The organism is Streptomyces sp. NPDC029292 (genome assembly GCF_055569295.1).
The window spans coordinates 138754-196424 of the sequence record NZ_JBVHXR010000013.1; the positions used below are offsets into that span (position 1 = coordinate 138754).

Below are 57671 nucleotides of genomic sequence, written 5' to 3' on the forward strand. Positions count from 1 at the left end.
CGTTCGGGCTGGTGGTCCCCGAAGAGGGGGAGGGGGTTGAAGAAAAAAGACAAGAGGGGGGTTTCCCTCAACAAAGGGGCCCCCCCCCCTTGTCCTCCACCAGACCCCAATGCCCTGCATTGTCGGCGACTGTGGCGCTACGCTGCCGCCGTGACAGATGAAGAGACGAGCGAAGTTCCAAGTTCTGATGACCCGCGCGAACGCGGAATCTTCGATGGGTTTTCCGGCTACACAACCCCTACTGAAGATGACTGGAAAAATGTCCTGAGTGACGGGCTGATAGTTGTCGATACGAATGTTCTATTGAACCTCTATCGATACAACCAGGACGCGCGGAGCTCTCTTCTAGCCACACTGCAGAAATTTGAGACGCGTCTTTGGGTGCCGCATCAAGTCATGGATGAATTTTGGCGCAACCGTGAGAGCGCTCTTGAAGATCCAGAAAAGCAGCTTCAGCAATCCATTTCGGCTCTGAGATCCGGCCTAGAGAAGCCTATTTCTGATCTGCGCCACTGGATAAACCGCGTCTCCTTGGACCGGGCGAGCGCCTTCCAGCTTGAATCGAAACTGACGAGTGCGCTCGAAGAAGTAATCGGCAGCATGGAGGTCGTGGTTGATAGCAGCGGAATTGAGATGGAGGCAGATACATCAAAAGATGCAGTAGTGGCAAATCTTACTGCCTTGCTGCAAGGAAAAATTGGCGGACCTCTCGACGCGAAGGATCACGACGCTGCCATAATCGAAGGAAAGCGGCGTATTGAGAAAGAAGTGCCACCTGGTTATAAAGATAAGAAGAAGCAATCACGAGGCGATGATACGGAGGTGGGAGACTACGTCGTGTGGCTTCAATTGATCCATGAGGCTAAACTAAGAGTCAAAGATGTTCTTTTGGTGACCGGGGACACAAAGGAGGATTGGTGGCGCACTCGAAATCGCATACCTCTGGGGCCTCGTAATGAGCTAGCCGAAGAGCTGCTCCGCGAGGCTGGCGTCCGACTGTACATGCTGAAGCCGGATCGACTGCTTACCTACGCCCGAGACTTCCTGCAGGTCGCCGTGAGTGAAGACTCGGTGCAAAATGTGGAGATGGTAAATGCTCAGTCGGAATCCGACGAGCTATTTCGACATCTAGAGCGATTGGCGGAATCAAATACCGCTCACGCTGTCGTCAGCACCTGGGTTGAGGTTGAAAAGGCGCTACGTAGGGCGCTCCCGGATGACCCATTGCAGCATCGCCGGACTACCGCGATGCAGATGGTTGGGGAACTGGCACAGCAAGGGCTAATCTCTCAAGAAATGGCACGCTCTGCCAAAGAGCTGAACCAGCTTCGTAATCATATCGCGCATACAGGGGAATCGGAGCTAACGCAAGAAGGTGCGCTTTCGTTCGTATCTATGGCAAGAAACCTCATTGAGGCTCTGGCCGTGGCAGCCACTCCTCAAGCGCAAGGGCTGCGGTTTGAGAAAGCAATAATTGACCTCATTCGAGTTGCTGGATTCGAAATAACATCCGCAGATCTTTTGGCTGACCAAGGTTACAGCTTCCGCGTTGCGCATCGTTCGCAGCCGGAATCGTTCGTCGCAATCCAGGTTAAGTATTATTCGAGTGGTTCATTCGGTGCAAAGAGTCTTGAGATGCAGCAAGAGCGACTCTCCTCGTTGCCGGGTAACGTGACCTCCATGCTCGTAGTGACCAATGCGCCTCTTGCGGATACTGTACAAGCTTTCAACGCCTCCGCCATTGGTGAAAGTCCATTGATGCTGGGAGGGCGCCGCTATATGGAGGTCGTGCAGTGGAGAAATTCGGACGGTGATCACCTTGTGGTGCGTGCTCTAATGAGATCGATGCTTTAAGGCGGCTGATCGCTGTGTGCGGGGCACGGGCGCCGGCCGGGCTGGAGCGGGGGCGGAGACAGGAGCGGAGGGGCGGGCGGGGGGCGGGGGGGGGCACAGGGGGGGGGGGGGGGCGGATTTTTCTGAAGGGGTGGGCCAAAAAAACCAAGAAGGCGTAGGGAGGGAGGTGCGGGGGGGGGGGGGGGGGGGGGGGGGGTGGGGGGGGGGTGGGGGGGGGGGGGGGGGGGGGGGGTGGGGGGGGGGGGGGAAAACCCCCCCCCCCCCCCCCCCGGGGGCCGGGCCTGCACACGGGGAGCGGAGCGAGCCGGCTTTATCGGACGTGGTCAGCCAACGACACGCGAGCGGCGTAGGAAGCGGATTGCAGGGCCACGAGCGAGTCGGGAACCTGTATGTCGTCCACCCCCACATGCTAGGCGCGGCGGGAGTGCCATAGGGCAGGCTCAGCGGCGTTGTGGCACGTGTGTGGCACGGCGCCGAACATGCCGAAGGGCCAGTTCGAGGAGATAAAGCCTCTGAACTGGCCCTTCATCGCGTGCCCCCGGCAGGATTCGAACCTGCGACACCCGCTTTAGGAGTTCGATCCGAGCCCGCTGCGGTGGCTGTCGTCGCCTGGTACGACGGCTGGACAGGGATGCTGGTGTACGCCACCGTCCGGAGTCGTTGATGTCAGGCGTGGATGTCAGAACCTTCTGCTCCGTAGGTCTGGAGAGTTCGGTCGTCCGAGGTCGCGCAGGCTGCCGTGAGAGTTGTGTGGGCCGATGCCGAGCGCTACCGATGGCTGGGGTTGCTGCACTTCGTTGCTGTAAGTCCGCCTGTGGTGCAACAGTCGAGTGCGAAGGCTGACGCTGGCTGTGGGATGTGACCGCTATTAGCCTCCGCGCTTACGCGTGCCCGGCGGGAGTTTGTCACCCGTACATAGGGAAGTCATTGCCCAGGATGATCCGCCAAAGACGGATAGCCTCACGGTGGTCGCCCCGGTTCTCAGCGGCCAATGCCAGGTCCGCTCTGTCCCGAGCACTCTTGAGACCGTTATTTACGGCATCCTTGCTCGCCCAGTTCAAGTAGGTGGAAAGGTCACCGCTAAATCCGGCGGGGTCCTGCACGGAAAGATTGTACAGGTTGTAGTCGAAGAACAGTCGTAGCGCTGTCCGTGGATTATTCCCCAGGGTTCCGTACGTCCGCGCAACCAACATCTCAAGATGGAAGGAGGAGAGGTGCGAGCTGTGCGCTTTATTCCATTTCTTGGCGAACCGGATGACTTTCTTGAGGTCGCCGTCCAAGGCGTTGTTACGCTCGTCGAGGTACGTCTCGTGTTTTTTGGGATTGGTGGTCAACCAGTTACCCGCACCATCAGGGATACCGTAATCGCCACTTGTGTATTTTTCGACCGGTGCCACATCCACGCTCAGGCCGTCGGCGTAGAAGAACCGAACAGCCTGGCCCCGAGCGCCAATCTTGCGTACGGGCGAGTATTCGTTAAGCGCCTTCCGCACCCGATACAGAAACTCAGAGGAGTTGGCCCGGTATCTTCGGTTCCACAAGTCCTGGTCGACATGCAGATGTACCATGAGGTCAATGTCATCGACAGGATTGCAAGCGGTGTTCCGCCCGAGCGAGCCGATGATCTTGTGGGATTGATAGCGGATGTCGTTCCCGGCAGGAAACGCTGCCTTGATGACGTTCACGACGGCATCTCGGCGTCCGTAGACCTTGGTCCAGGTGACAGATGACGGCTTCGCCTCGGGGTCGAACTCGTTGAACGCGGCCACGGTGGTCGTTGCCATTCTCACTCCCCCTCGTCCATGGCGTAGCTCTGGCCGCCACCGCTGATATTTTTGCTGGACTTCTTGTAGGCGATGCGGCCCGGTGGGTCGGACGTTTTGTTAAGCTCATCCCGAGTGTTGGTGAGATTGCGCAACGTGTCTCGGGCGTCCTCGCGGCTCATGTCGGCCAGGTCGATGGTGAGGAACTGTCGGGCGGCTGTCTGCAACTGGAGGTAGGCGTTCGCCGACGCCTGTGCCTGTGTCGTACGACGCGACGCGTTCACGGTGGTCAGGGTGGCGCTGAACGCAGCCGAGATAAGAGCCAACACCCCAGGCCAGATACCGAGGCCGCCGCCGAGGGCGGTTCCGCCAGAGATGGCGGCGAGCCCTGCGGCCGGGACACCGAGCATTAGGTTGATGAGCCGCCACAACTTGGCCTGCTCGAACTGCCCTTGAGCACTCCACAATGCACTCTCGTGTATGCGGTCGCCTTCTTGTGCGATGGCTCTGTGAGACTCAGGTATGCCGTTGGGGATCAGTGACACAAACACCTCATTGGGCCAGGAACCGTGTAAGCAGGTAAAGACGGGGCAACTGACGTAACGGACTAGTGTAGACAGCCGGGTTCACGGTCGGCCAGTGGTGTGTATGTGGTGCGACGGTCTGCCACGTCCACCAACATGCAGCATGCTGGGGAGTGCAGAACCGGCCCGATACACGGAGCGTGGCCGGCTGAGGGATAGCCTCCGCGAACTACGCGCCCGTCTGCCGCACCCGTTCGTCACGTCGGACAACGCGCGCAGTCGACTTGACGCGCTTGCTGGCGGAAGGGCGCGGCTTGGCGTGCGCTGTCACCATGTCCATAGGTTGGCTGCACTCGGGACAGGCCAAGGCATCGTTGGTCATGCGGAGCGCCCTACTGAGCGACCTCTTCGTCCCGAAGTAACTTGGTTGGAGGTGCTGCCTTGGGCTGGTGCGGTCCTCACGTGTGCTGATGGTCCGCGCTCGTCCGCCGGTGTACGTCGGCGTTGTCACGCAGTTAGACACTCACTGCTGCGGCACGTCAGTTGCCTGCTGCGCGACTTGGCCAGGGGTGTCCATCGGGTGATTGGTCCGTAGGTCGGCCCGCTCGAACGAAGTCGCCGTATTCGTCCTGGACCATGCTCTCGTTGACCCACCTCCCCCGCACTGCGCCCGTGTCTTTCTCGGCGGCGGCCAGAGCGGTAGATGCGTCATCGATGGCAACGAGTCGGCCGAACTCCTCTTCGTCCTCGTCGGCGTCGAATGGTGGGAACTCGTCCAGGTCGAAGAACCTCTCATGGCCGACGTCTTCAACGGTATGGACGTAGACCTCATACGACGCCTTCGTAGGCCGGACCTCGACGTACCTGACCCCGATCCGACCCGGAGCGCGGACCGGACCGAGGAACTGCTCCACTGGCCGACCTCGCCTCAGGGCCCCGCTGATGAAAGCCTCTGTCAGGTAACGCACCCTGCGAACCCTACCCAGCGCATCAGGCCTGTGGTGCCGACCGAGCTCTCAGCTTGGGAAGCTGAGGCGATCCAGAGCTTGTCACGCTGCTGACCTGCAGTCGAGCGCTGTTGGCAAGTGCTCAACCACCGCCTTCGGTACCCGGTGTTCCCCGTGGGTCCCCGCATGACCTGGCACGCATGTGGCACGGCGCTGTCGAACTGAACCGGCATCAAAGAGGGGTACCCGCTCGGTAATGCACCCTGACCAGACATCGAGTCGACAGGCCGCACTCCTCTCAGAGGTACCCGATGGGAGAGCCCGAGCCCACAAGCAGCGCCACCCGGAAGGCGCCCCCCTGTCCGGGACTTGAGTAAACCTCAGGTAACCGGCGCGTAGGCCTGAGCAGTGGTACAGGGACGCACGCAGAGGCGCGCGCTGTTCGCGAGTGCATCGGCCTCAATGTCGCGATCTGGAAACAAGCCTTCCACTTGGCAGTAAACCCTTGAAGTCTTGACCAGCAAGGAAACGGGGAGAGTTGTGAAGATCGTTTTGGAGGCGTCGGGGCGTCGGCGGCTGTCGGATCGTAGGTGGTTGACCACCGTTGAGATGCCCCGGCCGCATGACGAGCCCGGATCGCGATCGCCGCGATGCGCCTCCAGGGCAAGCAACGTGACGATGCGACACCCCACTGCCGGGCGGCCTGAGAAGCGATTCACAGGTTTCGAATCGGTAAAGAGGGTTCCGTCTAGCGAACCGTTGTTGAACTCTTAAGGTCCACAAATAAGGGGGGTTTGTGAAGATCACCGGCCGCGGTTCGTGCATGTTCAGGCAGGGGGCCTGGACAGGTCGGTGACGCGGTGATGGTTCGACGTAGGCGTTTGCTGCAACCCGACGGGGGTTCAGCTCGACGCTCCCACACCGCTTCATGCAGTACCCGACGCCGCGACTGCCTGCTTCAGGAACAGGCAGCTCGCATTTCAGGGGCGCCGTTTTCCAGTTCGCGCATGTCCGCGGACTGGCTGAAGGGGAGGAAACCACCATGCACGTTTGCGTGCTCGGGCAGGGCTATGTCGGCCTGCCCCTGGCCCTGAGGGCCGCCGAGGCCGGACACACCGTGACCGGCTACGAACCGGACCGGAAGCGCTGCGAGAGGCTGGCCGCCGGATCGTCCTACATCGAGGACATCGACTCCACCCGCTTGCAGCAAGTGCTGCGTTCGGGTGCCTACACCGCCAGCTCGGATCCGAAGGACCTCAAGGGCTTCGACGTTGCGGTCATCACCGTGCCGACCCCGCTGACCGACCGTGCCCCGGACCTCAGCTGCGTACGAGAGGCCGGCGGTGTGCTGGCCGAGTGGCTGGAGCCGGGTGCCACCGTGGTGCTTGAGTCGACTACGCATCCGGGTACCACCCGTGACGTGCTCATCCCGCTGCTGGAGGAGGGCTCGGGCCTGGTCGCCGGACAGGACTTCCATGTCGGCTTCAGCCCCGAGCGCATCGATCCCGGCAACGCGGACTGGCGGCTGGAGAACACGCCCAAGATCGTTTCTGGGCTCACGGATGCCTGCTTGCGCCAGGTGAAGGCCTTCTACGACTCGGTCACCGAAGTCACCGTCCCGGCATCGGGGCTGGAAGAGGCCGAGCTGGCCAAGGTGTTTGAGAACACCTACCGGCACGTCAACATCGCACTGGTCAATGAACTCTCCCGGATGGCTCACATACTTGGCGTGGACGTGTGGCACACCCTGGAGTTGGCCGCGACCAAGCCGTTCGGGTTCACCAAGTTCCTGCCTGGACCGGGCGTCGGCGGACACTGCCTGCCCATTGACCCTGTCTACCTCAGCCATCACGTCAAGGCACGGCACGGGCAGACCTTCCGGCTCATTGAGCTGGCTCAGGACATCAACGAAAGTCAGCCCGACTACGTGGTGCGCCGCTTGCAGGACTCGCTCAGCCGCCGCTTCCGCCGCAGCGTGCACGGTGCTCGCATCCTCGCCCTGGGTGCCGCATACAAGCCGGGAACCGCGGACGCCCGCCAGTCGCCGGCCGTCCAGGTCATCGACCGGCTGCGCACCATGGGGGCCGACGTCACTGTCGTAGACCCCTACCTGCCGGACGGCGGCTCCAGGGAGATTCCCTTTGCCGCCGCGGAGAACGGCATGAGCGTCGCCGACTTCGATGCGGTCGTCCTGCTCACCCCGCACGGCGAGTTCGATCTCACCCAGCTCGCCGCCGAGGCCGCGTACGTGCTCGACACACGTGGCGTCATGGCGACAGCCCCGCACGTCGAGCGGCTCTAGAGCACAGAAGGAGCAACGCCGTAGCTCGGGCGTGCGCACGGGCGGTGGCATGCCGTCGAGCTTCACAGCCGGCAGCTACGGCCGTCGACGGGGAATCAGAGGGGCGTCGCGAACGCCCCGACTCCACCTGGAAGACAGGGATGAGGGAGCGAGATCCCCTCCCGTCGAGAACCAGGACGCCGTGGGACCGGTGACGGCCCACGACGTATTCGACGTCACGAAGGTCGCCGACGAGGCGGCCCATGTGCTGGACATACGCGGTGCCATGCCGACCCGCGACAACGTCGGGCGTCTCTGACGCCCGGGAATGAGGCAAGCATGTACGGACAGAATGGTGTGGGTGCCGCGATCGGTACGGCCACCGGGGGAGCAGCGCTGGCCGCTACGGGCGGCACAGCTCTGGGGTGGATCGTGCTGGGGGCCATGCTCTTTGTGATCAGCGGCGTGGCGGTCTTCCGCCTGGCGACCCGTGGTAAGCGGGTGACCGCTTGAGCACTTCATCACGGGTCCGATTCACCGTGGTGACTGCTGTGGTGGTGGCGGCTCTGGCCGCTGCCACCGTGGTGGTGCACCTCCAGTCGAAGAGCCCGATCCTGACGTTCTACTGGTGGCTGGGCATGATGGTGATCGTGCTCTGCCTGGTCTCGTTCCTGAAGGGCCGGTCCTTCACCCACCTGCCCGTGGCTCCCGGCCGGACGGTGGCCATCATCCCCGCCTTCGAGGAACCCACCGAGAACCTGCACCGAACGGTGTGGTCGCTGCTGGCCCAGACCCATCCGGTCGACGAGATCCACGTGATCGACGACGGCTCAAAGCAATACCCCGCGGAGCCCTTTGAGCACCCCCGGGTCTTCTGGCACCGGCAGGACAACAAGGGCAAGCGCGGAGCGCAGGTAACGGTGCTCCGCCACCTTCAAGAGCAGGGCAAGCAGTTCGACTTCGTTCTCACCATCGACTCGGACGGAGAGCCTTTCCCGGATGCACTGGAGCAGCAGCTCCGGGCCATGAGCAATCCGAAGATCCAGGCCACCACCGGGATGATCTACATCCGCAACTTCGAGGAGACCTGGGTCTCCAGGGCTGCGGACATCGACATCGGCACCTCGTGCGTGATGATGCGGTCTTCGCGGTCCATGCTCGGGGCGCTGGAGACCACGTCGGGTGCACTTGCTCTCTACCGGGCCGAGCTGCTCTACGACCACCTGGACGCCTACGAGGTGGAGTGCGGAACGGGCGACGATCGCTGGCTGGCGCTGCGGGCCCTCATGCGCGGTGAGGTCGTGGCCGTCAACGAGGCCGGCGTGATCACCGACATGCCGACCACGCTGAAGAAGACCTACCGGCAACGCCTGCGCTGGGCGCGGTCGTGGTGGTGGATGCTGCCGTTCGTCTACTCCCGGCTGTCCCTGAAGCAACTCATCTCACCGACATTCGGTCTGCTCCAGCTCGTCATCACCCCCGTGATGCTGGCCTGGACTCTCGTGATGACGCTGATGACCCTGGGCGGCCGGTACCACAATCCCGGCGTGGCCCTGGTCTACCTCGGGGTCTACGTCGTGGTCCGGTACGGCCAGTCAGGTCTGTACGTACTCATGCGGCCGGACATGACCACGCGCCAGCGGTGGCGCTCGTGGCTCGCCGGAACTCCGACCTCCGTGTTCATGAACATTGTGCTGCTGTGCCCCACCCGCTACTGGGCTCTGTTCAAGCTCCGCGACAACGCGTGGCAGTCCCGAGGGCTGACGGCCAAGACGGCTCTGCCGAAGGGCCGCCACCGCGCCGAGGCGAAGGATCTGATGAACGTGTGAGTGCCAACAAGGTGATCACGAACGAGCGGCCGAAGCCCTTCACCGCCGCCTGGCACAAGGCCCAGCTGAGTTAACTGGGCCGACGGTCGCACCCGCTCGGCGTCTGTGCCGAGCGGGTGCTGGTCTGCGTGCTCGACGGCTCACCGTCTCTCGATCCCTGCCTTGTAAGGGCGGACGTGCCGGACAGCAAGAGTGCGCAGCTCACTCCCGCTGTAGGCGCAGCCCAGGTCAGCGACGCACCTCGACTGCGGCGCGCCGTCGTTGACCGTGGTTGACCGCCTGATGTGGCACGGCTGTGGCATGCGCCGACATGGAGTTCACACCCTTGCCGGAGACGACTATGCCTGTGCCGGTGGTGCACCCGGACTCGGCACGCGTGGGCCCCGGTTCACCAGATCGTCGATGCCTCTTCGGAGCCCGACCTTCCGGGTACTCCAGTCGACGATGCCAACAGACTTGTCGGTTTCTCTCTCGACACGCGCGGCCAGCGACCTCAGGTCGTCCTGGAAGGACGCGGCGGCAACCCACAGAAACGCGTCACATTCAGCCTGTGCTGCACGCGCCATGAACTGGTCGGCGAAGGACGTCGAGACGCGCCCGGACTCTGACTTGGCGGTCATCGCGTAGATTCCGATGCGTTGCCCGGTAGAGCGCTTGAGCACCAGCAGGGGGACCCCGACCTCATGATTGGTCGGGTGATGTACTTCGCCGTCCGGCTCAAGGGCTTCGTCAGCGGCATGCTTTACCTCGTCCAGCAGGAGGGCAAAGTCCAGTGCAACAGCGCTGGGATCATCTATTACGTCGGGGTCGGTCAGGATTACGGCATCCAGCAGGAATCTGGCTTCCAGCGGTGGTGCAGCCTTGGCCCGCTGAATCAAGCGAGCCCGACGGCGTCCCATCAAGAGCTCAGCGTCCATGAGCCGTCCGCCGAGGAATGGCATCCCCGTGATCGCCATCAGGAGAAAGACGCCTCCGACCACAAGAGCAACGGCGCTGCCCGCCCCGTTTTCGCTCACAAACATCGCAACCGACCCGGCTCCCGCCAGCAGTATCCCAGCGGCAGCCGCTCCGACTCGCTGCCACTGGGATAACGGATCCACCTCGGCTGGATCGAACTGAAGGCGGGCGCTGACACCGCTCGTTTCGCTCTGCGACATAGCTTGACGGTAGGGCAGCAGACACGCAGTGTCATGAACTCGACGCAGTCCTGCGCGGAACCTCCTTGAGAAAGCCACCGCCCGCCGGGGCGTCGAGGTGTACGTGATCACGCGGTCGGCGGAGTCTCAATGGGCGAGTCAACACTTCAGCGATCTTGGAAACCGTCGTGGCAGCGATGTCGCCGTGGGTTCAAATCCCACACCCACCGCAGATGAACGGCCCCTGACCAGGTGAATCGGTCGGGGGCCGTTCTCATGTGCACTGTCCGTCAACCACCGTGATTCCCCGTCAGTTACTGGTCGCTCGGGCACGGAAGGGGCACGGGCACCTTCTGATCCGTAGCTCTACAGAGATCGGTCAACCAGGGGCATAGAGGTTTCTCATCGGTCCCTCAGGGGGTTTGGCGGTCATGGTCGGTTGCTGAGGTTGCTGTATTTCTCTGCTGTACAGCGCGGGCGGCAGCGAGGTTGTTGCGGCTGGTCAGGGTGTCGGGGTGAGTGTCCCCCAGCACCTGCTCGCGCTGGGTGAGGGTGGCTTCGTACAGCGGGATGGCGCGCCCCAGATCTCCCGCCGACTCGTAGGCGCCCGCAAGGTTGTTGCGGCTGTTCAGGGTGGAGGGGTGGGTGTCGCCCAGCACCTGCTCCCGTTGGGTGAGGGTGGTCTCCAACAGCGGGATGGCGCGCCCCAGATCCCCCGCCGCCCGGTAGGCGTACGCGAGGTTGTTGCGGCTGGCTAGGGTGTCGGGGTGGATATCGCCCAGTACCTGTTCGCACTGGGTGAGGGTGGTTTCGTACAGCGGGATGGCCCGCCCCAGATCCCCCGCCGACTCGTAGGCGTACGCGAGGTTGTTGCGGCTGGTCAGGGTGTCGGGGTGGGTGTCGCCCAGCACCTGCTCGTACTGGGTGAGGGTGGTTTCGTACAGCGGGATGGCCCGCCCCAGATCCCCCGCCGCCCGGTAGGCGTACGCGAGATTGTTGCGGCTGGTCAGGGTGTCGGGGTGGGTATCGCCCAGCACCTGCTCGCGCTGGGTGAGGGTGGTCTCCAACAGCGGGATGGCCCGCCCCAGATCCCCCGCCGCCCGGTAGGCGCCCGCGAGATTGTTGCGGCTGGTCAGGGTGTCGGGGTGGGTGCCGCCCAGCACCTGCTCGTCCTGGGCGAGGGTGGCGGTGCGTAGTGCGATGGTGTGGGCGTCGCGGCCTTGCCGGTCTAGGTACTCGGCGGCCTGGTGGTAGGTGTTGGCGGTGTCGGTTGAGGCGGGGGTGTCCGGTGGTGTGGACTCGGCCAGGGCCAGGACGTGCGGGAGTAGGCGTTCCCACGGGGCGGTGGGTTCGGGCAGGGGGCCGTCCGGCGCGGTGGGCAGGGCCTGGCGTACGGCTTGTTCGGCCTCGGCGCGGCCCGGGGCGTAGGTGTCGGGCTCCGATTCGGCCGGGGTGCGGATGCGTAGGACGGTCTGTACGAGGCGGTGGATGCCGACGCCTTGGCGGTCGTCGGTGAAGGCGATCATGTTGTAGGCGTGCAGGTCTCCCAGGGCATTACCCAGCGTGATCGGATTGGGGGCGAGGGGGGCGAGGAGGGTGCGGGGGATGTCGTTGGGGGCCAGCCAGGCCATGGTGTGCAGGAGGGTGACGGCCAGCGGGTCGCGTCCGGTGATTGCGGTGAGGGTCTTCTCCCAGATCCGGGCGATGGTCCGCTCGGGGTCGAAGACGTCACGGTCCTCGTCCAGGACCAGGCCCAGTGAGTGACGGTAGGTGTCCAGGTCGATACCGGTCCGGTACGCGTACGCACCGGCTTGCTCCAGAGCCAGCGGCAGACACCCCAGATCCTCGGCCAGCCACCGCGCTTCTTCCTTCTGCTCACCGGTCGGGGTGCAGCCGGGGAAGGCGATGGTGCACAGCAGGTCGGTGGCCTCGTCCAAGGGGAGTAGGCCCAGGGGCATGGTGGGGGCCAGGGTGTGCCATCCGGTGGCCTTGCGGCTGGTGGCCAGGTGATGGCCGCCGGCCAGGGTGCCGAGGTAGGGGCGCAGGTGTGCGGGGTCCTCGACGTTGTCGAAGACGAGCAGCCAGCCCGGGTGTGCCTGCAGCCACAGGATCGCCCATGCTGCCCGTTCGTCCGGACCGGCCGCCTGCGCCCACTGCGGACACACGCCTATGGCCAGCCCCGCCAGAGCGGTCACGATCGCTTCGGGGGACTCGGCGGTGATCCACCACACCAGCGTGTACGCGCTGCGGTAGCGGTCGGCGTAGTGCAGGGCCAGGGTGCTCTTGCCCACCCCGCCCAGCCCGTGAATGGCCCGCACTCGCGACTGCACCACCGCGGCCGAGCCCCCGCCCGCCAGCATCCCCCGCAGATCGGTCAGTTCCTGCTCCCGGCCGACAAACACCCCCGACACCGACTCCGGCAAGAACCCCGCTCCCAGCGGCGCCTGAACCGTCCGCGCCCAGTGCACCGCCTCGGGCGGCAGCATCACCACCCGCGCGTTGTCCCCGCTGATCGCCACCGCGATCGAACCGCCCGCGGCGAGCGACCCATCTCCGGACGCCTCCACCCGCACCGGCTCACCCGGGAGTGGCGCGCTCACCGCTGTGGCGGGTAGATGGTGGCGTGGTCGCCAGTGGCCGCAATGCCGATGTGCTGAGCGCCGATCGCCCGCGTCCCCGACACCTTCACCGTCACCCCGCCCGTCACGGGCAGCAACCCGGCCACCTCACGCGCCAGTTCCGCATCCTCCCGCAGGGCCCGCTTGATCTGCTGCCGCAACGCCCCCACCGCGTCCACGTCATCCGGCTCCTCGGTCGCCTCCCGCACCGCTGCCTCCAAAGCGGTACGCCCCTGGTCGTCCCGACGGTGCCAAACCGCCTGCAAAATCCGCTGCCCCAAACTCGCCGTCACATCAACCGCCGCGCCCACCGCCGCGTCCTCAACCCGGCCGAACACCGCCGCCCCGTACGCGCCCACCGCCGCCGACAAATACGGCCCGGCCTCCTCCACCAGATGAACAATCTCCGTACTCATAGCTGCCCCTGACTGCACGTCACCCGACCCGTGCCGGTGGCCAAGCGTAGGAACACACGACACTGTGTGAGTACAAAACGCCGAAACCGTCCCGTGTGGTTCCGCGACACGACCCAGCGCCCCACCACCCCGCTCACCGCGATACACCCGCGCAGGACATCGGACGGTCTCCCCTCCGAGAGGGTCGATGTGTGGGGCGGAGCCCTCCCGGGTGTGCGTGTTCAAGGGACAGCAGCGGCACGGCATCGCCTTCCGCGTAGCCGTCGTCCCGCCGGTCGCCATGGGGCCGTTGCCGACAACTCAGGCTTTACAGACCGGCCTCATCCTTATCAGGTTGATCCTGGGGGTCCGTCGATGTCGACCAACGGGTGCCGCGCCTCGGCCGATCGTCCACTGAGGTCCGGCCTCGACCGCTGCTGTTCATGCTTGTTGGTGTCAGCCGCTGATGTCAGCCGCCACACGCGGTCTTGACAAGCGCGGTCGTCGATGTCAGGAACAGCACCATGGACCACTGGCGCGACTAGGGGGTGCTGTGTCACGAATCAAGGTCACTGTGTCAGGACTCGTCGGAGCATGGGCCTTCGCGGGCATCACGTGCTTGCCCCTCTCGTACTTGCTGGGGCGAGAGACATCGGGCTGGGAACCACCGCAGCCCGGCATGATCCAAGGCGCTGATTCCAACGAGCTCCTGCACATCCTTCCCCATGCAGCCGCCTGGTTCGGCCTTCTGATGATGCTGGTAACCGCCCTCCTGATCTATCTCGGCCATCGACATGCGGGGTCGAACCGACACACCGGGTGACCAACCAGCAATCAGTCACCCACCACACTCCCCAGCTCCCATCCCGTCCGCCGTCGACCCACACACCGTGGAGCGGGCGTGGTTCCTGGCGTCCAGGTGGAGCGCGCCACTGTACGAACGACCTGGACGCCAGGGGCCGCGTCTGCTCGGCTCTGCCTGGGTCGATGGCGGACGGGATGGGAGCACCCCGCGCACGCCACTACGGACCCGCGGCCGCGAACGGCGCCCCCTCCATCCCGGTGCCGGCCGGTCCCCCGCCGGAGGCATCGTTCTGACCGTGGCCTTGCTCGTCCAGGTCTCGACTCAGGGCCGTAGCTCGCTGCGGCCCCAGGGGCCGACCCCGGCGCCGAGGGCGCAGAGGGGTCGAGCCCAAGGGGCCAGCCCGCGCCTCGCGCGGGCCCTTGAAGCAGTAGAGAAAGTCTGAGCCAACTGAGCCGTCTGTTACATGTCCGGTCCCGGGAGATGCTTGACACTTCGATCCCAGCTGATGGTTGACGGTGGCCGTGATCGGCTTTGCTGTGCGCGTTGTTTCGGTGCGTGGCGGGAGGCCGGGATTGGCTCTGGTGGAGTTGTCGGTTGTCGAGCAGAGATACCGGGCTGTGCTTGCGGTGCTGGCGGGCGCGACGGTGACGGAGATCGCCGCTCAGCTGGGCGTTTCGCGGCAGACGGTGAGCGGGTGGAAGTCGCGCTATGAGGCCTCGGGCCTGGCGGGTCTGCCGGACTCATCGGCGGCAAGAACGTGGGGGAGATGGTCGGCGAGCACCCTCGGGTGTTCGCCACCCTCACCGCTCCCGGCTTCGGCCCTGTCCACACCCGACGTGAACGCGACGGCAGGGTACGAGCCTGCCGCCCCCGTAAGGCGGGTGCTACCTGTCCGCACGGCTCGCCTGCCGGTTGCCACGCACGGCACACGGACGACGACCCGCGGCTCGGTGAACCGCTCTGTCCTCGCTGTTACGACTACGCCGGAGCCGTGCTCTGGCAAGCACACTCTGGCCGACTCTGGCACCGCTTCGCGCTGGAACTGCGCCGTGAGATCGCCAGGAGGGTCGGGCTCTCGCGGGGCGAGTTCGCCGAGAGGGTTCGGCTGTCGTACGCCAAAGTTGCCGAGTATCAGCGGCGCGGGCTGGTCCACTTCCATGCCGTCATCCGCCTCGATGGACCGGAGGGGCCGGCCTCGACTCCGCCCGGTTGGGCGACGACTGCTTTGCTGTCGGATGCTGTGCACAGTGCAGTCGCGAGGGTGGGTCTTACCGCTCCTGGTCGGGAGGTCGTCGGGGCGCGTGCGCTGCGATTCGGCGAGCAGATCGACGTACGTCCTATCTCCGCCTTCGGAACGGGGGAGCGGCTGACCTCGGCGGCCGTAGCCGGATACATCGCCAAGTACGCGACGAAGGGAGCCGAGACCGCCGGCGCGGTGGACGGCCGTATTCACGGGGCGCGGGACATGGTCCTGTTGCCCGTACGTCCTCACGTGCTTCGCATGATCGGTACGTGCTGGTGGCTCGGCGGTCTGCCCGACTTCGAACCGCTCGGCCTGCGGCGCTGGGCGCACATGCTCGGATACGGCGGCCACTTCTCCAGCAAGTCGCGTCGCTACTCCACCACCCTGACCGCACTCCGGCAGGCCCGTGCAGAACATCGCGCGGAGGAGCAGCGAACCGCACTCGGTATCGGCACGCGGTCAACCGTCACGGTCGGCCAGTGGCGTTACGCCGGGCGCGGCTACTCGCCGGAGGCGGCGCTCCTGGCTGCCTCGGTGCGGGAGGGCGGTGATTCTCGTGGCGCGTAAGGAAGCGGCCGAACTCCTCACCGTGCGACAGGTGCTCGACGAACTGGGCGGCATCTCCCGGCGCACCTTCTACCGCTGGCGGGAGCTCCGTATCGCCCCGGCCTGCATACGGCTGCCAAACGGTGAGCTGCGAGTCCGGCGTGACGTGCTCAACGACTGGTTGGAGGAACGGGCGGAGGGGGTGGCCTCATGAAGTCGTACAAGGTCGTCATCTGGAAGCTGAGCATTAACCGGTCAGCGAAGAAGCCGACATACCTCGTCCGCTGGTCCGTGGACGGCGAGCCGTTCCACGAGTCGCACAAGACGAAGGCGCTCGCCGACCGCTTCCGGGCCAAGCTCCTTCGCGCCGCCGACAAGGGCGAACCGTTCGACACCGTCACTGGTCTGCCCGACTCGCTTCGCGGAGGCAAGGCGGCGTTGTCGTTCCTCGACCTGGCGCGGAAGTACGTGGAAGCGCGTTGGGCCGAAGCGTCCGCGAAGCAACGCGACAGCATGACCGATGCTCTGGCGACGGTCGTTCCCCTGCTGGTCAAGCCGGGGCGTGGGAGGCCCGCTCCCGAGGTGCTGCGGCGGGCGCTGCGTTCGTATGTGCTGCCGGTTACCCGCCGGGAGCGGGAGCGGCCGGAGGAGATCGTGGCGGCCGTACGGTGGATCGACAAGGCCTCGCTCCCCGTGGGGGAGTTGCAGGAGATCGCCCGTGTTCACGGGCTGATCGACGGGTTGGGGCGGAGGCTGGACGGCAAGCCTGCGGCGACTCAGACGTACCGGCGTCGGCGGGCGGTGGTCTTCAACGCGCTCGAATACGCGGTGGAGTTGGAATGCCTGACGTCCAACCCGCTGAGCCGTGTGCGCCGCAAACGGGGCAAGCGGGCGGTGCAGGAGGTCGACCGCCGGGTGGTGGTCAACCCTCGGCAGGCTCGGGAGCTACTGACCGCGCTCACCTACGTGGGTGGCTACGAGCGTGCGAGTGGCCGACGGCTGCGGGCGTTCTTCGGGTGCCTGTACTACGCGGCCATGCGTCCGGGGGAGGCACTCGGGCTCCGCCGTTCCGACTGCACGCTTCCGGCGTCGGGCTGGGGACGTATCGAGCTGGCGGAGACGCGGCCCACGGCTGGGAAGGCGTGGACGGATTCCGGGGAAGCACACGATCGGCGCGGCCTGAAGCAGCGGGCACAGGGCGAGGTGCGCATCGTGCCGATTCCGCCCCCGTTGGTGCGGCTGCTCCGCGAGCACCTGAAGGAATTCGGTACGGCGGAGGACTGCAGGCTCTTCTCCAGCGAGCGGGGCAACGTGATCGCGGCCTCGTCGTACTCCCGGGCGTGGAAACAGGCTCGGGAACTGGCGCTCGTCCCGCACCAGGTGTCGTCGGTGCTGGCCTTCCGTCCGTACGACCTCCGTCACGCGGGCGTCTCTCAGTGGCTCAACTCCGGTGTACCCGCCCCGGAGGTAGCGGCTCGTGCCGGTCACTCGGTCGACGTCCTGCTGAAGATCTACGCCAAGTGCATCGACGGCCAGGAGCAGGAGATGAACGACCGGATCTTGAAAGGTCTGGGGGAGGAGGGCGACAGCGAAGACTGACTGACACAGCCCACACGCCCCTCACGCGAGCCCCGGAGTGATCCGGGGCTTTCGTCGTGTCGGAGGCGTGTCGGAAAGCTACGCTCAAGGGGTCGCCAACCGGCCGTTGACCTGCCGGAAGGCTCGCCAAGATCATTACGTCGTCATTACGTGATCACTGACAAACGGCTGCCTGCGACCGCATCCGACTGCACATACGCGAAGACCCCGTTCTCGGCGAAACCGCTGATGGCGGGGTCTTTGGGCACCTCATAAAGGGTGCCCCCGGCAGGATTCGAACCTGCGCACACGGCTCCGGAGGCCGAGTGTGCGAAGGCCGACACCGACAGCGGCTGCTCCTGATGCAGAGCAAGTGGCCGCACCGGACCGACCTCCCGGAGGGGGAGACCTGAGCGTCACCTGGAGCGGCGAGCCGAGCCGGTTCCTGCGCCCGCTGGGGGTGCAGGGCACGCGCGGCTGAACTCCTTGGCCGCAGTGGCGGGCGTCGCGTCCGAGGGTGGACGAGAAGGCAGACAAAAATCGGACATCACGCGCAGGTGGAGGCGCTGGTCGGGAAGAATGGATCGGCGATGACCTTCCAGAACTCCCAGACGCCCCAGCTTCCTGCCCCGGACCCGGTCGACTACGGCCCCTTCGCTCACCTGACCGTCCCCAACGCCGCCCTCTACCGGCAGGTGATGCGTGCGTTCCTGGCGGCCAAAGAGCGGTTTGCGGTGCATCTGCGGCCGGAGGACGTGCATGCCGCCATGGAGGCGGGGAGCAGGCCGGGCGACGTGGAGTCGGTGGTGAAGGCGTTGGACAGTCTTGTCGTCTGGGGGAATCTGCGGGCCGATCCGAATACCGCGCGGGTGACGGCGGTCGAGGACTTCTACCGCAAGCGGTTCATCTACCAGCTCACGCGGGCCGGTGAGGCGGCCGAGGCGGCGCTCGGGACGTACGACGAGGTGCTGGGGCGGCGCGGCGAGCTTCAGGCGGTCGCGCTGCACGACATCGTCACGCAGCTGAGGGCGCTGCTGGTGATCGCGTCGGAGGAGGAGCCGGACCCGGCCAAGGCGTACGTGGCGCTGTCCGTGCTGACGGCACGGTTCGCCGACCTCGCGGACAATGCCCGCGCGTTCATGGGGTCGCTCCAGCGCACCATCGACCTGCACGACGTCGAGGTCGAGGCGTTCCTCGCGTACAAGGACCGGCTGATCCAGTATCTGGAGCGGTTCATCCAGGACCTCATCACGCTCGGCGGCCGGATCGCCCTGCTGATCGGGGAGTTGGAGGCGCAGGGCCGGGTCCGACCGTTGCTGCGCCTGGCCGCCGTCCGTGAGGCCGCCGACGCCGCTCCCGAGGACGCCGCACACGCATCGGCGGCGGCGTACGAGAAGTGGGCCGCTCGGTGGTCGGGGCTCGCGGAGTGGTTCGTGTCGGCGGAGGGGCGTGAGTCGCAGGCCAGGCTGCTGCGGGGGCGGGCACTCGGGTCCATCCCGCAACTCCTGGCGGTTGTACGGCAGTTGAATGAGCGGCGGGCCGGGCGTTCCGACCGCTCGGCCGACTTCCGCGCGCTGGCGCGCTGGTTCGCCCAGGCGCCGGACGATGCGGCGAGGCACCGGCTGTGGCGGGTGGCGTTCGGGCTGTACTCCTCCCGCCATCTCACCGTCGACGCCGACACCCTCGCCGAACGGAGTGCCGAGCCGCAGCCGGCGTCGACTCCGTGGGGCGAGGCGCCCCCGCTGCGGATCAGTCCTCAGCTGCGCCGTACCGGCAGTTATGAGCGGCGCGGTAAGCCGCGCAGGGTGGCGGACCGGGGCGAGGCGAAGCGCAGACTCGCCGAGATCGCCGCCCGGCAGGCGGAGCAGGCGGGCGCGGCCCGGACCCGTCTCGCCACCGGCGGCCCGATCCGGCTCTCCCGCCTCGGAGAACTCGATCCGTTCGCCTTCGAGTTGTTCCTGCGCCTGCTCGGCGATGCCCTCGCCACCTGGCGGCCGGGGATGACGACCACCGTGGCCACCAGCGGCGACGGCTCGATGGAGATCCGGCTGATCGCGCTCGATGACGGCTCGACGGCCGAAGTGCACACTCCGGACGGGGTGTTCAGCGGACCTGATCACGTGATCGACATCATCGACAACATCGAAATCATCGATAAAACGGACAACATCGACCTCGTGTCGCGGAACGGGGCTGGCACTGTCAGGCCCGCTGGGCAGGCCTCGGCCCAGGCCCAGGCCCAGGCTCAGGCCCAGGCCGGGTCCGAGTCCGTGCCCCAGAACTTCGTGGACACGAAGGAGGGCCGATGACCACGACCGGCCCCCTGGCCGAAATCCTGGACGGCCAGCGAGAGGCGGACCTGCAACGGGCCGCGCGCGCCCTGCTGAAGGAGCCGCTGCTCACCGCCGACGGGCCGCACTCCGACGCGTTCCGGCTGGTGCGCCGGCACGCCGCCGAGCTGCGGGAGTGGTTCGAGCGCAACGTCGGCTGGACGCTGCGCACGGACGCCGACGCCGCGCGGCTGCGCAAGACGCCGGGCACCCTCACCGACGCCACGCACGCGGCGCGCGAGACCGGCCGGGCCGCTCTGCCCTTCACGCGGCGCCGCTACGTCCTGCTGTGTCTGACGCTGGCGGCGCTGGAGCGGGGCGAGTCGCAGGTGGCGCTCGGGCGCCTCGCCGAGCAGGTCGTCCTGGCGGCGGCGGATCCCGAACTCGTCGCCGCCGGGATCACGTTCACCCTGGAGCGGCGCGACGAGCGCCTTGACCTCGCGGCCGTCGTACGGCTGCTGCTGCGGCTCGGGGTGCTGCGACGGGTGGCCGGTGACGAGGAGGCGTACGTCAGCGGATCGGGCGATGTGCTGTACGACGTACGACGGCGGGTGCTGGCGGGGATGCCGGCGGCCCGGCGCGGTCCTTCCATGATCGAAGCCGAGGACTTCGAGGAACGTCTGGTGGAGATGACGGCGCAGACCGCGCTCGACAGCGACGAGCTCAGGTTCCGGGCGATCCGCTGGAAGCTGACCCGCCGCCTCCTGGACGACCCGGTGCTCTACTACGACGACCTGACCGACGACGAACTGGCCTACCTCACCCGGCAGCGCGGCTTCATCACCGCGCGCATCGGCGAACTGACCGGACTGGTCGCGGAGGTGCGCGCCGAAGGCATCGCCATGGTCGACCCGTTCGACGACCTCACGGACGTACGCATGCCGGAGCAGGGCACGCACGGGCACATCACTCTGCTGCTGGCGGGACATCTGGCGCGGGCCGCCGGGCCTGTCGAACCGGCGGAGCTGGCGTCGCTCGTACGCGAACTGGCCGTGGAACACGGGAGTTTCTGGTCCAAGTCGGCGAGGGAACCAGGAGCGGAGCCCGAACTGGTGGAGCAGGCCCTGGTGAAGCTGGTGGCGCTGGGCCTCGCCGAGCGCACGCCGCGGGGCGTCGTATCGCGGCCGGCCCTCGCGCGTTACGCGGTCGGCGAGCCTGTCGTCAGGCAACCGGGACCCGCCCGCCACCCGGCCGAGCCGCCACCGGTTCGAGCGGCCGCCGGACTCGATCGTGAAGGAAGAGACTCGGCCGTGAAGGACGAAACTCGATCGTGAAGGACGAAAAAGGACGAAAGGTGAACCGCGCCGTGACCGCGCTCCCCAGCCCCGCGCCCGGCCGGTGGCGGCCCCTGCGTATCGGGCTCGTGGACCTGTTCCACTACGACGTCGAGGAGTTCTGGTTCCGCGACGGGCGGCTGCTGCTGCGAGGCAACAACGGCACCGGCAAGTCGAAGGTGCTCGCCCTGACCCTGCCGTTCCTGCTGGACGGGGACCTCTCCGCGCGCCGCGTAGAGCCCGACGGTGACCCGGGCAAGCGGATGGAGTGGAATCTGCTCCTGGGTGGTGAACACCCGCATCCGGAACGGCTCGGCTACACCTGGATCGAGTTCGGACGGCTCGACGAGACCACGGGCGAGCCGCGTTTCCGTACGCTGCTGTGCGGGTTGAAGGCGGTCGCCGGACGCGGTATCGCCCGCCACTGGTTCGCGGTGACGGATCAGCGGATCGGCGCCGAACTCCACCTGCTGGACGCGACAGGCACGGCCTTGTCCCGGGACCGTCTCGCGGAGGCCATCGGCGGCCGCGGCATGGTCTACGACACCGCGAAAACGTACCGCAGAGCGGTCGATGAAGCTCTCTTCGGACTCGGGGAGCGGCGCTACGGGGCGCTCGTCGACCTCCTGATCCAGCTGCGCCAGCCGCAGCTGTCCAAGCGCCCCAATGAAGCGGCCCTGTCCAGGGCACTGACGGAGGCGCTGCCGCCGATGGACCAGGCCGTCATCGCCGACGCGGCGGAGGCCTTCAGGTCGCTGGACGAGGAGAAGGAGGAGCTGCGGGCGGCGCGCGAGGCGGAGCAGGCGTCCTCGGGATTCCTCGACCACTACCGGCGCTACGCCCGCATCGCCTCCCGGCGCCGGGCCCGCCTGCCCCGCAGCGAACACGCCCGGTACGAACACCTTCAGCGTGAACTCCTCAAAGCCCAGAACGACCGGGAACAGGCCGTGACGGACCGGAAGGAGGCCCAGGAGAGGGCAGCCGCCCTCGACGAGCGGGCCGCGCGGCTGAGCGCCCAGGACGCCACCCTGCGGACCGGGCCCGAGATGCGCGACGCCCGCGAGCTCGAACGGGCGGCGCTCGACGCCTCCCGCACCGGGGAGGAACTGACGCGTGCCGAGGCGGACCGTCGCACGGCGGCCGAGGCACACACCCGGGCCCTGGGCCGGCTCGCCACCGCGGGCCATCGCCTCGACTCCGCGCAGCAGGCACTGGACGATGTTCAAGGCCGCGTGGCCGAGAGCGCCGTGGCGGCCAGGATCGACGCCCCGCGCACACAGGGAGCCCCCGATGCGGCCCTGCGCCGGGAGGCGGACGAGGCGACCGGACGCAGGCGGCGCGCCGTCGAGCATGTGGAGGAACTCGCCACGCGGGCCGAGCGGAGCGAGGAGGCGCGCAGGGCCGCCCAGCTGCGCGCCGACGAGGCCGACGAGGAGGTCGTGCACAGCGGGGAGCGGCTGGCCGAGGCCGAGGAGAGTGTCGCCGAGGCGGGCCGGGCACTGGTCGCGTCCGTCAGGAACCACCTGTCGCACTGTGTGGAGCTGCGCCTTCCCGGGCTGCCGGGGGTCCTCGACGCGGTTCAGGACTGGCTGAGCAGTGTGGACGGCCCGCACCCGGCAGGCGTGGCGGCGGCCGGGATCCACCGCACCGTCGCGTCCCACCTGGCCGACCGGGCGGCCGACCTGGCTCACCGCGAGGCGGCGAGGAAGGAACGGCAGCGGCTGGCGGAGGAGGAGCTGACCGCTCTCGAAACGGGCGGACAGCGCGGCCCGTCGGTTCCGTACACCCGCACGCCCGATGTCCGGGAACGGGGTCTCGGCGCCCCGCTGTGGCGGCTCGTCGACTTCCGCCCGCACGTCACCGAGGCCGAACGCGCGGGACTGGAGGCCGCGCTGGAGGCTGCGGGACTCCTCGACGCCTGGGTACGGCCGGACGGTTCCGCGGTGGCGACGGACGGCCACGATGTGCTGCTCGACCCCGTGGGTCCGCTCGGCGGAGCCGGACTCGACCAGGTGCTGTGTCCGGCGGTCGACCAGGCGGACGCGGGGGCGGCTGCCGTGGGGGAGGGGACGGTCGAACTGCTGCTCGCCACGATCGGGCTGGCCGGAAAGACCGGGAAGACCGGAAAGAACAGCGGCAGGCCCGAAGAGGCCCCCTGGGGTGCAGGCGGCATCGACACCTGGGTCTCCACGGACGGGCGTTTCCGCGTCGGCGCTCTGACCGGAAGCTGGGCCAAGGACAGCGCTCAGTACGTGGGAGAGGGGGCGCGGGAGCAAGCGCGCCGCGCCCGGATCAGCGAACTGCGCACCGAACTCGGCGCGTTGGAAGCGGAGCGGGAGCAGCTGGCCGAGGAGCTGCGCGAAGTGGCCGAGCGCCGTGGCGTGCTCGACGCCGAACTCGCCGCGGTACCGGGCGATGACGACCTGCGCCATGCCCATGCGCGCGTCACCGCCGCGGCCGACGCGGCCCACCGGGCCCGTACCCGGCAGGGTGAGCGGGCCGCGGAACTGGCCCGGGCGGCGGGGGACGCCGACCGTGCGGCGGCCGAACTCACCGAGACGGCGGCCGACATGAACCTCCCCGCCGACAGGCTCGGACTGGGATCCGTGCGCCAGGCGCTCGCCGACCACACCGCTCTCCTTGCGGCGCTGTGGCCGGCACTGCGTGAGCGCGCGGAGGCTGAGCACGCGGTCACCGGCGAACAGACGGAGACCGGCCGGGCCGAACTCCGCGTCTCCGAACTCGCGGAGCGCACGACAGAAGCGATCCGCCTCGCCGCCGCGGCGGACGAACGCCTCACGACACTCCGCTCCACGGTCGGAGCGGCCGTCGTCGAACTCCAGCGGCGGCTGGAGGAGACAGCCGCGGCCGTGCGCGCCTGCAAGAGCGAACAGCAGCGTGCCCAGGAGGACTTCGGCGACGCGGACCGGCGCGTCAGCCACGCCGAGGGGCGCATCGAGCGGCTCGGCGAGGACGTCACCGATGCGACCGCCGCTCGCGAACGTGCCATCGCGGCCCTCCAGCGGTTCGTCGCGACCGGAGTGCTCGCCGTCGCCCTTCCCGATGCCGTCGTACCGGACAGCGACGGCGGGACATGGGCGGCGACCCCGGCCGTCAACCTGGCCCGCGCCATCGAGTCCCAGCTCTCCTCCACCGACGACTCGGACGCGGCCTGGGAACGCGTGCAAAAGCGTCTGAGCGAGGAGTTCAGCAGGCTCCAGGACGCGCTGTCCAGGCATGGCCACACCGCCACCGCCCGTCCGAGCGAGGACGGCATGCGGGTCGACATCGTCTACCAGGGCCGTGAACGGGCCGTTCCCGAACTCGCCGAAGCCCTGGCCACCGAGGTCGCCGAACTGACACGCATTCTGTCCGCCCACGAGCGCGAGATCCTGGAAACCCATCTGATCACCGAGGTCGCCGGCACGCTCCAGGAGCTGATCGGTGCCGCCGAACGACAGGTGCGCGCCATGAACAGGGAACTGGAGGAGCGGCCGACCTCGACGGGAATGAAGCTGCGGCTGGTGTGGCGGGCGTCGCGCCGGGCCCCGCAGGGACTGGCGCAGGCCCGTGAGCGGTTGCGCCAGTCCGCCGACGCGTGGTCGCCGCAGGACAGGGCAGCGGTCGGCGCGTTCCTCCAGGAGCAGATCGCGCGTCGGCAGGCCGACGACAGTGCCGGCAGCTGGCTGGAAGACCTGACCGCCGCCCTCGACTACCGGGCCTGGCACGAGTTCGGCGTCGAACGCCACCAGCACGGCAAGTGGGTACCGGCCACCGGGCCCGCCTCGGGCGGCGAACGCGTACTGGCCGCGTCCGTGCCGCTCTTCGCCGCCGCGTCCTCCCACTACGCGAGCGCGAGCGGTGCGTACGCCCCACGCCTCGTCACCCTCGACGAGGCTTTCGCGGGAGTGGACGACGACTCCCGCGCCAAGTGCCTGGGACTGCTGCGTGCCTTCGACCTCGACGTCGTCATGACCAGCGAACGGGAATGGGCCTGCTACCCGCAGGTCCCCGGAATCGCCATCGCACAGCTGTCCCGGGTCGACGACATCGCCGCCGTCCTGGTGACCCGGTGGGAGTGGGACGGCGGCGAGCGACGGCGCGGCACTGAGCCCGATGTCATGGTGCGCGCGACCGTGGTCCCCGCTCAGGCCGGCGCTCTGGGAGACGAAGCCGGGGAATCGGCCCCACCGACCGCCGGGACGGCACGGCCCGCCGGCCCGGACACCAGCGGAGAACAGGAATCCCCGTGGACGTGAACCCTTCGGCTCCGCCCTCCGCGACCGGACGGGCGGCCACTCCTCGGGTATCGGGGGAGCGGGTGGGAGCGAGGAACGTCGTGGCGGCGGGGCCGGCCGGGACACCGCAGGCCGAGGCGCGGGTCGACACCGAACGTCTTGGACGGCTGCTCGGAGACCCCGGCCTTGCCTGGCTCCTGGAACGCGTCCGGCAGCGGATGGCCGACGGACGGCCGCTCACCGGCACGATCACCCTGTCGCACCCCGACGACCTCCAACGCCGAGCTGCCGAACGTCTGCTGGGCCGCGCCCCGAGTGCGGGCCGCTCGCTGACGGTACGCCTCGACGCGGTGGACGCCGTCCTGCGTCGCTCCGGCGTCAGCCCTGACGGCCTGGGGGCTGCCGTTGTGGCCGTCACCGGACCCGTTGCGTCGCGGGCAAAGACGCTGAACAGAGAGGCACAGGCATGGGAGAAGGCATGGGCCCCGCTCGCCGGCCTGCCTGCCGAACTGGCCGACTGGGCACAGCGGATCCGCAAGGACGGTCTCGTACGGCGACTCGCGCGCACGCCCGAAGCCGCCGGGCCTCTGGTGGCCGCCGCCGTGCAGGCGCTGCGCGCGCTGCCCGCGGTTCCTCCGATGTCACGGGCGACGTTCGCGGCACGGTATCTCGCCGGTTCCCACGCCCTGGACGAGGGAACGCCGCTCGCCACGCTCGTCCTGTCGGGGATCCGAGCCCTCACGGACCTCCCCGAAGGCACCGGCACCGAGTGGCGACGCGAGGTCTGGGCTTCGGCCGGTCTGCTCAAGGACGACGTGTCGTCCACCGTCCTGACCCTCAACCTGCGAGGCACACCGGCCCTCGACTGGATGGCCGACGAGGGTGAGCCGACGGTCCTGACGCTGCGTTCTCTCACTCGCGGGGCCGCAAAGGGAATCACCGCCGCGACAGGAGCCGTCCACGTATGTGAGAACCCGGCCGTCCTGTCCGCCGCCGCCGACTCCTTCGGTTCGGCATGTCCGCCCATGGTGTGCCTCCAGGGGCAGCCGTCGGCGGCCGCGCTCACTCTGCTGCGCGGCCTGTACGCGCGAGGAGCCGCGCTTCTCTACCACGGTGACTTCGACTGGGGTGGGGTGCGCATCGCCACGGCACTGGGGCGAGGTGTCCCGTGGCGACCCTGGCGATATGGAGTCGCCGACTATCAGGTGGCCGTGGCCGCAGTGAGTGAGCCGCAGGGCTTGACGGGCGCGGCCGCCGTGACGCCTTGGGACCCGGCCCTGGCAGTCGCTCTGACCGAGCACGGAGTCCGTGTCGAAGAGGAGTCGGTCCTCGACGATCTGCTCTCGGACCTGGAGATGTTCGCTGAAGCACATCGGACGGTGCCGGGGGCCGGTGCACTGCACTCGCCGTGGCACGTGGTCCGGGAAACGTAGGCCGTCGGCAAACGTGCGGACCGGTCCTGTCGTCGAACGCCGCCGGCGTCACAGACCGGGATCTTCCGACTCTGCGTACGGGTCGCTGAGCTGGTGAACGTCCCCGTGACCCCCAGATTGGGGCCATGGCGCCCACCCCCACCCCTCAAACACCGGTTACCGTACGTGTGTTCACCCAGCGTTTCAGCTCCACGCCGCTCGGCGCCCGCCTCGCCCGGCACCTCGCAGTGCGCCGGTTGCGCAGTTGGGGCATCCCGTACAGCTGCGCCCCGTCCGACACCGCCGCGCAGCCGCTGCCGTCCGACAACGGCATCACCTGGCTGGGCACGGCGGTGCTGGTCCGGGCGCCGGACCCGGACACGGCACGCGCCATCCTGACCCCGGACCGGTACGCCGACATTGAGGTGCACAACTGGCAGTTCGGTGGGCGGCCGTCATGACCCGAGGGCGCCCGGCCGACGTCACCGCCGAAGCCCTGTCAGGCCGGTTCGGCCTGCGCCCGCCGATGCCACCCGTGCTCCTCGTTCCCCCGCGCAGCTGTCGGTCATCGCGCCGTTCCTGCTGTTGAAGCCCTGAGGCGGAGCTTGAAGTCCTGTAGAAGGACCTCAGTGGCGGGCGCGCGTCCCTCGACGAATTCGATCAAGAGGTCCGCACACCGACGCCCGAAACGGCGCGGCGCCAGGTCCACGGCGGTGACGCGGGGGTTGCACAGCTCCATCGCCGGGCTGTCCACGCAGGAAGCGAGCAGCAGGTCCTCGCCGACGGAACGGCCGACCGCCTGAGCGGCGCCCGGGACGCCGAGGGCGGCCTCGTCAGGAGCGCAGACAATGGCATCGATGTCCGGGGTGGTTTCCAGGAGAGTCCGGACGGCCCCCGTGATCTGGTCCGGCGTGGCATCGAAGGGCACCGTGATGACCTGCCGTGGAACGTCTTCCTGACCGCACCAGGCCGCGTAGCCGCTGCGCAGCGAAGCCGCCCAGTCGGATGCGACGTCGGGGGCGAGCAGAGCCGGGCGGCGGGCGCCGCGCTCCCGCATGTGATCCAGGATCGCAGTGATCACGGCCTCGTGGTCGACACGGACGACGCCCTGCGGCGAGTGCCCTGGGGCGAGACTGCGTTCTCCGGTGACCACCGGCAGAGCGCTCTCCAGCAGCCGGCTGACCGTGTCGTCCGCCTGAAGGGGGTCGATGACGACAACGCCATCGACGCGGGGACGTACGGGGACGCCGCTCGGGTCGGAGGGGTGGGCGAGCAGGGTCAGGTCGTAGCCGGACTCGCGGGCGCGCTCCACTGCCCCGAAGGTGAACTGCATGTAGTAGTTGACCGAGGTCGTCATCTGCGGCAGGTACAGGCCGAGGGCACCGGTGCGGCTGCCCCTGAGATGCCGGGCAGCGGAACTGGGGGTGTAGCCCAGCTTCTCGGCGACAGCCTGGATGCGTAGCCGGGTCCGCTCCGAAACGCGGCCATTGCCGGACAGGGCATCGGACGCCGTCGTCTTGGAGACCCCGGCGCTCCGAGCGATGTCCAGGATCGTCACAGGCTGGTCGGGGGCGGTATCGGCGGTCACACCCAGAGCGTAAACCCGGCCCGCGGACCCTTGATCGGCAGGAACTCGCTACACCTGCGGCGTCTCATTTCGTGGAAAGGCTCTTGGCAGATCTCCTGGCGGCTCTGTACGGTCCGCGGCGTGCCGGAACGTTCCGGCAATTGCTTCCTCCCGTCCCCGCAGAGGAGCCGGACATGACCGAAGTGACCAGATCGCTTCCGGAACCGACCGATGTCGACGCCCCGGGCAGCGCCGCAGGCATCGAACAGCACGCCATCGACTGGATTCCAGAAGCCGAGCGGCACGGCAAGGTGTCCTCGCTCGGCAACATCTGGTTCGTCGCCAACATCAACCTGACCGGAATGTCAACCGGCGTGGCCACGCTCGCCGTCGGCGCCGGCCTGTTCTGGACGACGGTCGCCACACTCGTCGGCTCCGTCTTCGGCACCTTCTTCATGGCCTTCCACTCGGCCCAGGGCCCGCAGCTCGGCCTGCCCCAACTCGTCCAGTCACGCCCTCAGTTCGGCTACCTCGGCGCGGCCCTGACCGTGTGGGTCTTCGCGCTGATCAACTACATCGCCTACAACACCTCCGACGCGCTGCTGGCCGGCGCTGCCACCCGGCAGCTCTTCCACATGCCGAGCGCAACGCTCGGATACGTACTGTCCGCGGCCGTCGCGGCACTCGTCGCCCTCTACGGCTACCGCTGGATCCACCGGGTCGAGCGCTGGCTCGCCCTTCCTCTGGTGGTCGTGCTCGTGCTCCTCGCGGTCGCGGTGGTGGCTTCCCCGGGGACCACGGCCTCGGCGTGGAAGCCGGGCACGTTCGACTTCGCCTCCGTGATGACCGTCTTCGTGATCGTCGCCGGCTTCCAACTCGGCTGGGCACCCTACGTCTCCGACTACTCCCGTTACCTGCCCGCGCGCACCGGGGTCCGCGCCACGTTCTGGTGGACATACCTGCCGAGCGTGATCTCCTCCATCTGGGTCTTCGTCCTCGGCTCGGCGATCGCCGCGCTCGAGCCGGAGCAGTCCGACCCGGTCAAGGCGATCACCGCCGTGGGCGATTCCTTGGCACCGGGGCTGGGCTGGGTGGTGTCGCTGCTCCTCTTCCTCGGCCTGCTGTCCATCATGGCGATCAACCAGTACGGCGGTTCCCTCAGCCTCATCTCCATCATCGACTCGTTCCGCCCGCTCAAGAGCACCCGCCGACTGCGTGCGGTGACCGTCGTCGCGATGGCCGCGATCGTCTTCCTGGTGGCACAGACGGTCGGCGTGGACCGCTTCAACTCCTTCTACGCCAACGCGCTGATCTTCCTCGCGTATCTCTTCACTCCGTGGACCGCGATCAACCTCGTCGACTACTTCCTCGTCCGGCGCGGCGCCTACGTGATCAAGGAGATCTTCAACCCGCAAGGCGTCTACGGCCGCTGGGGCTGGCGTGGCATCACCGCCTACCTGGTGACCACCGCGGTCATGGTGCCGTTCTTCGTGACCGGGCCCTTCACCGGCCCTGCCGCCCGCGCACTGGGTGGCGTCGACTACTCGATGTTCATCGGCCTGGCCGTCGCCGGAGTCCTGTACTGGCTGCTGTGCCGCAACCTCGACCTCGCGCGGGAGCGGGAGCTTGTTCGGGCCGAGGGCATCCTGCAGGACCAGCACTGAGCCAGACCGTCCCATGCTCGGGAAGTGTTGAAGAGATCAGAAGAGGTACTTCCCGATGCGGTTGACGCCGACGGAGCGTGACCGGCTGCTGTTGTTCGGGGCCGCCGAGCTGGCCCGCACCCGCCGGGCCCGCGGCCTGAAGCTGAACGTCCCGGAGGCGACCGCCCTCATCGCGGACACTGTCTGCGAGACCGCCCGCGACGGCGCCCGGCTCGCCGAGGCCATCCAGCGCGCCCGGTCGGTGCTCGGACCCGACGTACTGCCGGGTGTCGCGGACATCGTCACCGAGGTGCATGTCGAGGCCGTCTTCGACGACGGTTCGCGGCTTGCGGTGGTGAGCGATCCGATCGGCGGCGGGCTGGGGGAGGGAGCGCCGGGCGCGCTGCTGCCGGGGCCCGAGCACGCCGAGCCCGAGTCGGTCGTCCGGCTCACTGTCACGAACACCGCGACCGTGCCCGTCTCCGTCACCTCCCACTTCCACTTCTTCGAGGCCAACCCGCGCCTGGACTTCGCCCGCGCCGACGCCTACGGGATGCGGCTCGCCGTGCCCGCCGGGTCGTCGGTGCGGTTCGGGCCGGGGGAGAGCTCCGCGGTGGGGCTGGTGCCGATCGGGGGTGACCGGGTCGCGATCGGGTTCGCGGGGCTGGTCGACGGGGCGCTGGACGCGCCTGGGGCGAAGGAAGAGGCCCTGCGCCGGGCCGTTGCCTGCGGATACCTGGGAGCGCGACGATGAACCCGTACGAGTACGCCGCCACCCACGGTCCGCGCGCCGGTGACCGCGTTCGCCTGGGCGACTCGGGGCTGACGATCCTCGTCGAGTCCGACGCCCAGAAGTACGGCGACGAGTTCCTCGCCGGCTTCGGCAAGACCGCCCGCGACGGGCTGCACCTCAAGGCCGCCGCCGTCCGCGAGACGTGTGACGTCGTCATCAGCAACGTGGTGGTGACCGACGCGGTACAGGGGATCCGCAAGGTCTCCATCGGTATCCGCGAGGGCCGGATCAGCTCCATCGGCCGGGCCGGGAATCCCGACACCCTTGACGGCGTCGACGTCGTGGTCGGCACGGGCACCTCCATCGTGTCCGGGGAGGGGCTCATCGCCACCGCCGGAGCCGTCGACACGCATGTCCACCTGCTGTCTCCGCGCATCATGGAGGCCTCGCTCGCCTCCGGCGTGACCACGATCATCGGCCAGGAGTTCGGGCCGGTGTGGGGGGGTCGGCGTCAACTCGCCCTGGGCGCTGCGCCACGCCTTCAGCGCCTTCGACGCCTGGCCGGTCAACATCGGCTTCCTGGGCCGGGGTTCGTCGTCCAGTGCGGCCCCTTTGGTCGAGGCCCTCGCCGAGGGGGGGGTGCGAGCGGCTTCAAGGTGCACGAGGACATGGGCGCCCATTCGTCATAGCGGGGCGGCCCGAGCACGAAGTCGCAGTCCGTCACAGCGGCGCCGGCACTTCGCCGGAGCCGCCCGCGCGTGCACCGCACCACGGCAACCGGATCCGCCTGGTCCGCGAAGCGCTGGGGTCCTTCGGCGCCTGGTGGTTGAAAGGTCGGCTGGTTCCCGGCCTGTCCTTCACGGAGCTCCCCGCGGCTGCCACCTTCGGGCCGGTGATGCGGCGTGTGCGGGACGTGGTTCGCGTCGCCGCGGGTGGCCGGTGCGGTGGTCTCGTACGTGGGACAGGTGTGCTGAGGCAGGGGTGTCGCCCGTCCGGTCCGCCAGGGGTCAGCGGGCCGGGCGGGTGAGCGCCTCCAGCGCCAGACCGGTGAGCACCGGCTCGATTGCGCCGCGCCGTGGCATGACCGCGCCCCGGAAGCCGTGGGCGTGCAGCAGTGACATCAGCCACCACGCTCCGGCCTCCGCGTCCAGGTCGGTGCGGATGTCGCCCGCCTCCTGTCCGCGCCGCAGCAGGTCGGCGATGGCGGTGGCGACATGGCGTACGGACCGACGGGCCGCGTCGTCGATCTCCGGCCCGGCGGAGTGCCGGGTGGCGTCGGCGAACAGCACGCCCAGTGAGCCGCGGGAGTGCATCCGGTCGATGTGCCGGGGTGCGAACCAGGCGGCGAGCAGCTCCGGCACCGGCTGTCCGGCCTCCGCCTCCTCGCGCAGCTGGCCCGCGATGACCGTCCCTGCCCGCTCCAGGACCGCGGCGAACAGGGCCGCCTTGGTGCCGAAGTTCTGGAAGACGACGGGTTCGCTGACGCCGACGCGGCGGGCGATGTCGGAGACCTTGCCGCGCTCGTAGCCGAACTCGGTGAAGATCTCGGTCGCGGCGTCGAGGATCACCGCGCGGCGTTGCTCGGCCGTCATGCGCGTCCGGCGGGGCGGGACCGTCGTGTTCGCGGGCCGGGGCTCGCGCGGTGACGAGGCGGGGGACTGGTTCACATCCTTCAGGCTAGCGCCCCTTGCCGCCTTACTTAGTCACGGCTAAGCTCGAACCAACTTCTTAGTCGTGACTAAGTAAGGAGAGGCCATCATGCCTTTCGGACGTGTCCTGCAAGGCCGTCACGACCCAGCGGCGCCCGGCGCCCTCGGGAACGCGCGCGGTTACGAACTCTTCAGCAAGGTCATGCTGTTCGGTCGACGCCGACGGATGTACGGGCAACTCGTCGCCCTCAGCGGCGCCCGCCCCGGCGACCGCGTGCTCGACGTCGGCTGCGGCCCCGGCTACCTGACCCGCATGATGGCGTGCGCCGTCGGCCCGGACGGTTCGGCGCTGGGCGTCGACGCCGCGCCGGCCATGGCCGCGTACGCGACCAAACACACCCGGGAGCCCAACTGCACCTTCACGCAAGGGCTCGGAGAAGCGCTCGAACTGCCGGACGCCTCCGTCGACGTCGTGGTGACCAGCCTGGCCGTCCACCACATCCCGGAGGACGAGCGGGCGCGTGCGGTCGAGGAGATGTACCGCGTACTGCGCCCCGGCGGCCGTGTCCTGATCGCCGACTTCCGCCCGCCCAGCGGGGGCAGGCTGTCCCTGCACATGGTGGGAGCCGCCACCGGCCCGGCCATGCGGCACAACCCCGTCCACCTGCTCCGCCCCCTCACCGAGGCGGCCGGATTCACGGAGCTGAGCGACGGGGACGTACGACCGTTCCTCACGTATGTGCGCGGCGTGAAGCCCTGCACCTGACGGCTGAACCGCTGCCCCGGCCGACGCTGATCGCGACGACCTTGCTGGTGTGGCAGCTCTGGGCGGGGCACCGTGACCGCCGCCCGGAGAATGGGGAGCACGAGATGGCGGCTGGCCGAGCGCCCACCGATGCGCCAGCAGGAGACCGGCCTTGTGGGACGGCCGACGATCCGGACCGTCCCACAGGCCGTCGAGCGGCGGTCAACTCTGGGAAGTTGAGGCGCGCCTCTTCGCCAGCCACCACGCCCCGCCACCGAGAACGAGCAGCGCCACGTCCCCCCGCCGATGATCAGCCCCGCCGACGAGCCCTCGTCCTCGGCGGCAGCCATGTCGGCGGCTGCCGGAGTCGAGGACGGAGTGGTCGACGGTGTCGGGGTCGGACTCGGGCTGGCCGTCGGGCCGGGGCTTGCCGAGGCGGCGCCGGGTGCCGCTGCCTTATGGAAAGTGATCGAAAGGGGTCGGACGGGGAGGCGGGTGCTGGGCGCGGTGGTGGAACCTGTATGCCCTGGCAGCGTATCGACCCTCTCGTGCGCGGTTCGCTGCCGGGTAGCTCCGAACGTGACTGCTGTCGACCTCCCTCCATCGGTGTCACGTTTTCCCAGGTCATAGGCGGGTTAACGGACATGACAACGGTCACCGGTGCAGCCTTTGCCGATTCGCTCGGGCATGCGTTTCACTTCGATCGAGGCATCCATCGCGAGGGGGAAGGCGCACAGCATGAGCGACCACGGTCATGAGCACGATGCGGGGCACGAGCACGGCTCGGGAGGCCACGCCGGGCACTCCCACGGCGTGACGGCGGACGCCGACCGGCGCTGGCTGGGCATCGCGCTCACGCTCATCACCGCGTTCATGGCCGTCGAGGTCGTCGTCGGCATCGTCGCGAGTTCGCTGGCGCTGATCTCGGACGCGGCGCACATGCTCACCGACGCCGCCTCGATCGTGCTCGCCCTGATCGCGATGCGACTGGCCGCGCGCCCGGCCCGCGGCGGCTTCACGTACGGCCTCAAGCGCGCCGAAATCCTCTCCGCCCAGGCCAACGGGCTGACCCTGCTGCTGCTCGGCGCGTGGCTGGCGTACGAGGCGGTCCGCCGTCTGGTCAACCCGCCGGAGGTCGAGGGCGGGCTGATGCTGGCCACCGCGCTCGTCGGCATCGTGGTGAACGTGGTGGCCGCCTGGTGCATCTCCAAGGCCAATCGCACCTCGCTGAACGTCGAGGGCGCCTACCAGCACATCCTCAACGACCTGTTCGCCTTCATCGGCACCGCCATCGCCGCGCTGATCGTCGTCACCACGGGCTTCGCCCGCGCCGACCCCATCGCCACGCTGGTCGTCGTCGCCCTCATGTTCAAGGCGGGCTACGGGCTCATTCGCGAGTCGGGCCGTATCTTCCTGGAGGCGGCGCCCGCGGACATCGACCCGGACGAGCTGGGCGACAAACTCGTCGCCCAGCCGGCCGTCGTGGAGGTCCACGACCTGCATGTCTGGCAGATTACCTCCGGGCAGACCGCCCTCTCGGCCCACATCCTGGTCGAGCCCAGCGGCGACTGCCACGCCGTCCGCCGCGACCTGGAGAAACTCCTCCAGCACGACTACGGCATCACCCACACCACCCTTCAGGCCGACCACGCCCCCGAGAACGTGCTTCAGGTGGCGCTCCCGGGCGAGCATGCCAACGACACGGCGCACTGCGAGGACTCGCACGGCCCGGTCCACCGGGACGAGCCGCACGAGCACTGAGCGCTGATCCCCCGTCGCCCGGCCGGAGCCGAAGCTCCGGCCGAGCGCCCGGTCAAGGGCCGGCCGTGGCGCCCCGCTTGTCGAGCATGTCGGCCATCAGCTCCATCTCCGCCTGCTGACCGTCGACGATCGTCCGTGCCAGGCGCTCGACCTGACCAGGACCAGGACCAGGACCGGAAGCTGGCCGAGGCACAGCGTGCGCGCTGGCAGCAGGCGTACACCGCCCATCCCGGCATGTACGGCGACGAGCCCTCCACGCCCGCTGTCCATGCCGCAGACGTCTTCCGCGCGGCCGGCGCCGAACGCGTCCTTGAGCTGGGGGCCGGGCACGGGCGTGACACCCTGTACTTCGCCCGGTGCGGCTTCACCGTCATGGCAACCGACTTCAGCCCCATGGGTTTGGGCCAGCTGTGTGACGCGGCCGGCCGCCTCGGACTCGGCGACGCGGTGGACGCCACCGTCCACGACGTACGCGAGAAGCTGCCGCTGGCGGACGCCTCGGTGGACGCGGTCTTCGCACACATGCTGCTGTGCATGGCCCTGTCCACCGAGGAGATCCACGCTCTGGTGGGCGAGGTCCGGCGCGTGCTGCGGCCGGGCGGCACGTTCGTCTACACGGTTCGCCACACCGGCGACGCCCACTACGGCACGGGTACCGGACACGGCGACGAGATCTTCGAGCACGGCGGCTTCGCCGTGCACTTCTTCGGCCGCGCCCTCGTGGACTCCCTCGCCGAGGGATGGCGCCTCGATGAGGTGCATGCCTTCGAGGAGGGCGAACTGCCGCGCCGCCTGTGGCGGATCACCCAGACGCTGCCTGGATGAGACCGGCTCCCGTGCCGGATCCTCTGATCGGCATCGGCCACCTGCTGCGCGTGCGACTCCTGCTGAGCGCAAGCACAGGGTTCTCCACGATCTTGCTCTTCCACAATCGACGACAGTCGACGACGGGCTGACGGAGCCCCCCGGCACTACCGTGGATGCAGGTTCGGCGTCACCGCCCAGGCGGACCGCGCGGTCCTCGACGGCGGCTGGCCATGGCCTGGACAGTCATCGACCTGGCCACCGTTCCTTCGCAGCGGGCCGGTCTGCTGCGGCGGCCGGCGGAAGGCGGGCCCGCTGACGAACGCTCGACTGCCCTGGTCTTCTGAGTCAGGGATTCTGTGGGCTGCTGGTGACGGTGGTACGAGAGGACTCGTCGACGTGGAGGGTGAAGACGTCGGGGCGGGCGTAGTGGCCGGTGGGGTCGAAGTCGAAGCGGGCGCGAGTGAGGTCGTCGAGGTCGAGTTCGGCGGTCAGGATGCCCTCGCCGTCGCGCAGCGGCCCGGCCAGGACCTCGCCGAGCGGGGAGACGATGACGGAGCCGCCGCCGATCAGGACCGTGTCGGGCTCGTCGCCCTGGACGGGGTGGAGGTCGGCCGGCAGGGCGTCGCGGCGCAGGTACTGGTTGGCGCTGAGGACGAAGCAGCGGCCCTCCAGGGCGATGTGCCGCATGGTGGCCTGCCAGGCGTCGCGGTCGTCCACGGTCGGTGCGCACCACAGGTCGACGCCTTTGGCGTACATCGCCGTGCGGAAGAGCGGCATGTAGTTCTCCCAGCAGATGCCTGCGCCGATGCGGGCGGTGCCGGTGTCGATGACAGGGAGGGTGGAGCCGTCGCCCTGGCCCCACAGGTAGCGCTCGGCGGCGGTGGGCATCAGCTTGCGGTGCAGGCCCAGGTAGCCGTCGGGGCCGAAGAAGAGCGCCACGCAGTACAGCGTGCCGCCCTGGCGTTCGACCGCGCCGACCACGGCGTGGGATCCGAGCTCCCGGGTGACGGCGGCCAGGGCCGCGACCTCCGGGCCGGGGATCTCGATGGCGGCGGCGTGGTAGCGGCGGAACAGCTCGCGGCCGGCCGGGGTGCGGCTGCCGACCGTGATGTCGAAGTCCAGTCCCTTGGGGTAGCCGCCGAGGAACGCCTCGGGGAGCACGACGACCTCGGCGCCGTGGTCGACGGCGGCCTCGCGGATCAGTTCCTCGGCGCGAGTCAGCGCAGCTGGGGTGTCGAACAGGGGAGCGGCCGCCTGGACGACGGCGACGGTCATGGTGCGGCGGGGATCAGGGGAGGTGGAGGTCATGCCAACGAGGCTAGAAACCCGCAAGCTCATCAGGCAAACTAATCCATACAATGATCGACATTTATGAAACCGAATTCAGGAAGGCGGACCTGAATCTGCTGGTGGTCTTCGCCGCACTGATGCGCGAGCGCAGCGTCACCCGGGCCGCCGCCGCCCTGCATCTGAGCCAGGGTGCGGCCAGTGCCGCCCTCGGCCGGCTGCGCAGACTCTTCGACGACGAGCTGTTCACCCGTACTCGCACCGGCATCGAGCCCACGCCGCGCGCCGTCGAACTGGCCCGCCGCATCGAACCGGCCCTCGGACTGATCCACGGCGCCGTGACCGACCAGGACCGCTTCGACGCGGCCACCGCCCGGCGCACCTTCACCCTGGGCATGTCCGACGACCTGGAGGCAGCGCTGCTGCCCCGCCTGCTGACTGCGACGGCCGGCCTGCCGGGCATCCGGCTCGCCGTACGGCAGGCCAACCGCAACACCGTCGCCGACATGCTCGACCGCGGCGAGGTCGACCTCGGAGTAGCCGCCGCCCCCGCACACTCCGGCGACCACCGCAGCCAGGAGCTGTTCACCTCCGGCTACACCTGCCTGTTCAACCCCCGGCTCCTGCCGCTGCAGACCCCGATCAGCCTGGACGACTACCTGGCCCACCCTCACCTGCTCATTTCCTACGACGGTCGGCGCGGCATCGTCGACGACCTCCTGGAAGCACGCGGACTCGACCGCCGGGTGATCGCCTCCACCACCCACTTCGCCGGAGCTGCGCTCCAGCTCGCGACCCTGCCCGCCCTGGCCACCCTCCCCACCCACGCGGCCACCGTCTACGCCGACACCTTGGGCCTGACGGCCGTCGCGCCGCCCCTGCCGATGCCCGAGTACACCGTCAGCTCGATCTGGCATGCCACTGTGACCGACGACCCCGCTCACGTCTGGCTCCGCCACCTGGTCGCTGAGCGTGCTGTGCGGCCGTAGACACAGGCCCGAAGGGCACCCCGGCCGTTGCCTGGCCGAAATTCGTGCGAAACACACCCTCCCTAGGGTCACCCGCACGTCGGTCATGGCTGCAACGGCCGACGGGTGACCGGCAGTCCGGCGCTAACCAGCCACCTTTCACCGCGTTTTGAGGAGGAAGGATGGCTGTGCAGCCTCCTGCCGACACGCGCGCCCCAGAAGCCGCCGCGCACCCCGTCGACGTACGACCGCCCCTGCACCGCATGGTGCCGCTGAGCCTGCAGCATGTGCTCGTCGCTTACTCGGGCCTGGCCACCATGCCGCTGCTCGTGGGCGTCGCACTGGATCTGCCGGACGACCGGATCCGGCTGCTGATCAGCGCGAACCTTCTGGTCAGCGGTCTGGCGACGCTGCTGCAGACACTCGGTTTCAAGTGGTTCGGGGCGCGGTTGCCGATCGTGATGGGGTCGACGTTCACCGCGATCACTCCGGCCGTGCTCATCGGCCAGGAGCACGGCCTGGCCGCAGTGTTCGGGGCGACCATCGTCGCCGGGCTCGTGACGGTAGCGGTCGCGCCATGGTTCGGGCGGATCCTGCATCTGTTTCCGCCGCTCGTCACCGGCTCGGTCATCGCGGTCATCGGGTTCTCCCTGGTGCCGTCGGCGGCCGGGCTCATCACCGGAAGCGGGAACGAGGACGGCAGCGGCGCGCGAGGGCTCGCCCTCGCCGCCGTCACCGTCGCCCTCGTCGTCCTCGTCGAACGGCTGGAGCCCCCCGCCATGGCACGCTTCTCCGTGCTGGTCGCGATGGCCGCTGGTGCGCTTCTGGCCGTACCCCTGGGCCTGTTCGACGGTTCGGCGGTCGGCGAGGCGCAGGCCCTGTCGGTGCCGGATCCGACCGCGTTCGGGGCGCCCACGTTCGTCCTGCCGGCGATCGTCGCCCTGCTCGTCGTGCAGGTGGTCAACATGGTCGAGTCGGTGGGCGACACCCTGGCCGTGGGACAGATCGTGGAGCGCGGCGACGACCCGGGGACCGTGGTGAGGGCGCTGCGCGCCGATGGGGCGGCCACCGTGGTCTCCGGCGGTTTCTCGTCCTTCCCGATCGTGACGTTCGGGCAGTCCGTCGGTCTGTTGAGCGTGACGCGGGTGGTGAGCCGTCATGTCGTTGCGCTGTCTGGTGCGTTGATGGTGCTGCTCGCCTTCGTTCCCGTGCTCGGGGCGGCGGTTGCGGCGGTACCGGGACCTGTGCTCGGCGGGGTGTCACTCGTGACGTTCGGCACCGTCGGCGCGGTCGGGCTGCGGATCCTGAGCCGCGCCGACCTCTCCGACGGGCGCAATCTGCTGACGGCGGCACTCGCGTTCGGCCTCGGCATGATCCCGGTCGGCGCGCCCGACTTCTACGCGCCGCTGCCGTCGTACCTGCGCACCGTCCTGGACAGCGGCATCGCGGTGACCGGGATCGTCGCCTTCACGCTGAATCTGCTGTTCCACCACACGGGCCGCACCCGTTGCGTCCCTCGTGGCAAGGAGCAGATCTGATGTACGTCGACACGATCACCGACGTCTGTGTGTGGAGCGGCGGGCGCTGGCTGGACGCGCGGGACGTGCACGTGGCGGACGGGCGGGTGACGGCAGTCGTCGGGGCCCGCGAACTGCCCCGTGGACAGCGGGTATTGGCGGCGGCGGGCGGGCATCTGACCCCGGGCCTGGTCAACACGCATACCCACCTCCACCAGGCGTGCATGCGCGGCATCGGCGAAGGCGAGCCGCTGCTGTCCTGGCTGCGAACTGTCGGCGAGGAGACCGTCGCGCTCACTCCCGATCGCGCCTACGCAGCGGCCGCCGCCGCGGCGACGGAGGCCCTGCGCAGCGGCACCACCACGCTGGTGGACCACATGTGGCCGAACCCGTCCGCCGAGATCCACGACGCGGTGCTGCGCGCCCTGCACGACTCGGGGATCCGCGCGGTGCTGTGCCGCGGCGTGGCCGACCGGGCGGACCCGTCCCGCAAGTGGGGCTTCGACCCACGTCTCATGCAGCAGCTGGACAGCGCCCTCGCGCACACCGACGAGTTGGTGGACGCCACGGCGGGCAGCCGCGTCTCGGCGGGGCTCGCCGTGCCCAATCCGCGCAGCCTCACTCCTGCGGGAATGCGGCAGGTACGGACGTACGCCGAAGAGCGGGACCTGCCGGTGTCGATCCACCTCCTGGAGACGGCGACGGACGACTTGATGTGCCGGGAGCACACCGGTCAAGGAGCCGTGGAATACCTGGAGGCGGCCGGATTCCTGTGGGAGCGGCTGCTCGCCGTGCACTGTGTGGAGCTGGACGCGGCGGGCCGTGCGGCGCTCGCCCGGCACGGAGTCGGCGTCTCCTACAACCCGCTCAGCAATATGCGGCTGGGCAGCGGCATCGCCCCCGTGATCGCCATGCGGGAAGCGGGACTTCGGGTAGGGCTCGGGGTCGACGGGGCCGCCAGCAACGACACCCAGGACATTCTGGAGGCCATGCGGATCGGGGCGTATCTGCAGCGTGCCGCGCACCGGCGGGCCGATCTGCTCGGCTTCGCGGAGATGTTGGCCATCGCCGCCGGCGGCGCCAACGAGGTGCTCGGGCTCGATTCCCGCGCGGACGGTGTGGTGGCCGGTGCCAGGGCCGACCTCGTGCTGCACCGCTTCGAGCGGGACTACGCGTGCCTTCCGGTGCGCGATCCGGGCGCAACACTGCTGACCTGCGCGAGCAGCCGGACCGTGGACACGGTCCTGGTGGCGGGCGAGGCGGTGGTGCGGGACGGGCGCAGTGCGCGCCTTTCCGAGGCGTTCCTGGTGGACCTGTTGTCGCGATAGCGGCCACCCTCTGGTGATGGCCCTTCGCATAGGGCGGGCGGCGCCGAGCGCACAGCATCGGGGGGATGGTCCCGATTTCGGCCCGTACCGCCGCCAGACCGACGTCGTCGTCCGTCGTGAACGTGCTGTCGCAGTAACAGAACTGGTTCCCGGACGAAACACGGTGCCGCCAGGCTGACTTCATCGCGCATGGCCCCTGTCGACGGGGCGTATGCCAGCCCACGGCGCCGGGCCCACGGACGGGTCCGAGGCCGACCGTGCCCGCGGACCTCTGTGTGTCCGCGGTGGGGGTGCAGGGGCGGTGACTGCACCTCGTAGGACTCGGAGAACACCACTCCGATGTACTCAGGAGTACTTGCCGCGATGACTGACATCACGACGCGTGCTGTGCCGCACGCGACGCCTCAATCGACGTACGGCCTCGCCGAACTCGACAAGGAAACCCGCATGGGCGGGGCCGGAACCGAGACCACGGCGCGGGAGATCCGCCGCATCGACCTCTCCGACTTCGAGGCCCGCAGGGCCGAGATCACCGAGGAGCTGTGGGCGGCGGCCACGGACATCGGGTTCTTCCAGCTGGTCAACCACGGCATCGAACAGGACCTGGTGGACGAGGCGTTCACGAACGCCGAGGGATTTTTCGCGCTGCCCGAGGCCCACAAGGCCCGGCATGGGCTGAAGAAGGGCCTCAACTCCGGGTGGGAGTCCATGACCCAGGTCAGGCCGTCCGTCGGGACACCGGACCAGAAGGAGTCGTACCAGGTCACCCGCCCTCACATGGAGGGGCTCTGGCCCGACGACGTCCTGCCCGAATTCCGGCCGCGCGCCCTCGACTTCGAGACGCGCTGCCGCGAGGTGGCGATGCGGGTCCTGTCCTGCTTCGCCGACAAGCTGGGCTTCGCCGGCGACTTCTTCACCCGCGCCCACGACCCTCGGAGCATGCACTACCAGTCCACCCTGCGGATGCTGCACTACTTCGCGATCCCCGAGGACGCCGAGCTCGACCCGAACGTGTGGCGGGCCGGTGCGCACACCGACTTCGACTGCCTGACGCTGCTCTTCCAGCGGGACGGGCAGGGCGGGCTGCAGGTGTGCCCGGGAAAGGAGGCCGAGGCCCAGGAGTGGACTCCCGTGGTGCCCTCGGCCGACGCCATCACCTGCAACATCGGCGACATGCTGATGCGGTGGAGCGACGACCGGCTTCCGTCCAACTTCCACCGGGTCAAGTCCCCGGGCCCCGGCGAGGACCGGGGCGCCCGCTACAGCATCGCCTTCTTCGCCCAGGCCGACCGTGACGTGGTGATCGAGGGGCCGGACGGCCGGTATCCGCCGATCACGGCGGAGCAGTACATCCAGCAGCGCATCGCCGCCAACTTCGCACGATAGGAGTGCTGTTGTGATGATGTCCGCGAAGCAGCGGGCGCCGTTCGGGCGGCTCGCGGTGCTGGGTCTCCAGCACGTTCTGGTGATGTACACGGGCTGTGTCACGGTGCCGCTCGTCTTCGGCGCGGCCACCGGGCTCGATGCCTCGACCATCGCTCTGCTCATCAACGCGGACCTGCTGGTCGCGGGCGTCGTCACGATGATCCAGGGCGCGGGCGTCGGGCGGGTGCTCGGCGTCCGTATGCCCGTGATGGCCGGCGCGGCCTTCACCGCCGTGGCGCCGATGATCCTGATCGCCGGTGAGTACGGGCTCCAGGCCGTATACGGTTCGATGATCGCCGCCGGGATCTTCGGCCTGCTCGCCGCCTGGCCGTTCGCCAAGGCAGCGCGCTTCTTCCCGCCGCTGGTGAGCGGTGTGGTGATCACCGTGGTCGGCCTGGCGCTGATCGGTGTCGGCGTCAACCTTGTCGTCGGCAGCGACCCCAAGGCGGCGGACTACGCGGCGCCGTCGCGCCTCGCCCTCGCTGCCTTCGTCGTCATCGTGATCCTGCTGGTGGCGAGGTTCGGCCGGGGCTTTCTGGCCCAGACCGGCGTCCTGCTCGGGCTGTTGGCCGGTACGGCGGTCGCGGTACCGCTGGGACTGGTGGACCTGTCCGCCGCCCGTGGCGCCGACTGGATCGGGGTGAGCGCTCCGTTCCACTTCGGCGCGCCCGAGTTCCCGCCCGTCGCGGTCATCTCCATGTGTGTCGTGATGCTGGTCCTGTTCGCCGAGTCGACCGCGGACCTGATCGCGGTCGCCGAACTCACCGGCAAGGAGCTGACGACCGCGGACATGGCGCGCGGGCTGGCCGCCGACGGTCTGTCCGGGGTGCTCGGCGGAGTGATGAACGCCTTCCTCGACACCGTCTTCGCCCAGAACGTGGGCCTGGTGTCGATGACCCGGGTGCGCAGCCGCCATGTGGCCACCGTCGCGGGCGCCATCCTGGTTGCCCTGGGCCTGGTTCCCAAGCTGGGGGCGGTGGTGGCCGGGCTGCCCGGACCGGTCGTGGGCGCGGCGGGACTGGTCATGTTCGCCACGGTCGCCGCCGTCGGTATCAGCACACTGCGGAAAGTCGAGTTCGAGGGAACGCAGAACCTGCTGATCGTCGCCGTGTCGATCGGCGTGGGCATGGCGCCCGACGTGGCACCGGACCTCTACTCCCGTTTCCCGGACGGTGTGCGCATCGTGCTGGGCTCACCGGTGACGAGCGCGACCCTGATCGCGTTCGGGCTGAACCTGGCCTTCAACCGGACCCGCCCGGCACGCACGGCGGACGACGAGGCAAAGACAAAGGCAAAGGCAGAGGCAAAGGCAGAGGCAAAGGCAGAGGCAAAGGCAGAGGAGCAGACTCGGCAAACGTCCACCACCCCGGCGGAATACGTCCCATAGCGCGGGTGCCAGGGCGACCGCGCACGTCATCAGCGCGGGCTCGGTTCGGCGAGGCGCTGGTCGTCGGTGCCGGGTGCGTTCTGGACCGCGAGGATACGGACGCGGTCGCGGTCGCCCAGGGCACGCCGGCGGTGTGGGACGCCACCCGGGTAGATGAGGCTGTCGCCCGGGCCCGGGCGTTCGAGACGCGGGCCGGACGGAGTCTGCTGCTCGACTTCAATTCGGTCACCCCTTGGGAGGGGCGGTGGCGGTCTGCGTTCCAGCGGGGCCGAAGGGGTGGAACGTGGTGGACCGGTCGCGCATGCGGGGGGGAGGAGGACCTCTGGGCGGGAGACTGCACAGAGACGGTTCCCGGTGTGGAGGAGCAGGGTGGCGACGCGTTCCGGCAGGGCTCCTCTGGACGATGAGGAATTGGAGGTGGCCGCGGAGCGGCTCAAGGAGCGGATCTACGCGGCGATTACGATGATCGCGGTCGTAGTGGGGTTGTCCGCCACGCACGGCGTGGGGGTGCAGGGCGCGGCGTTGACGGTGGCGACCACCGCGCTCGGGTTGTGGCTCGCCACGCTGGTCGCCGACCAGCAGGCGCATCGGGTGCTCCACGAACGACTGGCCACTGGTCACGACCTGCGCAGGCTGCTCCACGTCAGCAGCCCGCTGCTGCTGTCCGCCGTCGGCCCGCTGGTGATGGTCGCGGCGGCGGCCCTGGGGGTCATGTCGCTGCACACCGGCCTGCTGACCGCCGCCGCCGTCGATGTCGGGGCGTTGTTCACCTGGGGCTGCCTGAGCGGGATCCGGATGGGGAGCGGTGTGCTTGCCGGAGTGCTGGCCGGCGCGATCGACGCCCTCATCGGTGTCGCGGTGGCCCTGGTAAAGCTGACGGCAGGGCACTGACTCACCGTCCGTTGCGCAGCGCGAGGTGGCTTACGGCTCTGCTCCACGTCGTGATGTACGCACTCGGAGCCCCACATCCCCAGGAATACGTGAGTCAAGGCCGGAGCGCCGTCCGGGCAGCTCCGGCCCGGACAGCGAACCGGGTTCTGTCCCAGAAAGTTGAGCCCCTTCTTCAGCGCGTGCCGGGCTTTCACGGTCTGAGGCGGCCCGAAGAAGCGCTCGGCGTTCGCGAACGCCGAGCGCCTATTGCTCGAAGCAGGGGCCAAGGTCTACGTCTGCGGTGACGGCCGGTACATGGCGCCCGGCGTCCGCGACGCCTTCCGGGACCTGTACGTGAAGCGCGCCCCCGGTGCCGACGGCTCGGCCGCCGAGGACTGGCTGCGGCACCTGATGGACCAGGGCCGCTACATCGAGGACATCCAAGCCGGCTGATCTCCCCTTTCGTTGTGCCGGGCCTGGTGCTACGAGCTCGGACCGGCACGCGAGCCGCGTACGACGCCGCCACCCCGCTCGGTGACCTGCGCACCCTCGCCCCGCCGGTTCGCTTCTCCGCCACCCCGCCCCGCTGGCGGAACCCCATCCCGGTGCCCCGGGGCACCAGCCGCCCCGAGTGGCTCCCCGCTTCCTGAACCTGGCGTCGAACCGTGGGCAGCCGGGTGTGCCAGGGGCCGAACTCGTTGTCGGCGTAGCCGAGATCGCGGGCCGCCCGTGTCCGGGCCGAGTTCGGCGAGGGCGCCGGACACCTTGTAGCCGACGACCAGCCTCCCCGTTACGCCACGGTGCGCACCCTGTCGTACAGGACCGCGTCGTGGGCGTTGACGATCACGAGGTCGGATTCGGCTCGCCGGTTCAGCTCGGCGAGTCGGGCGTGGTTGTCGCGGACCTTCTTCCGGTCGTACGCGATGACCGCCTCCATCGCGCGCAACGAGCCGGGGATGGGGGTGCGGCCGTCCAGCGTGCCGTGGTGGTAGAAGGCGTCGCCGGCGTGCAGCAGCCAGTGGGTGCCGGTGTCGACCGCCACGGCTGCGTGGCCGCGGGTGTGGCCGGGGAGGGAGACCAGGACGATGCCGGGAGCGATGGCGTCGAGTTCCCGGGCCGCGGCGAATCCGCGCCACTGGTCGCCGTCGGGGCTGTGCTCGACGAGCTTGGGACCGTGCGCCCATTGGGGCTGCTGGTAGCGGATCCGTTCCCGCCAGGAAGGGGAGTGGACGGCCCCGAGCGCCTCGGCCGCGGTGACGTGGACCTGGGCGTGTGGGAAGTCGGAAAGGCCGCCGATGTGGTCGGCGTCGAAGTGGGTGAGGACGATGTGGCGGACGTCGTCCCGACGGAATCCGAGCCGTTCGACCTGGCGGGCGGCGGTTTCCTCGGCGTCGAGCACCGGTCGGACGAAGTGGCGTGCCGGTCCGATGCGCGGCTTGGGATCGGTGACGTCGTCGAGGCCGTATCCGGAGTCGACGAGGACCAGGCTGCTCGCGGTCTCGATCAGCAGGACGTGGCAGACGAGGCGGGCGCCGGGAGGGTGCATGGTGCCGCAGTTGAGGTGGTGGACTTTCACGTGAGGGGTGTCCTTGGAGGTGAGGGGGGAGGCACCGATCAGCTGGGCCGCCGCGGGGTCAGGGGCCGTGGGCCGGTTCCGTACGGCTGGGCAGTTCGAGCACGATCTTGCCGATGGCCTGGTTCGAGCGCATGTGGTCGGCGGCGGACACCTCCGCGAGCTCGTCGGGGGTGCGCCTGACCTGCCGGCCCGAGTCCCTGCCTCCTGAGGTGTCAGGTCGGCCAGGGGTCCGCCCGTTGACCTGGTACGGGCAGGGCCAGGGCGACTCCCGTGCGCTCGGCCTTGCGGGTCAGGAAGGTCATGGTCGTCGTGAAGTCGTCGAAGAAGGCGGGGAAGGGGCGCAGCGGACGGTCGAAGGGGCGGGTGAAGTCGTCCCAGTGGATGGGTACGACGCGTCGTGCGCCCGTGGCCGTGACCAGGCGGTCCCAGTACTCCTCCCGGAAAGCCTCGTTCTGCTTGCCGAGCGCGCCGATGCCGAGGTAGACGGTGTCGGCGCGGTGGCCGTCGAGGGCGCCGGGCAGGCTGTGGGCGCTGGCGTGGATGAGGAGTTCGCGTTCGCCGTGGCGGACGTGGAGGGTGTAGCAGTCGCCCGTCTTGTAGTCCGTGGCACGGGCCGGGGAGTGCAAGGGGCGGTCCAGCTGTCCGGGGGCCAGGTCGCCGGGGCTGTGCCGGGCGGGCAGGGCAGTGAGCCGGAAGCGGCCGATCGGCAACGGCTTGCCGATGGCGACGAGTTCGAAACGCTCGTCGGGGAAGTCATGGCCGCGGGCGATGTTGCGGGTCGAGGCGGAGCCGATGAGGCGGGCGCCGGTGGCGGCGGCCACTTCGGGAGCGTCCAGGGCGTGGTCGTAGTGGGAATGCACGACGAACACCGCGTCGAGGTGGCTGATGCCCGCGTGGCGCAGGGCCGCGGTGATACGGGCTCGCTCCGGCCGCACCCGGCCGAACCGGACACGCAGCAGGCCGGGGCGGCTGAAGAAGCCGTCGGTGAGAAGCGCGGTGTCACCGTCGTCGAGCAGGATCGTGGACACGCCGAGGAACATGCTGTGCGGTGCTCCCGGCCGCAGCGGCACGGGCGGTTCGTAAAGATGCGTCCACGGGGCGAGGCTGGGAGCCCGAAGCCCCCGCAGCATGGCCGCCATGCCCGGGCCACGGCCGGTCACGCGGCCACCTGCCGAGCGACGACGCGGCCGGCCCGGCGCCCGCAGACCGGGCAGCTGCCGAGCGCCTCGTACGCCGCGACGAACCGGGCGAAACCCGCTCCCGGGACGATGACGTTGAAGTCCATTCGCTTCCTCACTCAAGTGCCGTGCAGAAAAAGGGGGTTGGTGGACCGTCACCGTTACCGGCGGCCGAGGATCCGCTCCATCGCTTCCGTGAGTTCCTTGCCGCCGGCCGCTACCGCGGTGGCGGAGCGCCAGGCGACGTATCCGTCGGGGGGCTCTTCGGATGCAGCGACGGCGACGTACGCCGTTCCAACACCACGGTGGGCGTCTCGAAGCGCGAGCTCCAGCGTGGCCGCGAGTTCGACCGGCCGCAGCCCACGATGATCACCGGTTGCCGCGTCGCGAACGCCCGGGCAGGCGGCGCCACATGAGGGGCCATAAGAGGGGCTCCGTCCCAAAGCCTTTTGACTTATGCCGTAAGGATGGCGGCAGTAGAATGCTTATGGTGTAAGTCTGTCAAGGGCTGGTCGAGGGATGGAGTGGTGTCATCGATACCGCCGGAGGGGCCGGCGACCGTTGATCAGGTCCCTGTGGCGCGCCGGCTTCGACGTCCGCGACGAGGCCGTGGCCCGTCTCTCGCCGTTCGTGCGGCACCACATCAGCATGCTCGGCCGGTACTCCTTCCAGCTCCCCGACCTGCCCGGCGGGAGGCTTGGCCCCGAGGCACGCGTTCAGCAGGCGTCACCGGGTGACGCCTGCTGTGACGCTCCGACGGCCTTCCCGCCCATGTCACGGGTTGCCGTGCTGTCTCGTCTCAGGTCTCAGAGACAGACTCCGGAACCAGGAAGGTGATGGGCATGCGAGTGTTCGTGGCAGGCGGGACCGGGGTTTTGGGGCGGCGGCTGGTGCCGCAGCTCGCGGCCCGGGGCCACCAGGTGACGGCTACGACGACGAGCGCGGCCAAGCTGAACTTGCCGGCGCAGCTGGGCGCAGTTGGCGTAGTGATGGACGGGCTGGATGCGGTGTCGGTCGGTGAAGCGGTGGCCAAGGCCCGGCCGGACGTGATCGTGCACCAGATGACCGGAATTAGTCCCGCTCACGCCGGCAAGCCAGACCTGAAGCACTTTGACCGGTGGTCCGTCCCCACCATCCGGCTGCGCACCGAGGGGACGGATCACCTGCTGGCCGCGGCCGAGGCGACCGGCGTATCGCACTTCGTCGCGCAGGGCTACGCCAACTGGAACGGAATCCGCAAGGGCGGATGGGTGAAGACCGAGGAGGACCCGCTGGACCTGCACGAGGGGACGGCTGCGCACACGGGGATGGAGGCGCTCCGCCACGTCGAGGACGTGGTCGTCGGGGCTGGTGGTGTGGTCCTGCGATATGGCGGGTTCTACGGGCCGGGTGCCACCGACGATCAGGTCGAGCTCGTGCGCAAGCGGCAGTTCCCGCTGGTCGGGGACGGCACCGGCTACGGCTCGTGGGTGCATCTGGACGACGCGGCGAGCGCGACCGTCCTGGCCGTGGAGCAGAAGGCGAAGGGGGTGTTCAACATCGTCGATGACGAACCGGCCCCGGCCGGCGAGTGGCTGCCGTATCTGGCGGCGTGCGCGGGGGCGAAGCGGCCGATGCGGGTCGCCAAGTGGCTGGCCCGGCTACTGGCCGGGGAGGTGGTGGTGACGATGATGACCGAGGGGCGCGGCTTCTCCAACGCCAAGGCCAAGCGGGAGCTCGGCTGGGAGCTGCGCTATCCGTCGTGGCGGCAGGGCTTCGAGGAAGGGTTGGCTTGATCCGGGCCGAGGAGTTCGAGGAGGTGCGGCCGCTGCTGTTCTCGATCGCCACCGGATCCTCGGCAGCGTGAGCGAGGCCGAGGACGCGGTCCAGGAGACCGACTTGCCGACGAGCTCGATGTCGGCGCGGCGGCCGCGTTGTACGCGCTGAGTCGGTTGGCAGGGGACGGCTTGGTCCGACGCGATGCGACAGAGCCGAATGATTTTGAGCCCCGCGGTCCGTGGACCGCGGGGTACGGTCACCGGACGGCGTGGGTGCCGGGCGCGTGGCCGACCGGGGCCGCGACATGTGCGGCGGCCGCGGTGCCGGGGAAGGTGCAGGGCTTGCCGTTCAGTGTGAAGTCCTGTGGCGCGGGGTTGGTGCCGGTGTAGGCGCCGTTGAAGCCGATGGTGGTGGAGCCGCCCGTGGCGAGGGCGGCGTTCCAGCCGGCGTCCTTGACGGTCACCCCGGTGCCGCTCTGGCTCCAGGTGCCGTTCCAGCCCTGGGTGACCTTCTGATTGCCGGTGAAGGAGAAGCCGAGCTGCCAGCCGCTCAGCGCGGGGCCCTTGTTGGTGATCGTGACGGTGGCCGTGAAGCCGGTGCCCCAGTCGTTGCTCAGCCGGTAGTCGACCGTGCAGGCGGAGGCCGGGGCCGCCGCGGTGGTCACCTGCACCGGGGCCGACGGCGGGGAGCTACGGCCCGCGGTGTCCTTCGCCACGACGCGGAAGGTGTAGGCGGTGGCCGGGGACAGTCCGGTGACGGTGGCGCTCGTGGCGGGGGCGTCGACCGTGGCGACCGGGGCGGTGCCCGCGGGGTCGCCCGAGTACACCTGGTAGCTCGCCACCGGGGACGACCCGGCGGTGGACGCGGTCCAGGCCAGGGTGGCCCGGTCCGAACCGACCGAGGTGGCGGCCGGGGTGCCGGGCGCGGTGGGCGGCTTCGCCTCGGAGGATCCGGCGGGCAGGACGTACTCGGTGATGGAGTACGCGGGGAAGGTGGCGCTGAAGCCGCCGCCGGTCAGCGGCTGGTCGGCCAGGTGCTTGATCGAGGTGACGTCGTCCTGGCCGTAGCGGTAGACCTGCGCGGAGCCGGCCGGCGCGGTGCTGCCGGTCACGGACACCGGAGCGGTCAGGTCACCGGTGGTCTTGTTGACGACCATCACGGTCAGCGCGTGGTCGCTGCTGCGCTCGGCCGCGTAGACCGAGAGTTTGTCCTGGTCGGCGCTGGCCGCCTGGACGGCGGTGTCGCCGAAGGAACCGCCGTTGCCGTCGTAGTTCCGGAACATGCGGAAGGCGTAGGCGCCGGGGTCGGTGGGCTTGGGCGGCGCCCACAGGGTCGCCAGGTCGAGTCCCTCCCGGCCGAAGATACCGAGCACGTCGGCCTGCGCGAGAGCTCCGTCGATGTGGTCCAGCGCGCCCCAGTTGTACTCGGTGATCGCGAGTTTGGTGCCCGGGTAGTTCTCGTCGACGAGGGAGCGCGTGCGCGGGATGAACTGGATGGGCTGGTTGATCCAGCTCTCGTCCACGTACGTGGGGTCCCACAGCTGCCGCGTGGAGCGCAGCCGCAGGGCCTGGGTGGCGGCGTCCTCGTTGCCGCTGAACACCCCGGACTGCTGCGGGTAGATGTGCTCGTCGAAGTAGTCCAGGATGCGGGTGCCGTGGCTCTGCTCGTAGGCCTTCATCTGCTGGAGGTACCAGGGAGCGAACTGCACTCCGCCGTGGGCCGCCCGGTCCGGGGGATTGGACCAGCAGTCGCCGCCCGTTTCGTTGCAGGTCTTCTGGTCGAGGCCGGAGTAGACCAGGGAGTTGAAGCCCCAGCCGACCGGGCCGAGGGTCTTCGCCCCCGGGTCGGCCTCCTTGATCGCGGCAGCGGTCGCGTAGGTGCTGTCGCGGATTTCGTCGTAGCCGGGGCCGGCCGGGTGCACGTCCCGATGGGTGCTCCACCACAGGTCGGGCTCGTTGTCGAGGTTGTAGAAGCGCACCCCGCCGTTGTCGGCGGTGCCGTACTTGCCGTCCAGGTACTGCACCCAGCCCTTGCTGAATTCCGGGCCGGCGGCGACGCTGGTCTCGGCCGGGTCGTTGCCGGTGACGTTCGTGCCGTCACTCTTCACGCCGTTGCCGCAGTCCGGACGCCACTGGGCGTCACTGCCCTGCTGGGGCCCGTACTTGGCGATACTGAAGCCGCAGGCCGCGTTACGGGCCGCGGTCGTCGAGCCGATCATCGGTACGGTCAGCAGAGTGTCGGAACCGGTCCGAATGTTCTGCTCGACGAACTTGTCGGCCTCCGAGCCGTCCGGCAGCGCGGCGGTGGCGTTGTCGTAGTACAGGTTCTCGAAGTACCAGTCCGCGCCCGCGTTGTAGGCGTCGAGCTTGTAGTTGTAGCGGGTCGTGGCGTTCCCGCCCCATCGCCGGACCGGCAGTCGCAACTCCTTGGCCAGCGACTCGTCGGCGAAGTTGATCCCGTAGACGTGCGGGTCGATCGTATGGCGCCCGGTGGTGGTGTCGACTGTGAGCGAGGGGCCGTCCGCGGCGGCTGAGGCGGCGGCAGGCCGCGCGCCCCCGTCCGGTAAGACGCCGGCCTCGCCGGGATCGGCCAAACCGGCACCGGCCACCAGCAGCGCTAAGGCAGCCGGCGCGGCTCTCGGAGTCATGCGCATGGTCTCCTCCTCAAGGCCATGCGACACGGCCCGGCCACGCCCGTGCGGCGGCGCGCGGGCGCACGGGCCATGGCACCGAGCGGGCAGTGCCGTACGGCCTGACGTGGGGAATGACGTGGGGAATGACGAGGGGGTGGAGCGAAACACGGTGAGCAGCTCGAAGCGGGGGAGCCTATGGGAGCGCTCCCATAGGCACATGTTCACGAGCTTCCGTGTCCATGTCAACCTCCGAGGCTGCCGCTACCGCTTCGTCCTCGCCAGTGGCCCGCGGCCGGCGCGTCCACCCGGAGGGTTTCCGGGCGAAGCCGCGTGGCTCGAAGCGGCATTGCGTGACCTGGGGGTAACCTCGCGCTGCCGCAGACCGATTCGTTTCCGAGCCGACTCAGGAGAAGATCCATTACCGAGTTGAAGCCCGGAGAGGCTGGGGCCGCTCCGGGAAACCAGCCTCAAGAGGCCGACCAGTTGGGGAACATGCTGCGTCGGCCCGAGTATCTGCGGGCGCTGGTGTTCTGCGGCCTGATCGGGATCCCGGTGTCGTTGGTCGCGTTCTGGTTTCTCGTCCTGCTCCACGAGCTGGAACATCTGATTTGGGTGGACTGGCCGCACCATCTCGGGTGGACGAATCCGCCATGGTGGTGGCCGCTTCCGCTGGCTCTGGTGTCGGGTGTGGTCGTCGGCCTGGTCGTCCTGCGGTTTCCCGGCAGAGGAGGACACATTCCGGCGTCGGGCCTGCATACGGGAGGGGCGTCGAAAGCCTCTGTTCCCGGTGTGGTCGTCGCCGCGTTGGCCAGCCTTCCGCTGGGCGCCGTGCTCGGGCCCGAGGCGCCCCTGATCGCCCTCGGTGGCGGGCTGGCGCTGGTTTTCCGGGATCTCGCACGCGCTCCCGCGACCGAGGCGAACCCGGCGCTGCTCGGTGCCGCCGGCTCCGCGGCGGCCATCTCCGCGATCTTCGGCAGCCCGCTCGTGGCGGCCGTGATTCTCATGGAAGTGGCCGGAGTGGGCGGGCCGCAGCTGTTCGCGGTGATGCTCCCCGTCCTGCTCTCCAGCGGAATCGGCGCCATCGTGTTCACCGGCTTCGGCCACTGGACCGGACTGAAGACCGGGAGCCTCAACATCGGACTGCCCGCTCCGCCCGTCCTCGACGCCGGGGACGTGCTGTGGTCGGCGCTGATGGCGGTCGCCATCGGGGCGGCCATCCACTGGGTCATCGTGGGCGGACGGATCGCGGCGCGCTTCGTGTCCGCACATCCATTGCGGAACACGGTGCTCTGCGCACTTGCCGCGGCCGGCTGCGCGGCGCTTTACGCGGTCGTCACCGGCCGTTCGCCGTCCGAGGTCTCCCTGTCCGGCCAGGCCACCCTGGCGCAGCTCGCCGCTCACCCGCACGCGTGGCCTGTCGGCAGTCTGGTGGCGGTCCTGGCGTTCAAGGCCGTCGCGTACGCGCTCTGCCTGGGAAGCCTTCGCGGCGGTCCGATCTTCCCCTCGCTGTTCCTGGGCGGCGCGCTGGGTGTCCTGCTCTCGCCGTTGCCGGGGCTCGGCGTCGTGCCGGCCATGGCGGCGGGCATGGCGGCCGCCTCCGCCGCCGCGCTCAGGCTGCCCGTCAGCTGTGTGGTGCTGATCGTGCTCATGGTGGGCAACTCGGGAACGGTGCCAGTGATCGCGCTCGCCGCCGTGTTGTCCTTCGTGACCGCCGAGTTGCTGCCTCAGGGGCCGGCGATCCCGGCGTTCAGTGGCCGAGCCCGTCGAGCGCCTCGTCCAGCGTCGTCGCGGCCATGATGAGGGAGAGATGGGTGAAGGCCTGGGGGAAGTTGCCGAGTTGCTCCCCGCTGGGGCCGATCTCCTCGGCGAACAGGCCGACATGGTTCGCGTACGTCTGCATCTTCTCGAAGGTGTAGCGGGCCTGGGGGAGGCGTCCGGCGCGGGCGAGGGCGTCGACGTACAGGAACGTGCACAGGCTGAACGTTCCTTCGGAGCCACGCAGTCCGTCGGGGGAGGCCTCGGGGTCGTAGCGGTAGACGAGGCTGTCGGAGACGAGGACGCGGTCCATGGCGTCGAGGGTGTTGAGCCAGCCGGGGCTCCGGGGGGCGATGAATCCGACGCGGGGGGCGAGCAGCAGGGAGGCGTCCAGGACGTCGCCGCCGTAATGCTGGACCAGGGCCTGCTCCTTGTCGTTCCAGCCGCGCTCCATGACCTCTTCGAGGATGGCGTCCCGGGCCTGGGTCCAGCGCACGGTGTCGGCCGGCCTGCTGAACGTGGCCGCCAGCTTCAGGCCGCGGTCGAAGGCGGCCCAGCACATCACCCGGCTGTAGGTGAAGTCCTTGCGTCCGCCCCGGGTCTCCCAGATGCCTTCGTCGGGCCGGTCCCAGGAGTCGACGAGCCAGTCCAGGGTGCCGGCCAGGGCCTTCCACCCGTGATAGCCCGTCTGTTCGCCGATCTCGCGGCCCTCGGCCAGGGCATAGAGGGCCTCGCCGTAGATGTCGAGCTGCAGCTGGTCGGAGGCGGCGTTGCCGGCCCGGACCGGGTAGGAGCCGCGGTAGCCCTCGAAGTGCTCCAGGATCTCCTCCGTCAGATGAGGGTCGCCGTCGACCCGGTACATGATCTGGAGGGGTTCGTCGTCCGGTCCCTCGCGGGCGGCCAGGCGGTCGCCGAGCCAGCGGGTGAAGCGGGTCGCCTCCTCCACGAAACCGAGGTCGAGCAGCGCCCGGACCGACAGGGAGCCGTCCCGCACCCAGGTGTATCGGTAGTCCCAGTTGCGCTCACCGCCGACCTGCTCGGGCAGTCCCATGGTGGCGGCGGCGACCGGCGCGCCCGTGGGCGCGTACGTGAGGAGCTTGAGGGTGATCGCGGAGCGGTGCACGATGTCCGTCCAACGGCCGTGGTAGCGCGAGGTGCGCACCCACTTGTGCCAGAAGTCGATGTTCTCCCAGAGCTCTTCGGTGATTCGGTCGGTGGTGGGTAGTGGCGGCATCTTCCCGCCCGGTGCGCACACGGTGAACACCACGGCCGCCGACTCTCCGCCGTTGAGGGTGATGGCGCCCCGGACGTCCTGCTCGTCCCGTTCGAGCGGGATGGTGCTCTGAAGGTAGGCAGTCGTCCCCGGGGCCCGGAACGTCGCCGTGTCGCCCGCCAGGTCGAGTTCGTGGGTGGCCCGCGCGTAGTCGAACCGTGGCCGGCATTCGAGGCGGAAGCGTACGGTGCCGCGCACTGTCCGTACGACACGCACCAGGCTGTGCCGGTCGGTCGCCGTCAGGCCCGGTAGCACCGGCATGTGGTCGATGATCTCGCCGACTCCGTCGGGTGACATGAAGCGGGTCACGACGACGGCGGTGTCCGGGTAGTAGAGCTGCCTCCAGGTCCCCTCGGGGTGCTCGGGCGCGAGGAGGAAATGGCCGCCGCCGTCGTGGTCGAGCAGGGAGGCGAAGATGCTGGGCGAGTCGAAGCGCGGTGCCGCGAACCAGTCGATCACGCCCTGGGACGACACCAGGGCAGCGGTCTGCAGGTCCCCGACGAGCCCGTGGTCGGCGATGGGCGGGTAGCGATGCATGGCGGTCTCCCTTTCAGGCGGCTTCAGCCGCCACGCGCCCCGTGCGGACGGCGTCGACGAGTGCCTGGTGGTCCTTCTCGTTCTGGTCGGCGTAGCGCTCGGTGAACGTCACCAGCGCCCGGTCGAAGGCGTCGCCTCCGCCCAGATACGCGGCGATGGCTATCCGGTCCCCCGATCTCGCGTGCGCGCGGGCCAGCGTGGCACCGCACAGCTCACCGAAGGCCCGCATTCCGGCCGGCACCATCGCCTCTGGCTCGGCGATGCCCTTCCAGTCCCGCAACTGCCGTACGTAGAAGTCCCGTTGGCGGCCGTTGATGCCGCCGACCCGTTCCCAGCCCAGGAAGATGTCGCTGGTGGCCTGCATGAGCCGCTGACCGGCGACCACGCGCTCCCCCTGCGTCCGGTAGCCGCCGGCACCGGCGTACGGCGCCAGCACCGACTGGTCGGCTTCCTTGGCCTGCAGGAGCAGGGGGTCCTCGTCGTCCCTGCCGAGCAGGAGCACGATCCAGCAGCGGGTGCCCACGCTGCCGACCCCGACCGCCTTGCGGGCCATGTCGGCCACCCGGTACTGCTCCAGCAGGAACCGCCGGTCCGACGGCAGGGTCCGGCCGTAACGTTCGAGCAGCCGGCGGATCCCCTTCTCCAGCGCGCCGCGTTCGACATCCGGAAGCAGGTCCTGCAGCGGCGTGATCAGCGGCGGGTCCGCGGTGATGCGGCGTTTCCCGTCGACGACGTGGGTGAGCTTGTCGAAGGCCTGGAGACTGTCCCGGGTGCGTGCCTTCGCCACCGCCTGAGACCAGCCGTCGCGGATCCCCGCGCTCGCCTCGTCGATGAAGTGGGCCCGCACCCACGCCTCGTCGAACTGGGCGTACCACACGGGGAGATTGCCCATACCGGCGAAACGCCGCATCCACTCGCGGTAGGACCGCACCGTCGCCCGCACGATGCCGGCCCGCTCCTTGGCGCTGAAGCCGTTCGCCCGGCCGGCGATGACGAAACTGGCGGACAGCCGCTTGACGTCCCACTCCCACGGGCCGGCCAGCGTCTCGTCGAAGTCGTTGATGTCGAACATCATGCGGCGCTCGGGCGAGGCCAGCAGCCGGAAGTTCAGCAGGTGCGCGTCGCCGCACAACTGCGCCCTGATCCCGGACCGGGGGGTGTCGGAGAGATCCCCGGCCATGATGGCGGCGGCCCCCCGGTAGAAGCGGAACGGCGACTCGGTCATCCTGCCGTAGCGGATCGGTACGAGCTCGGGCACCCGCACCGCCGACTGCGCCTCGATGATGTCCACCGGGTCGGGCCGCTTCTCCGTGGGAGCGAACTCGGCGTGGCTGGAGCGGGGTGCGGAAGACCGGGCGGTCTTGCCGAGTGCGGCCCGCTCCTGCGGCGTGCGGTGCCGGGTGTGGCCGTCGGCCGGGTGGTTGGACGTCATTCCAGCCGCTCCGCGATGTGGTCGCCGACACGCAGGGCGTTGGCGATGGCCGTCAGCGACGGATTGACCGCTCCGATGCTCGGGAAGAAGCTCGTGTCGACGACGTACAGGTTGTCGAGGTCGTGGGCCTTGCAGTTGACATCGAGGGCTGAGTCGGCGGGGTCATCGCCGAAGCGGACCGTGCCCGCCTGATGCGCGGTGGCGCCGATGGGCATGCCCTTGTGCAGGTAGATGCTGTGCGACAGGAGATGGTGTTCGTGCATGCCCAAGTGGCTGAGCATGCCCTGCAGTTTGTGCCGCAGACGCTTCAGCCCGGCGATGTTGTTCTTCTCGTCGAGGGCGAGGTGGATGCCGCCGTCTTTGTCCAGGGTGACGCGGTTGTCGGCGAGCGGCAGGTCCTCTCCGCACAGCCAGAAGTCGACCGCGTGGTGGGCGAGTACCTCGAATGGCATGTCGGGGGCGACGGCCCCGGCCCAGCGGGGCGCTTCGCCGTGGATCTGCTCGGAGTCGGACTTGCCGAGCATCTGGATGCCGCCGAGGGGATAGTCCCAGTCGTCGGACCCCAGGTACCAGTCGTGCAGTGCCAGGGTCTTCTGGAACTTGGTGTCGTTCGGTTCCTTGGACACGGCCATCAGGGCCAGGTTGTTGTGCCGCATATAGTTCCGGCCCACCACGTCCGAGCTGTTGGCCAGGCCCTGAGGATGCCGGTCATTGGCCGAACGCAGCAGCAGGACTGCGGAGTTGACGGCGCCACAGGCGACGACCACGATGTCGGCGCTGAACTCCACGGTGGAACCGTCCCCGTCCCCCACCGTCGCGACGACCGAGGTGACACTGCGGCCCGTCCCATCCGTTTCGAGGCGCCGCACGTCCGCATAGGTGACCATCTCGACGTTGGCGTGTTCGAGGGCGGGGTCCACACAGATGACCTGTGCGTCGGACTTCGCGCCGACCAGGCAGGGGAAGCCGTCGACGCGGTCGCAGCGGATACAGACGCTGGTGTGGGTGGCCCGGCCCCGGTCGTCCTGGGTGAGGTTCACCCCGATCGGGAGGTGGAAGGGGTGCAGCCC

41 protein-coding genes and 4 pseudogenes (1 of these 45 running past the window's edge) are annotated in these 57671 nt (G+C 69.0%); 29 read left to right on the forward strand and 16 right to left on the reverse strand.

Annotated features, from left to right (window positions below; all coding sequences use genetic code 11):
- Window positions 1-150: 150 nt before the first annotated feature.
- A complete protein-coding gene (locus ACZ4WS_RS27160) occupies window positions 151-1854 on the forward strand; it encodes a PIN-like domain-containing protein (RefSeq protein WP_467984260.1) in 1704 nt (567 codons plus the stop codon).
- Window positions 1855-2759: 905 nt separating this feature from the next.
- Here the strand turns inward: ACZ4WS_RS27160 and ACZ4WS_RS27165 are convergent.
- The 3 genes from ACZ4WS_RS27165 to ACZ4WS_RS27175 all read right to left on the reverse strand — a co-directional run bounded on the left by ACZ4WS_RS27165 (window position 2760) and on the right by ACZ4WS_RS27175 (window position 5055).
- Window positions 2760-3638 (reverse strand): SMODS domain-containing nucleotidyltransferase, encoded by an 879-nt coding sequence (locus ACZ4WS_RS27165; RefSeq protein ID WP_467984263.1) that lies wholly within the window; start codon window positions 3636-3638, stop codon window positions 2760-2762.
- A 2-nt stretch (window positions 3639-3640) separates the two neighbouring features.
- The gene (locus ACZ4WS_RS27170) at window positions 3641-4162 is read right to left on the reverse strand and encodes an SLATT domain-containing protein (RefSeq protein ID WP_467984265.1); all 522 of its coding nucleotides are present in this window, start codon (window positions 4160-4162) and stop codon (window positions 3641-3643) included.
- A 518-nt stretch (window positions 4163-4680) separates the two neighbouring features.
- Window positions 4681-5055: a hypothetical protein gene (locus tag ACZ4WS_RS27175; RefSeq protein ID WP_467984268.1), complete on the reverse strand. Its 375-nt coding sequence runs from the start codon at window positions 5053-5055 to the stop codon at window positions 4681-4683.
- A gap of 1075 nt (window positions 5056-6130) precedes the next feature.
- Here ACZ4WS_RS27175 and ACZ4WS_RS27180 point away from each other — a divergent pair.
- The 3 genes from ACZ4WS_RS27180 (at window position 6131) to ACZ4WS_RS27190 (ending at window position 9198) form a co-directional block, all read left to right on the forward strand.
- On the forward strand, window positions 6131-7390 hold the full coding sequence (locus ACZ4WS_RS27180; protein ID WP_467984270.1) for a nucleotide sugar dehydrogenase: 1260 nt from the start codon (window positions 6131-6133) through the stop codon (window positions 7388-7390).
- Between the two features lie 318 nt (window positions 7391-7708).
- Complete coding sequence (locus ACZ4WS_RS27185) at window positions 7709-7882, forward strand: hypothetical protein (RefSeq protein ID WP_383480822.1); 174 nt, start codon at window positions 7709-7711, stop codon at window positions 7880-7882.
- A gap of 29 nt (window positions 7883-7911) precedes the next feature.
- Entirely contained in the window at window positions 7912-9198 is a 1287-nt protein-coding gene (locus tag ACZ4WS_RS27190; protein WP_467984273.1) for a glycosyltransferase family 2 protein, read from the forward strand.
- Window positions 9199-9536: 338 nt separating this feature from the next.
- Here the strand turns inward: ACZ4WS_RS27190 and ACZ4WS_RS27195 are convergent, their stop codons facing one another.
- From ACZ4WS_RS27195 to ACZ4WS_RS27205, 3 genes are all read right to left on the reverse strand, one after another.
- Window positions 9537-10355 carry a hypothetical protein gene (locus tag ACZ4WS_RS27195; protein ID WP_467984276.1) on the reverse strand — a complete coding sequence of 273 codons (819 nt, stop codon included), beginning with the start codon at window positions 10353-10355 and terminating at the stop codon, window positions 9537-9539.
- A 392-nt stretch (window positions 10356-10747) separates the two neighbouring features.
- Window positions 10748-12934, reverse strand: a complete 2187-nt coding sequence (locus ACZ4WS_RS27200) for a tetratricopeptide repeat protein (protein WP_467984278.1) — start codon at window positions 12932-12934, stop codon at window positions 10748-10750.
- Complete coding sequence (locus tag ACZ4WS_RS27205) at window positions 12931-13368, reverse strand: hypothetical protein (protein WP_467984280.1); 438 nt, start codon at window positions 13366-13368, stop codon at window positions 12931-12933. Before ACZ4WS_RS27205 ends, ACZ4WS_RS27200 begins: the two co-directional genes overlap by 4 nt.
- 1371 nt (window positions 13369-14739) lie before the next feature.
- Between ACZ4WS_RS27205 and ACZ4WS_RS27210 the strand changes: the two are divergent.
- The 9 genes and pseudogenes from ACZ4WS_RS27210 to ACZ4WS_RS27250 form a co-directional block, all read left to right on the forward strand.
- Window positions 14740-14898, forward strand: a pseudogene (locus tag ACZ4WS_RS27210) (helix-turn-helix domain-containing protein); the annotation flags it as partial.
- Window positions 14886-15962: pseudogene (locus ACZ4WS_RS27215) on the forward strand (replication initiator); the annotation flags it as partial. The pseudogenes ACZ4WS_RS27210 and ACZ4WS_RS27215, both read left to right, overlap by 13 nt.
- The gene (locus tag ACZ4WS_RS27220) at window positions 15952-16155 is read left to right on the forward strand and encodes a helix-turn-helix transcriptional regulator (protein ID WP_467984282.1); all 204 of its coding nucleotides are present in this window, start codon (window positions 15952-15954) and stop codon (window positions 16153-16155) included. The pseudogene ACZ4WS_RS27215 and the gene ACZ4WS_RS27220, both read left to right, overlap by 11 nt.
- Window positions 16152-17540, forward strand: coding sequence for a tyrosine-type recombinase/integrase (locus ACZ4WS_RS27225; protein WP_467984285.1), 1389 nt, complete (start codon window positions 16152-16154; stop codon window positions 17538-17540). Before ACZ4WS_RS27220 ends, ACZ4WS_RS27225 begins: the two co-directional genes overlap by 4 nt.
- A gap of 569 nt (window positions 17541-18109) precedes the next feature.
- Window positions 18110-19828: a TIGR02677 family protein gene (locus tag ACZ4WS_RS27230; RefSeq protein WP_467984287.1), complete on the forward strand. Its 1719-nt coding sequence runs from the start codon at window positions 18110-18112 to the stop codon at window positions 19826-19828.
- On the forward strand, window positions 19825-21123 hold the full coding sequence (locus tag ACZ4WS_RS27235) for a TIGR02678 family protein (protein WP_467984290.1): 1299 nt from the start codon (window positions 19825-19827) through the stop codon (window positions 21121-21123). The genes ACZ4WS_RS27230 and ACZ4WS_RS27235 overlap by 4 nt, the downstream gene beginning before the upstream one ends.
- 32 nt (window positions 21124-21155) lie before the next feature.
- Window positions 21156-25382: a TIGR02680 family protein gene (locus ACZ4WS_RS27240; RefSeq protein ID WP_467984292.1), complete on the forward strand. Its 4227-nt coding sequence runs from the start codon at window positions 21156-21158 to the stop codon at window positions 25380-25382.
- A 62-nt stretch (window positions 25383-25444) separates the two neighbouring features.
- Complete coding sequence (locus ACZ4WS_RS27245) at window positions 25445-26794, forward strand: TIGR02679 family protein (RefSeq protein ID WP_467984293.1); 1350 nt, start codon at window positions 25445-25447, stop codon at window positions 26792-26794.
- 290 nt (window positions 26795-27084) lie between these two features.
- Window positions 27085-27234: pseudogene (locus tag ACZ4WS_RS27250) on the forward strand (YciI family protein); the annotation flags it as partial.
- A 104-nt stretch (window positions 27235-27338) separates the two neighbouring features.
- On the opposite strand, the gene ACZ4WS_RS27255 reads toward ACZ4WS_RS27250, so the two are convergent.
- Window positions 27339-28361, reverse strand: coding sequence for a LacI family DNA-binding transcriptional regulator (locus ACZ4WS_RS27255; RefSeq protein WP_467984296.1), 1023 nt, complete (start codon window positions 28359-28361; stop codon window positions 27339-27341).
- 173 nt (window positions 28362-28534) lie between these two features.
- Between ACZ4WS_RS27255 and ACZ4WS_RS27260 the strand changes: the two genes are divergently transcribed.
- The 3 genes and pseudogenes from ACZ4WS_RS27260 to ACZ4WS_RS27270 form a co-directional block, all read left to right on the forward strand.
- The gene (locus tag ACZ4WS_RS27260) at window positions 28535-30004 is read left to right on the forward strand and encodes a purine-cytosine permease family protein (protein ID WP_467984298.1); all 1470 of its coding nucleotides are present in this window, start codon (window positions 28535-28537) and stop codon (window positions 30002-30004) included.
- A 55-nt stretch (window positions 30005-30059) separates the two neighbouring features.
- Window positions 30060-30737 (forward strand): urease subunit gamma, encoded by a 678-nt coding sequence (ureA, locus tag ACZ4WS_RS27265; RefSeq protein ID WP_467984300.1) that lies wholly within the window; start codon window positions 30060-30062, stop codon window positions 30735-30737.
- A pseudogene (locus ACZ4WS_RS27270) lies at window positions 30734-31399 on the forward strand (urease subunit alpha); the annotation flags it as partial. The gene ureA and the pseudogene ACZ4WS_RS27270, both read left to right, overlap by 4 nt.
- 324 nt (window positions 31400-31723) lie before the next feature.
- Here ACZ4WS_RS27270 and ACZ4WS_RS27275 read toward each other — a convergent pair.
- Window positions 31724-32383 (reverse strand): TetR/AcrR family transcriptional regulator, encoded by a 660-nt coding sequence (locus ACZ4WS_RS27275; RefSeq protein WP_467984302.1) that lies wholly within the window; start codon window positions 32381-32383, stop codon window positions 31724-31726.
- A 91-nt stretch (window positions 32384-32474) separates the two neighbouring features.
- Between ACZ4WS_RS27275 and ACZ4WS_RS27280 the strand changes: the two genes are divergently transcribed.
- From ACZ4WS_RS27280 to ACZ4WS_RS27290, 3 genes are all read left to right on the forward strand, one after another.
- Entirely contained in the window at window positions 32475-33131 is a 657-nt protein-coding gene (locus tag ACZ4WS_RS27280) for a class I SAM-dependent methyltransferase (protein ID WP_467984304.1), read from the forward strand.
- Window positions 33132-33848: 717 nt separating this feature from the next.
- Entirely contained in the window at window positions 33849-34871 is a 1023-nt protein-coding gene (locus ACZ4WS_RS27285) for a cation diffusion facilitator family transporter (protein WP_467984306.1), read from the forward strand.
- A 135-nt stretch (window positions 34872-35006) separates the two neighbouring features.
- Window positions 35007-35696, forward strand: coding sequence for a class I SAM-dependent methyltransferase (locus ACZ4WS_RS27290; RefSeq protein WP_467984308.1), 690 nt, complete (start codon window positions 35007-35009; stop codon window positions 35694-35696).
- Between the two features lie 327 nt (window positions 35697-36023).
- Here the strand turns inward: ACZ4WS_RS27290 and ACZ4WS_RS27295 are convergent, their stop codons facing one another.
- Complete coding sequence (locus ACZ4WS_RS27295) at window positions 36024-36986, reverse strand: nitrilase-related carbon-nitrogen hydrolase (RefSeq protein ID WP_467984309.1); 963 nt, start codon at window positions 36984-36986, stop codon at window positions 36024-36026.
- Window positions 36987-37036: 50 nt separating this feature from the next.
- On the opposite strand from ACZ4WS_RS27295, the gene ACZ4WS_RS27300 reads away from it, so the two are divergent.
- The 8 genes from ACZ4WS_RS27300 to ACZ4WS_RS27335 all read left to right on the forward strand — a co-directional run bounded on the left by ACZ4WS_RS27300 (window position 37037) and on the right by ACZ4WS_RS27335 (window position 45110).
- Window positions 37037-37954 (forward strand): LysR family transcriptional regulator, encoded by a 918-nt coding sequence (locus ACZ4WS_RS27300; RefSeq protein WP_467984310.1) that lies wholly within the window; start codon window positions 37037-37039, stop codon window positions 37952-37954.
- Between the two features lie 161 nt (window positions 37955-38115).
- Window positions 38116-39471 carry a uracil-xanthine permease family protein gene (locus tag ACZ4WS_RS27305; protein WP_467984312.1) on the forward strand — a complete coding sequence of 452 codons (1356 nt, stop codon included), beginning with the start codon at window positions 38116-38118 and terminating at the stop codon, window positions 39469-39471.
- Window positions 39471-40778 carry an amidohydrolase family protein gene (locus ACZ4WS_RS27310; protein ID WP_467984314.1) on the forward strand — a complete coding sequence of 436 codons (1308 nt, stop codon included), beginning with the start codon at window positions 39471-39473 and terminating at the stop codon, window positions 40776-40778. The genes ACZ4WS_RS27305 and ACZ4WS_RS27310 overlap by 1 nt, the downstream gene beginning before the upstream one ends.
- A 363-nt stretch (window positions 40779-41141) precedes the next feature.
- The gene (locus ACZ4WS_RS27315) at window positions 41142-42164 is read left to right on the forward strand and encodes an isopenicillin N synthase family dioxygenase (protein ID WP_467984316.1); all 1023 of its coding nucleotides are present in this window, start codon (window positions 41142-41144) and stop codon (window positions 42162-42164) included.
- Between the two features lie 13 nt (window positions 42165-42177).
- Window positions 42178-43590, forward strand: a complete 1413-nt coding sequence (locus ACZ4WS_RS27320) for a nucleobase:cation symporter-2 family protein (RefSeq protein WP_467984318.1) — start codon at window positions 42178-42180, stop codon at window positions 43588-43590.
- Between the two features lie 369 nt (window positions 43591-43959).
- The gene (locus tag ACZ4WS_RS27325) at window positions 43960-44481 is read left to right on the forward strand and encodes a hypothetical protein (RefSeq protein ID WP_467984320.1); all 522 of its coding nucleotides are present in this window, start codon (window positions 43960-43962) and stop codon (window positions 44479-44481) included.
- Window positions 44482-44727: 246 nt separating this feature from the next.
- Window positions 44728-44913 carry a hypothetical protein gene (locus tag ACZ4WS_RS27330; protein WP_467984321.1) on the forward strand — a complete coding sequence of 62 codons (186 nt, stop codon included), beginning with the start codon at window positions 44728-44730 and terminating at the stop codon, window positions 44911-44913.
- A 14-nt stretch (window positions 44914-44927) separates the two neighbouring features.
- On the forward strand, window positions 44928-45110 hold the full coding sequence (locus tag ACZ4WS_RS27335; RefSeq protein WP_467984323.1) for a hypothetical protein: 183 nt from the start codon (window positions 44928-44930) through the stop codon (window positions 45108-45110).
- A 140-nt stretch (window positions 45111-45250) separates the two neighbouring features.
- On the opposite strand, the gene ACZ4WS_RS27340 is transcribed toward ACZ4WS_RS27335, so the two are convergent.
- The 3 genes from ACZ4WS_RS27340 to ACZ4WS_RS27350 form a co-directional block, all read right to left on the reverse strand.
- Complete coding sequence (locus tag ACZ4WS_RS27340) at window positions 45251-46036, reverse strand: MBL fold metallo-hydrolase (RefSeq protein WP_467984325.1); 786 nt, start codon at window positions 46034-46036, stop codon at window positions 45251-45253.
- A gap of 212 nt (window positions 46037-46248) precedes the next feature.
- Entirely contained in the window at window positions 46249-47196 is a 948-nt protein-coding gene (locus ACZ4WS_RS27345; RefSeq protein ID WP_467984327.1) for an MBL fold metallo-hydrolase, read from the reverse strand.
- Entirely contained in the window at window positions 47193-47321 is a 129-nt protein-coding gene (locus tag ACZ4WS_RS27350) for a hypothetical protein (protein ID WP_467984329.1), read from the reverse strand. The genes ACZ4WS_RS27345 and ACZ4WS_RS27350 overlap by 4 nt, the downstream gene beginning before the upstream one ends.
- Window positions 47322-48050: 729 nt before the next feature.
- Here ACZ4WS_RS27350 and ACZ4WS_RS27355 point away from each other — a divergent pair.
- Window positions 48051-48989, forward strand: coding sequence for an NAD-dependent epimerase/dehydratase family protein (locus ACZ4WS_RS27355; RefSeq protein ID WP_467984330.1), 939 nt, complete (start codon window positions 48051-48053; stop codon window positions 48987-48989).
- Window positions 48990-49228: 239 nt separating this feature from the next.
- On the opposite strand, the gene ACZ4WS_RS27360 is transcribed toward ACZ4WS_RS27355, so the two are convergent.
- Window positions 49229-51625: a glycoside hydrolase family 44 protein gene (locus tag ACZ4WS_RS27360; protein WP_467984332.1), complete on the reverse strand. Its 2397-nt coding sequence runs from the start codon at window positions 51623-51625 to the stop codon at window positions 49229-49231.
- Window positions 51626-52096: 471 nt separating this feature from the next.
- On the opposite strand from ACZ4WS_RS27360, the gene ACZ4WS_RS27365 reads away from it, so the two are divergent.
- Window positions 52097-53401, forward strand: coding sequence for a chloride channel protein (locus ACZ4WS_RS27365; RefSeq protein ID WP_467984335.1), 1305 nt, complete (start codon window positions 52097-52099; stop codon window positions 53399-53401).
- Here the strand turns inward: ACZ4WS_RS27365 and ACZ4WS_RS27370 are convergent.
- The 3 genes in view from ACZ4WS_RS27370 to ACZ4WS_RS27380 are tightly spaced (at most 13 nt apart) and all read right to left on the reverse strand, a layout consistent with a single transcriptional unit that may run on beyond the window.
- On the reverse strand, window positions 53352-55169 hold the full coding sequence (locus ACZ4WS_RS27370; protein WP_467984336.1) for a glycoside hydrolase family 15 protein: 1818 nt from the start codon (window positions 55167-55169) through the stop codon (window positions 53352-53354). The two genes, ACZ4WS_RS27365 and ACZ4WS_RS27370, sit on opposite strands and share 50 nt — an antisense overlap.
- 13 nt (window positions 55170-55182) lie before the next feature.
- Window positions 55183-56601 (reverse strand): DUF2252 domain-containing protein, encoded by a 1419-nt coding sequence (locus ACZ4WS_RS27375; protein ID WP_467984338.1) that lies wholly within the window; start codon window positions 56599-56601, stop codon window positions 55183-55185.
- Window positions 56598-57671, reverse strand: the 3' portion of a protein-coding gene (locus ACZ4WS_RS27380) for a GMC oxidoreductase (RefSeq protein ID WP_467984340.1). Its footprint extends 513 nt past the window's final position; 1074 of the gene's 1587 nt are visible here — the last part of the coding sequence; its start codon lies beyond the right edge, outside the window; its stop codon occupies window positions 56598-56600. Before ACZ4WS_RS27380 ends, ACZ4WS_RS27375 begins: the two co-directional genes overlap by 4 nt.

Excerpts from the sequence above, each read along its gene's own strand:
- ACZ4WS_RS27165 (WP_467984263.1), bottom strand. The coding sequence starts at position 3,638 with ATGGCAACGACCACCGTGGCCGCGTTCAACGAGTTCGACCCCGAGGCG.
- ACZ4WS_RS27300 (WP_467984310.1), top strand. The coding sequence starts at position 37,037 with ATGATCGACATTTATGAAACCGAATTCAGGAAGGCGGACCTGAATCTG.
- ACZ4WS_RS27305 (WP_467984312.1), top strand. The coding sequence starts at position 38,116 with ATGGCTGTGCAGCCTCCTGCCGACACGCGCGCCCCAGAAGCCGCCGCG.
- ACZ4WS_RS27195 (WP_467984276.1), bottom strand. The coding sequence starts at position 10,355 with ATGTCGCAGAGCGAAACGAGCGGTGTCAGCGCCCGCCTTCAGTTCGAT.
- ACZ4WS_RS27225 (WP_467984285.1), top strand. The coding sequence starts at position 16,152 with ATGAAGTCGTACAAGGTCGTCATCTGGAAGCTGAGCATTAACCGGTCA.
- ureA (WP_467984300.1), top strand. The coding sequence starts at position 30,060 with ATGCGGTTGACGCCGACGGAGCGTGACCGGCTGCTGTTGTTCGGGGCC.
- ACZ4WS_RS27310 (WP_467984314.1), top strand. The coding sequence starts at position 39,471 with ATGTACGTCGACACGATCACCGACGTCTGTGTGTGGAGCGGCGGGCGC.
- ACZ4WS_RS27235 (WP_467984290.1), top strand. The coding sequence starts at position 19,825 with ATGACCACGACCGGCCCCCTGGCCGAAATCCTGGACGGCCAGCGAGAG.
- ACZ4WS_RS27360 (WP_467984332.1), bottom strand. The coding sequence starts at position 51,625 with ATGCGCATGACTCCGAGAGCCGCGCCGGCTGCCTTAGCGCTGCTGGTG.
- ACZ4WS_RS27260 (WP_467984298.1), top strand. The coding sequence starts at position 28,535 with ATGACCGAAGTGACCAGATCGCTTCCGGAACCGACCGATGTCGACGCC.
- ACZ4WS_RS27320 (WP_467984318.1), top strand. The coding sequence starts at position 42,178 with ATGATGTCCGCGAAGCAGCGGGCGCCGTTCGGGCGGCTCGCGGTGCTG.
- ACZ4WS_RS27285 (WP_467984306.1), top strand. The coding sequence starts at position 33,849 with ATGAGCGACCACGGTCATGAGCACGATGCGGGGCACGAGCACGGCTCG.
- ACZ4WS_RS27350 (WP_467984329.1), bottom strand. The coding sequence starts at position 47,321 with ATGGACTTCAACGTCATCGTCCCGGGAGCGGGTTTCGCCCGGTTCGTC.
- ACZ4WS_RS27230 (WP_467984287.1), top strand. The coding sequence starts at position 18,110 with ATGACCTTCCAGAACTCCCAGACGCCCCAGCTTCCTGCCCCGGACCCG.
- ACZ4WS_RS27375 (WP_467984338.1), bottom strand. The coding sequence starts at position 56,601 with ATGACGTCCAACCACCCGGCCGACGGCCACACCCGGCACCGCACGCCG.
- ACZ4WS_RS27205 (WP_467984280.1), bottom strand. The coding sequence starts at position 13,368 with ATGAGTACGGAGATTGTTCATCTGGTGGAGGAGGCCGGGCCGTATTTG.
- ACZ4WS_RS27355 (WP_467984330.1), top strand. The coding sequence starts at position 48,051 with ATGGGCATGCGAGTGTTCGTGGCAGGCGGGACCGGGGTTTTGGGGCGG.
- ACZ4WS_RS27180 (WP_467984270.1), top strand. The coding sequence starts at position 6,131 with ATGCACGTTTGCGTGCTCGGGCAGGGCTATGTCGGCCTGCCCCTGGCC.
- ACZ4WS_RS27185 (WP_383480822.1), top strand. The coding sequence starts at position 7,709 with ATGTACGGACAGAATGGTGTGGGTGCCGCGATCGGTACGGCCACCGGG.
- ACZ4WS_RS27315 (WP_467984316.1), top strand. The coding sequence starts at position 41,142 with ATGACTGACATCACGACGCGTGCTGTGCCGCACGCGACGCCTCAATCG.
- ACZ4WS_RS27280 (WP_467984304.1), top strand. The coding sequence starts at position 32,475 with ATGCCTTTCGGACGTGTCCTGCAAGGCCGTCACGACCCAGCGGCGCCC.
- ACZ4WS_RS27295 (WP_467984309.1), bottom strand. The coding sequence starts at position 36,986 with ATGACCTCCACCTCCCCTGATCCCCGCCGCACCATGACCGTCGCCGTC.
- ACZ4WS_RS27370 (WP_467984336.1), bottom strand. The coding sequence starts at position 55,169 with ATGCATCGCTACCCGCCCATCGCCGACCACGGGCTCGTCGGGGACCTG.
- ACZ4WS_RS27365 (WP_467984335.1), top strand. The coding sequence starts at position 52,097 with ATGCTGCGTCGGCCCGAGTATCTGCGGGCGCTGGTGTTCTGCGGCCTG.